Source organism: Blautia sp. HCP3S3_C4 (assembly GCF_052064095.1).
Classification (GTDB): Bacteria; Bacillota; Clostridia; order Lachnospirales; family Lachnospiraceae; genus Blautia_A.
The window spans coordinates 173015-230685 of sequence record NZ_JBQHWF010000004.1 but is presented as its reverse complement, the minus strand read 5'-3'; the positions used below and the strand labels follow the sequence as shown (position 1 = coordinate 230685).

The 57671-nt window shown below is 39.7% G+C and carries 49 protein-coding genes, 1 tRNA gene, 1 other RNA gene and 2 pseudogenes (2 of these 53 running past the window's edge); 43 read left to right on the top strand and 10 right to left on the bottom strand.

Translation table 11 applies throughout. The features are described from left to right. The 4 genes from ACTNC6_RS06065 to ACTNC6_RS06050 form a co-directional block, all read left to right on the top strand. On the top strand, window positions 1-162 hold the 3' end of the coding sequence (locus ACTNC6_RS06065) for an ABC transporter permease (RefSeq protein ID WP_441043466.1). The gene continues 2484 nt to the left of window position 1, outside the view; 162 of the gene's 2646 nt are visible here — the last part of the coding sequence; its start codon lies beyond the left edge, outside the window; the stop codon is at window positions 160-162. A gap of 67 nt (window positions 163-229) precedes the next feature. Beyond that, the gene (locus ACTNC6_RS06060; protein ID WP_441043465.1) at window positions 230-517 is read left to right on the top strand and encodes an Ig-like domain-containing protein; all 288 of its coding nucleotides are present in this window, start codon (window positions 230-232) and stop codon (window positions 515-517) included. 147 nt (window positions 518-664) lie between these two features. Then, a complete protein-coding gene (locus tag ACTNC6_RS06055; protein ID WP_441043464.1) occupies window positions 665-1993 on the top strand; it encodes an IS200/IS605 family accessory protein TnpB-related protein in 1329 nt (442 codons plus the stop codon). A 496-nt stretch (window positions 1994-2489) separates the two neighbouring features. After that, on the top strand, window positions 2490-3035 hold the full coding sequence (locus tag ACTNC6_RS06050) for a Uma2 family endonuclease (RefSeq protein WP_186994424.1): 546 nt from the start codon (window positions 2490-2492) through the stop codon (window positions 3033-3035). Between the two features lie 160 nt (window positions 3036-3195). Here the strand turns inward: ACTNC6_RS06050 and ACTNC6_RS06045 are convergent, their stop codons facing one another. Then, window positions 3196-4986, bottom strand: a complete 1791-nt coding sequence (locus ACTNC6_RS06045) for a flavin reductase (protein WP_441036104.1) — start codon at window positions 4984-4986, stop codon at window positions 3196-3198. Window positions 4987-5141: 155 nt separating this feature from the next. Between ACTNC6_RS06045 and ACTNC6_RS06040 the strand changes: the two genes are divergently transcribed. From ACTNC6_RS06040 to ACTNC6_RS06030, 3 genes are all read left to right on the top strand, one after another. Further along, a complete protein-coding gene (locus ACTNC6_RS06040; protein WP_441036102.1) occupies window positions 5142-5792 on the top strand; it encodes a Crp/Fnr family transcriptional regulator in 651 nt (216 codons plus the stop codon). Between the two features lie 91 nt (window positions 5793-5883). After that, on the top strand, window positions 5884-6576 hold the full coding sequence (locus tag ACTNC6_RS06035; RefSeq protein WP_441036100.1) for a carboxypeptidase-like regulatory domain-containing protein: 693 nt from the start codon (window positions 5884-5886) through the stop codon (window positions 6574-6576). A gap of 167 nt (window positions 6577-6743) precedes the next feature. Further along, window positions 6744-7709 carry a hypothetical protein gene (locus ACTNC6_RS06030; RefSeq protein WP_441043463.1) on the top strand — a complete coding sequence of 322 codons (966 nt, stop codon included), beginning with the start codon at window positions 6744-6746 and terminating at the stop codon, window positions 7707-7709. 260 nt (window positions 7710-7969) lie between these two features. Here ACTNC6_RS06030 and ACTNC6_RS06025 read toward each other — a convergent pair whose 3' ends face one another. Together ACTNC6_RS06025 and ACTNC6_RS06020 are read right to left on the bottom strand one after the other, a co-directional pair. Next, window positions 7970-8305 (bottom strand): hypothetical protein, encoded by a 336-nt coding sequence (locus ACTNC6_RS06025; protein ID WP_441034500.1) that lies wholly within the window; start codon window positions 8303-8305, stop codon window positions 7970-7972. Window positions 8306-8691: 386 nt separating this feature from the next. Then, window positions 8692-8976, bottom strand: a complete 285-nt coding sequence (locus ACTNC6_RS06020; RefSeq protein ID WP_441043462.1) for a helix-turn-helix domain-containing protein — start codon at window positions 8974-8976, stop codon at window positions 8692-8694. Between the two features lie 123 nt (window positions 8977-9099). Between ACTNC6_RS06020 and ACTNC6_RS06015 the strand changes: the two genes are divergently transcribed. The 4 genes from ACTNC6_RS06015 (at window position 9100) to ACTNC6_RS06000 (ending at window position 13457) form a co-directional block, all read left to right on the top strand. Then, on the top strand, window positions 9100-10236 hold the full coding sequence (locus ACTNC6_RS06015; protein ID WP_441043461.1) for a GTPase: 1137 nt from the start codon (window positions 9100-9102) through the stop codon (window positions 10234-10236). Between the two features lie 3 nt (window positions 10237-10239). Then, entirely contained in the window at window positions 10240-11400 is a 1161-nt protein-coding gene (locus ACTNC6_RS06010; RefSeq protein WP_441043460.1) for a GTPase, read from the top strand. A gap of 66 nt (window positions 11401-11466) precedes the next feature. Next, entirely contained in the window at window positions 11467-12780 is a 1314-nt protein-coding gene (locus ACTNC6_RS06005) for a YARHG domain-containing protein (RefSeq protein WP_441043459.1), read from the top strand. Window positions 12781-12914: 134 nt separating this feature from the next. Further along, window positions 12915-13457 carry a Uma2 family endonuclease gene (locus ACTNC6_RS06000; RefSeq protein ID WP_441043457.1) on the top strand — a complete coding sequence of 181 codons (543 nt, stop codon included), beginning with the start codon at window positions 12915-12917 and terminating at the stop codon, window positions 13455-13457. A gap of 164 nt (window positions 13458-13621) precedes the next feature. On the opposite strand, the gene ACTNC6_RS05995 is transcribed toward ACTNC6_RS06000, so the two are convergent. Next, window positions 13622-13843, bottom strand: coding sequence for a helix-turn-helix domain-containing protein (locus ACTNC6_RS05995; RefSeq protein ID WP_243103379.1), 222 nt, complete (start codon window positions 13841-13843; stop codon window positions 13622-13624). Window positions 13844-14195: 352 nt separating this feature from the next. On the opposite strand from ACTNC6_RS05995, the gene ACTNC6_RS05990 reads away from it, so the two are divergent. The 11 genes from ACTNC6_RS05990 (at window position 14196) to ACTNC6_RS05940 (ending at window position 24627) form a co-directional block, all read left to right on the top strand. Continuing rightward, window positions 14196-16793, top strand: coding sequence for a hypothetical protein (locus tag ACTNC6_RS05990; RefSeq protein WP_441043456.1), 2598 nt, complete (start codon window positions 14196-14198; stop codon window positions 16791-16793). A gap of 519 nt (window positions 16794-17312) precedes the next feature. Then, window positions 17313-17552, top strand: a complete 240-nt coding sequence (locus ACTNC6_RS05985) for a hypothetical protein (protein ID WP_441043455.1) — start codon at window positions 17313-17315, stop codon at window positions 17550-17552. 519 nt (window positions 17553-18071) lie between these two features. Then, on the top strand, window positions 18072-18668 hold the full coding sequence (locus ACTNC6_RS05980; protein WP_441043454.1) for a thymidine kinase: 597 nt from the start codon (window positions 18072-18074) through the stop codon (window positions 18666-18668). Between the two features lie 88 nt (window positions 18669-18756). Next, window positions 18757-19488 carry a hypothetical protein gene (locus ACTNC6_RS05975; protein ID WP_441043453.1) on the top strand — a complete coding sequence of 244 codons (732 nt, stop codon included), beginning with the start codon at window positions 18757-18759 and terminating at the stop codon, window positions 19486-19488. 222 nt (window positions 19489-19710) lie between these two features. Continuing rightward, entirely contained in the window at window positions 19711-20070 is a 360-nt protein-coding gene (locus ACTNC6_RS05970; protein ID WP_441043452.1) for a hypothetical protein, read from the top strand. Further along, window positions 20067-20540, top strand: a complete 474-nt coding sequence (locus tag ACTNC6_RS05965) for a JAB domain-containing protein (RefSeq protein WP_441043451.1) — start codon at window positions 20067-20069, stop codon at window positions 20538-20540. Before ACTNC6_RS05970 ends, ACTNC6_RS05965 begins: the two co-directional genes overlap by 4 nt. 31 nt (window positions 20541-20571) lie before the next feature. After that, entirely contained in the window at window positions 20572-21504 is a 933-nt protein-coding gene (locus tag ACTNC6_RS05960; RefSeq protein WP_441043450.1) for a DUF932 domain-containing protein, read from the top strand. A gap of 47 nt (window positions 21505-21551) precedes the next feature. After that, entirely contained in the window at window positions 21552-22487 is a 936-nt protein-coding gene (locus tag ACTNC6_RS05955; protein ID WP_441034488.1) for a YqaJ viral recombinase family protein, read from the top strand. A gap of 24 nt (window positions 22488-22511) precedes the next feature. After that, window positions 22512-23243, top strand: coding sequence for a hypothetical protein (locus ACTNC6_RS05950; RefSeq protein ID WP_441034487.1), 732 nt, complete (start codon window positions 22512-22514; stop codon window positions 23241-23243). Window positions 23244-23268: 25 nt separating this feature from the next. Next, window positions 23269-24186 carry a DUF5688 family protein gene (locus ACTNC6_RS05945; RefSeq protein ID WP_441043449.1) on the top strand — a complete coding sequence of 306 codons (918 nt, stop codon included), beginning with the start codon at window positions 23269-23271 and terminating at the stop codon, window positions 24184-24186. A 246-nt stretch (window positions 24187-24432) separates the two neighbouring features. Beyond that, complete coding sequence (locus ACTNC6_RS05940; protein WP_320813874.1) at window positions 24433-24627, top strand: hypothetical protein; 195 nt, start codon at window positions 24433-24435, stop codon at window positions 24625-24627. A 97-nt stretch (window positions 24628-24724) separates the two neighbouring features. Here ACTNC6_RS05940 and ACTNC6_RS05935 read toward each other — a convergent pair whose 3' ends face one another. Together ACTNC6_RS05935 and ACTNC6_RS05930 are read right to left on the bottom strand one after the other, a co-directional pair. After that, a complete protein-coding gene (locus ACTNC6_RS05935; protein WP_441034485.1) occupies window positions 24725-26272 on the bottom strand; it encodes an ASKHA domain-containing protein in 1548 nt (515 codons plus the stop codon). A 44-nt stretch (window positions 26273-26316) separates the two neighbouring features. Continuing rightward, a complete protein-coding gene (locus ACTNC6_RS05930; RefSeq protein WP_441043448.1) occupies window positions 26317-26490 on the bottom strand; it encodes a hypothetical protein in 174 nt (57 codons plus the stop codon). A 358-nt stretch (window positions 26491-26848) separates the two neighbouring features. On the opposite strand from ACTNC6_RS05930, the pseudogene ACTNC6_RS05925 reads away from it, so the two are divergent. Next, window positions 26849-28235: pseudogene (locus ACTNC6_RS05925) on the top strand (transposase). Window positions 28236-28596: 361 nt separating this feature from the next. Further along, window positions 28597-29196 (top strand): recombinase family protein, encoded by a 600-nt coding sequence (locus ACTNC6_RS05920; RefSeq protein ID WP_441043447.1) that lies wholly within the window; start codon window positions 28597-28599, stop codon window positions 29194-29196. A 250-nt stretch (window positions 29197-29446) separates the two neighbouring features. On the opposite strand, the gene ACTNC6_RS05915 is transcribed toward ACTNC6_RS05920, so the two are convergent. Then, complete coding sequence (locus tag ACTNC6_RS05915) at window positions 29447-32080, bottom strand: hypothetical protein (RefSeq protein WP_441043446.1); 2634 nt, start codon at window positions 32078-32080, stop codon at window positions 29447-29449. 152 nt (window positions 32081-32232) lie between these two features. Here ACTNC6_RS05915 and ACTNC6_RS05910 point away from each other — a divergent pair, with 152 nt between their 5' ends. The 7 genes and pseudogenes from ACTNC6_RS05910 (at window position 32233) to ACTNC6_RS05880 (ending at window position 40710) form a co-directional block, all read left to right on the top strand. Beyond that, complete coding sequence (locus tag ACTNC6_RS05910; RefSeq protein WP_441043445.1) at window positions 32233-32832, top strand: hypothetical protein; 600 nt, start codon at window positions 32233-32235, stop codon at window positions 32830-32832. Continuing rightward, the gene (locus ACTNC6_RS05905) at window positions 32820-33857 is read left to right on the top strand and encodes a hypothetical protein (RefSeq protein ID WP_441043444.1); all 1038 of its coding nucleotides are present in this window, start codon (window positions 32820-32822) and stop codon (window positions 33855-33857) included. The genes ACTNC6_RS05910 and ACTNC6_RS05905 overlap by 13 nt, the downstream gene beginning before the upstream one ends. A 16-nt stretch (window positions 33858-33873) precedes the next feature. After that, entirely contained in the window at window positions 33874-34911 is a 1038-nt protein-coding gene (locus ACTNC6_RS05900) for an ATP-binding protein (RefSeq protein ID WP_441043443.1), read from the top strand. Between the two features lie 4 nt (window positions 34912-34915). Then, complete coding sequence (locus ACTNC6_RS05895) at window positions 34916-35152, top strand: hypothetical protein (RefSeq protein WP_441043442.1); 237 nt, start codon at window positions 34916-34918, stop codon at window positions 35150-35152. Between the two features lie 55 nt (window positions 35153-35207). Next, window positions 35208-36890 carry a recombinase family protein gene (locus ACTNC6_RS05890; RefSeq protein ID WP_441043441.1) on the top strand — a complete coding sequence of 561 codons (1683 nt, stop codon included), beginning with the start codon at window positions 35208-35210 and terminating at the stop codon, window positions 36888-36890. Then, window positions 36880-37470, top strand: a pseudogene (locus ACTNC6_RS05885) (peptidoglycan-binding protein); the annotation flags it as partial. The gene ACTNC6_RS05890 and the pseudogene ACTNC6_RS05885, both read left to right, overlap by 11 nt. A 312-nt stretch (window positions 37471-37782) precedes the next feature. Beyond that, window positions 37783-40710: an EAL domain-containing protein gene (locus ACTNC6_RS05880; protein ID WP_441043440.1), complete on the top strand. Its 2928-nt coding sequence runs from the start codon at window positions 37783-37785 to the stop codon at window positions 40708-40710. A gap of 128 nt (window positions 40711-40838) precedes the next feature. Here the strand turns inward: ACTNC6_RS05880 and ACTNC6_RS05875 are convergent. Then, window positions 40839-40923: transfer RNA gene (locus ACTNC6_RS05875), tRNA-Leu, on the bottom strand. Between the two features lie 202 nt (window positions 40924-41125). Between ACTNC6_RS05875 and ACTNC6_RS05870 the strand changes: the two genes are divergently transcribed. The 7 genes from ACTNC6_RS05870 to rnpB all read left to right on the top strand — a co-directional run bounded on the left by ACTNC6_RS05870 (window position 41126) and on the right by rnpB (window position 48772). Next, on the top strand, window positions 41126-42133 hold the full coding sequence (locus ACTNC6_RS05870; protein ID WP_441034468.1) for a deoxyguanosinetriphosphate triphosphohydrolase: 1008 nt from the start codon (window positions 41126-41128) through the stop codon (window positions 42131-42133). A gap of 15 nt (window positions 42134-42148) precedes the next feature. Then, entirely contained in the window at window positions 42149-43942 is a 1794-nt protein-coding gene (gene dnaG, locus ACTNC6_RS05865) for a DNA primase (RefSeq protein ID WP_441034466.1), read from the top strand. 39 nt (window positions 43943-43981) lie between these two features. Further along, on the top strand, window positions 43982-45109 hold the full coding sequence (rpoD, locus tag ACTNC6_RS05860) for an RNA polymerase sigma factor RpoD (protein WP_173743864.1): 1128 nt from the start codon (window positions 43982-43984) through the stop codon (window positions 45107-45109). A 10-nt stretch (window positions 45110-45119) separates the two neighbouring features. Then, window positions 45120-45827: a tRNA (adenine(22)-N(1))-methyltransferase gene (locus ACTNC6_RS05855; RefSeq protein ID WP_441043439.1), complete on the top strand. Its 708-nt coding sequence runs from the start codon at window positions 45120-45122 to the stop codon at window positions 45825-45827. Beyond that, window positions 45814-46596, top strand: a complete 783-nt coding sequence (locus ACTNC6_RS05850) for a Nif3-like dinuclear metal center hexameric protein (RefSeq protein ID WP_303242388.1) — start codon at window positions 45814-45816, stop codon at window positions 46594-46596. Before ACTNC6_RS05855 ends, ACTNC6_RS05850 begins: the two co-directional genes overlap by 14 nt. A gap of 109 nt (window positions 46597-46705) precedes the next feature. Further along, window positions 46706-48373: a nucleoside kinase gene (locus ACTNC6_RS05845; RefSeq protein ID WP_441043438.1), complete on the top strand. Its 1668-nt coding sequence runs from the start codon at window positions 46706-46708 to the stop codon at window positions 48371-48373. Between the two features lie 48 nt (window positions 48374-48421). Beyond that, window positions 48422-48772: RNase P RNA component class A (gene rnpB / locus ACTNC6_RS05840), an RNA gene on the top strand. 85 nt (window positions 48773-48857) lie between these two features. Here rnpB and ACTNC6_RS05835 read toward each other — a convergent pair. Both ACTNC6_RS05835 and pyrB read right to left on the bottom strand, forming a co-directional pair. Then, a complete protein-coding gene (locus ACTNC6_RS05835; protein ID WP_173743860.1) occupies window positions 48858-49295 on the bottom strand; it encodes an aspartate carbamoyltransferase regulatory subunit in 438 nt (145 codons plus the stop codon). Then, entirely contained in the window at window positions 49289-50212 is a 924-nt protein-coding gene (pyrB, locus tag ACTNC6_RS05830; protein WP_441043437.1) for an aspartate carbamoyltransferase, read from the bottom strand. The genes ACTNC6_RS05835 and pyrB overlap by 7 nt, the downstream gene beginning before the upstream one ends. A gap of 266 nt (window positions 50213-50478) precedes the next feature. Between pyrB and ACTNC6_RS05825 the strand changes: the two genes are divergently transcribed. The 5 genes in view from ACTNC6_RS05825 to ACTNC6_RS05805 are tightly spaced (at most 31 nt apart) and all read left to right on the top strand, a layout consistent with a single transcriptional unit that may run on beyond the window. Next, the gene (locus ACTNC6_RS05825) at window positions 50479-51792 is read left to right on the top strand and encodes a bifunctional folylpolyglutamate synthase/dihydrofolate synthase (protein ID WP_441043436.1); all 1314 of its coding nucleotides are present in this window, start codon (window positions 50479-50481) and stop codon (window positions 51790-51792) included. Continuing rightward, the gene (gene pheA, locus ACTNC6_RS05820; RefSeq protein ID WP_441034455.1) at window positions 51785-52915 is read left to right on the top strand and encodes a prephenate dehydratase; all 1131 of its coding nucleotides are present in this window, start codon (window positions 51785-51787) and stop codon (window positions 52913-52915) included. The genes ACTNC6_RS05825 and pheA overlap by 8 nt, the downstream gene beginning before the upstream one ends. Before the next feature lie 26 nt (window positions 52916-52941). Then, window positions 52942-54249 (top strand): ATP-binding protein, encoded by a 1308-nt coding sequence (locus ACTNC6_RS05815; protein WP_173743856.1) that lies wholly within the window; start codon window positions 52942-52944, stop codon window positions 54247-54249. Between the two features lie 31 nt (window positions 54250-54280). Beyond that, window positions 54281-55819 carry a Ppx/GppA phosphatase family protein gene (locus ACTNC6_RS05810; protein WP_441034453.1) on the top strand — a complete coding sequence of 513 codons (1539 nt, stop codon included), beginning with the start codon at window positions 54281-54283 and terminating at the stop codon, window positions 55817-55819. Window positions 55820-55831: 12 nt separating this feature from the next. Further along, window positions 55832-57671, top strand: the 5' portion of a protein-coding gene (locus tag ACTNC6_RS05805) for an RNA degradosome polyphosphate kinase (protein WP_441043435.1). It continues 308 nt past the right edge of the window; the window shows 1840 of its 2148 coding nt (coding positions 1-1840); it begins with the start codon at window positions 55832-55834; its stop codon lies off the right edge, out of view.

Below are 57671 nucleotides of genomic sequence, written 5' to 3'. Positions count from 1 at the left end.
ATGCTAGGCAGTATGTTCTGGTTCTTTGAGTATCGGTTCACCGTTCTGCCTGTCCTGCTGACAATTCCGGTATTTCTTCTGCTTGGGTGGCTGATTCCTTGCATGATGTATGATAACGCAGCGAAATGCAGCATTGTAGATCAGTTAAGGGATGCTCAATAATTGTTAAGCCCAAATTAGCCCTCTGTCAATGAAAAGGCTGAGGGCTGGAATTCAAATAATAATCAAAGTGACCATTACACTGGCCAGCGGCAAGAAACAGGTCATTTCCGTTACTGTGCAGAAAACAACGGTAAGAACAACAAAGATCACCGGACTGAAATCAAGCGTGACCGTTGCAAGAAATAAAAAACTTACGTTGAAACCGGTCATCAGCCCGATCACTTCCCAGGAGAAGGTTACCTACAGTTCTTCAAATAGGAAGATCGCAACGGTAAGTTCCAGTGGTGTGATCACTGGAAAGAAAAAGGGAACAGCCTATATCACAGTGAAATCTGGAAAGATCCGCAAAAAGTAAAAGTAGTAGTGATGAGTTAGACGCGCAAATTTTTTACCCAAAGAAAGAACACATGTTTACTTCTGGCACTATATGTGCTAAAATATAGCCATGGGTAGTAGAAAAAACAACAGAATCTGAGAAAAGAGTTATCAGGGAGAAATAAAAATGCAGATAATATCCAGTTATGGTGTAGAATTACGAAAACATAATATCCCAATCCGCCAGACACTGGAGATCTACCGTTCTGCTGTCAGTTATCTGATTGGAATTTATGTGCAGGTATGGGAAGAATTAGCAGAAATCCCGGATGCAAAGAGACGTTTTAATGCTGCAGAACATCTGGTACATACTACGAAGAAAAATCATGCCTGTTTTGATTTTGATATCCGGTTCCCAAAGATGCCTTCCTATCTGCGCAGATCTGCCATCCAGCATGCACTGGGGACCGTATCCTCTTATAAAACACGGCTGGATCTATGGGAAAAGACAGACGGAAAGAGCGGGAAAACAAGGCTTGTATATGAAAACCACGCCATGCCGGTCTTCTACCGTGATGTCATGTACCGTGAGGGAGCGGAAGGGAAAGACGAAGCATACCTGAAACTCTATGACGGCCATGACTGGAAATGGTTCTGTGTACGTCTGGAGCATACAGATATGGAATATCTGAGAAAATACTGGTCAGGGAAAAAGGCATCTGCTCCAACTCTGGAAAAGAGACACCGGAAGTATTTTTTGCGTTTTTCCTATACAGAAGAAGTAACACTTACCAAAACACCTGTGAAAGAACAGATCATCTGCAGTGTGGACTTAGGGATCAATACCGATGCAGTCTGTACTATCATGCGGGCAGACGGAACTGTCCTGGGAAGAAGATTCATAGATCATCCCAGTGAAAAAGACCGGATGTACCGCACACTGGGACGGATCCGCAGATTCCAGAGGGAACATGGCTCTGCGCAGACACAGGGAAGATGGGCATATACGAAACGTCTGAACACAGAACTGGGTAAAAAGATTGCAGGTGCGATTGTAAGATATGCGGAAGAAAACCATGCAGATGTGATCGTGTTCGAGTATCTGGAGATGCAGGGGAAGATATCGGGAAAGAAAAAACAGAAACTGCACCTGTGGAGAAAAAGAGATATCCAGAAGTGTTGTGAACATCAGGCACACAGGAAAGGGATTCGGGTATCCAGGATCTGCGCATGGAATACCAGCAGACTGGCTTATGATGGTTCAGGGGCGGTAACACGTGACTGGGAAAATCACAGCCTCTGTACTTTCCAGACAGGAAAACGATATAATTGTGACCTGTCAGCATCCTGTAATATAGGGGCGAGATATTTTATAAGGGAACTTTTAAAACCCCTTCCGGCGACGGAAAGGTCTTTACTGGAGGCAAAAGTCCCTCCTGTAAAGCGTAGAACCTCATGCGTCTATGCAGATCTGAGGAAACTCCATTCAGAAATGGAACTCTTAAAAGTAGCATAGATACAGGCAGATATACAGCGGACTACCTGTAATGTGGGAACCTGCCATATCTGGTATGGGAAATGCGCATAACTGCGCATCTAAGTTACAGGTGTATCCGCCGATATTCAGTCTGACGCCTAAAGCGTCTGGAAGCACGCGACTTCAGTCGTGTGAGGATAAAGTTTTTAATTCACTTCACAAAGATTGATAAAGAGGAGTGCGATATTATGGTGTTTAACACTCCATATGGGTTCGAGGGCGTACAATGTATGTACTCTGGTGTGTGCAATGATGGTATGTATAGGCATTCGTTTATAAGTTAGTGGATGGCCGTTACATGGATTGTACTAATACTGTCTATATTTATGATGGAAAAGACACATGGACAGATACAAATGGTGTGGAGTGGAACCAGGAAGTGATATAGTTTTGTCAGAATCAAAAAACAGGTTGCTGAATAGACATAATCTATATTATAATATATTTATAGCTAAGCTCACTTGGAGGTGATAACATGCCATTATTGAAAGAAGAAGCTTATACTATAGATGATATATATGCTTTACCAGATGGAGAAAGAGCAGAACTGATTGATGGTCGTATGTATATGATGGCACCACCAAGCCGAAAACATCAGAAAATATCAATGGAACTTTCTGGTATCATTCGTGAATATATCCGTTCACATAAAGGAAAGTGTGAAATATATGCAGCACCGTTTGCTGTTTATCTGGATGAAAGAAGCAATACTTATGTAGAGCCAGACATTTCTGTAATTTGTGATTTAGATAAGCTTGATGATAGAGGGTGTAAGGGTGCGCCTGATTGGATTATTGAGATTGTATCACCAGCAAGTAAGAAAATGGACTACCTGTTAAAGCTTCTGAAATATCGTTCAGCAGGTGTTAAGGAATATTGGATTGTTGATCCTGAGAAGAATCGTGTTATAGTATATAATTTTACCGGTGATGAAAGTATCAATGAATATACCTTACAGGATTCTATCAAAGTAGGAATCTATGATGATCTTGCGATTGATTTTGGAAGTATGGAATTATAGGTGATTTTATGGATAAAAAACAATATGCTTTAGAGAAGAACGGAAATGAATCAGGTAGCATGAAAGCCTTCGGGAGTTAATCCTGGGGGCTTTTCTCATAGTGAAAGCCTCCCGGAGAATTGTTCTGGGAGGCTTTTGTCAGATTATTTTTCAGAAAGGTTTACTGTATTGGTTCGAAATCTACAGCACCATGTTTACAAAGTGGGCATATGAAGTCTTCCGGAAGTTCATCACCTTCGTAAATATATCCGCAAATTTTGCATACAAAACCTTTTTTGCCCTCTGTCTGAGGTTTCGGTTTTACATTTTGCTGATAATAGGTATAGGTCATAGTATCCTGATCGCTCATGACACGAGCTTCAGTGACACTACAGATAAACATTCCGTGTGTGCCCAGGTCCACATATTGTTCTACTTTCAGTGACATGAACGCATTGATATATTTGTCAAGAAAGATGAGACCGTTTCCGGAACGGTTGATTTTCTCACCTGCAAATTTATCAACAGTTCTTCCTGACTGGAAACCAAACTGCTGGAAGATGGAAAATGGTGCATCAATAGACAGACAATTAACATTCATAATGCCGGTCTGCTGTATTACATGATGAGAGTAGTTGGCTTTGTTGATATTTACCGCTACACGATAGGGATTGTCTGTCAACTGGGTAACAGTGTTAACAATTAGACCATTATCCTTTCTGCCATCATTGGAAGTTACGACATAAAGTCCATAACCAATGCGGAAAAGAGCTGTCATATCGTTTTTGTTTGCCAGAGAGTCGTCTTTTGCGATATATTCCTTGCAGAGTTCATCAGCCATTGCATCGATTTCTCTGCGATTTTCTTCTTTGACAGCAGACCAGATGTGTACGGAGTTTTTTAACCAGTCTATTTTAGTACATTTGTCCATCATTTCTTTCATGATTTTTGCAGCCAAAGGTGCCCAGCTTCCGTTTTCAATGAGACCGACGGTGCGGTTTTGATAGTTGTGTTCTACCAGTCTGGTGATAAAATCATTCATGAATGGATAAATACTTGCATTATAAGTAGTAGTTGCAAGAATCAACTTGGGATAGCGGAAAGCATCGCTGATTGCCTGGGACATATCGTCTCTTGCAAGGTCATAGACCAGGACTTTGGGACATCCCCTGGATTTCAGTTTATCGGCAAGTAAAGAAACTGCAGTTCTGGTATGACCATATACAGAAGTGTACGCGATAACAATTCCATCTGCTTCCGGTGTATAGGATGACCATAAATCATAAAGATGAATATAATGTCCAAGATTTTCTGTAAGGACAGGACCGTGCAGCGGACAGATGATCTGAATATCGAGGGTGGCTGCAACTTTCAGGAGGTTCTGTACCTGCTTTCCGTATTTCCCTACGATTCCGATAAAGTATCTTCTTGCTTCATCATCCCAGGATTCCTCTACATCTAGCGCGCCGAATTTGCCAAATCCGTCAGCGGAAAAAAGTACCTTATCTGTACTGTCATAAGTAACCATAACCTCTGGCCAGTGTACCATTGGGGCAAATACAAAAGTAAGTTGATGATATCCAAGAGAAAGAGTGCCGCCGTTTTCCATTTCTATTTTCTGATTGCTCAGATCAAGCTCAAAGAAATTGCGGATCATATGGAAAGCTTTTGCTGTAGCCACAACAGTAGTATTCGGATAAACTTTCAAAAAATTGGCAATATTTGCAGCATGGTCAGGCTCCATATGCTGTACGATGAGATAATCAGGAGTACGTCCCTCCAGAACCTGTTGGATATTATCAAGCCATTGATGAGTAAAATCTGCATCTACAGTGTCCATAACTGCTATTTTTTCATCTAAAATCACATAGGAATTATAGGACATTCCATTTGGAACTTTGTACTGACCTTCGAACAGATCAATCCGATGATCGTTTACGCCGACATATTTAATGGTTTCTGTAATTTTCATGTAGTTTCCTCCCATTTTTATTAAGTGAATGAATGGTGTTTTGAATTTATTTATATGATAACATGGAATAAAAGATAATTCTGTTGCAAAAGTCACAAAAAGAATGCTTTATTGATAAAAATGTGATATATTAAAAAGAACCAGGAGGAATGATTATGTCACATATTACTTTATTTACAGATATTCTGCCCGAAGAGCAGGAAAGAATGCGTGTTTGTTTTCAGGCAAGAGAACTTGTCTTTAAAAATGGTGAGATAGTTATGGAATATTCCAGTACTATGCATAAAATAGGACTGATCCTTTATGGCAGGGCCACGTTGTACTGTTGTGATAAAGATGGCAATCAATATATGATTGACGAATTGAAAAAAGATACAGTTTTTGGGGAACCTTTTTTGCTTCCGGCAGATTCCCAGCATTATTATGTGAAAGCAGAGGAAGAAACAAAGGTAATGTTTATTGATTATGAACATGTGATTAAAAGGTGCGAGAAGGCCTGTCATCATCACAGTCAGATGATCAGTAATCTTCTGCAGATGACTGCTTTACAGTCCAGACAGCAAATGCAGAGGATTTATATTTTGTCCAGAGCTACTACAAGGAAAAAGCTGCTTGCGTATCTGAATGGACTTTCTGTGGAAAAACACAGCTGCAAAATACATATTCCAATGTCTTATACAGCATTGGCTCAATATCTTGGGGTGGACAGAAGTGCTATGACAAGGGAATTAAAAAGCCTGGAAGAGGATGGAATCGTGGCAAAAGAAGGTAGAGATATTGTGTTTCCTTACAGATTGAATTCATAATACGTCCGTGCATTTGAGAGAATGGCAGTGGCAAATATAACTCTGATGCATAAACTACCAGGAAAGTAGTTTTGCAGGAGTTTGTATGGACTTGGATAAGAATAGACGGATGCAGCAGGAAAATGTGGATAGGGGGAGGTATCAAGTATCAGTAGTGGATCAGTTGAGTAACCGACCTGTGGAGAATGCACGGGTAAAGATTTCTTATACAGGGGATCCTGATTCTGTGATCGAAGAGCTGGTAACGAATTCTTCAGGACGGACACCGGTGATTGAATTGAAAACACCGCCACTGGAATACAGTATGGAACCGGTGGAACAGCAACCGTATGCGGAATATACGGTGCAGATTGATGCAGAAGGATTTGAGTCTGAGGAAGTGGCTGGAAGTGAGGTGCTTCCACAGGTGCTGTCCAGTCAGCCGGTGATGCTTGCTGCCAGATCTGTTTCAGAAGAATACCAGCGGATCGTAATTCCGCCTCATACATTGTTTTATGAATATCCGCCAAAGATTGAGGAGGCAGAGATCAAACCGGTAAATGAGACAGGGGAGATTGTGCTAAGTAAAGTTGTAGTGCCGGAATATGTGATCGTACATGACGGACCGGTGGGAGATACTTCAGCAGAAAATTACTATGTGAGATATAAAGATTATATTAAAAATGTAGCCAGCAGTGAAATTTATGCAACATGGCCGGAGGATACGATAAGGGCTAATGTTCTGGCAATCATGTCCTTTACATTAAACCGGGTTTATACGGAGTGGTACCGGAATGTTCACTAATTCGGTATTGCAGAAACATTCAGTTTGACGAATTATGTATTAAAGTTCATGGGAAAAACGCTTATACCATAGAAAATAACAGGGATAAGGAAGATTAGAAAAATTTTCTGATAGAAATCGAAAATAACCTATGGTATAGTGATATTAGAAAAGGAGGATGGCAAACGGTGAAACAAAATAAAATTAAACCGGATACCATACTAAAGAACTTTTGGAGAGACAATCATCATTTTGCAGATTTGTTTAATGCTGCACTGTTTGACGGTGAACAGGTACTGAATCCAGCTGATCTGTCAGAAGCAGACACGGATGTTTCCTCATTTCTCAAATTTAATGGACATGCTGAAACAGTACAGAAAGTACTGGATGTTGTAAAGAAAACAGCATATGGTATTGATTTTGTAATCTGGGGACTGGAAAATCAGGCAAAAATTCATTATGCAATGCCACTTCGTCATATGATTGGAGATGGTTTTTCCTATCTAAAAGAGTATCAGGAAATTGCAGCAAAGAACCGAAAAGATAAGAACTTTGCATCATCAGATGAGTTTCTTTCCAATATGAAGAAAACAGACAGACTGCATCCAATGATAAGCCTTTGCGTTTATTATGGAGAGAATCCATGGGACGGACCTTTGTGCCTGATGGATATGCTGGAGGTTCCAGAGAAAATAAAACCTCTGGTAGCAGACTATAAGATGAATTTACTCGAATTAAGGACAAGCGGATCACTTCAGTTTCATAATCAGGATGTCAATACTGTATTTGATATCAGCCGTTCTATATATGAACGTGATTATAATAAAATTAATACAGTATATAAAGACAGGCTGATTGCATCAGAACTGGGAGTGGTGATCGGAGCGATCACACAGTCGCAGGAACTGATAGATCATGCTTTAGAACTGGAACAAAAAGGAGGTCAGGTTAATATGTGTAGTGCGTTGGAAGAATTAAAAATGGAAGGAAAGCAGGAAGGCAAGAAAGAAGGACTTCAGGAGGGCATGATTGCTGGCACAATTAAAACCTGTAAAAAATTTAAACTTGACCAGAAAGCAGCTATTAAAAATGTAATGGAAGAGTTTTCTTTATCTGAAGAAGATGCTGTTAATTATGTGAAGAAATATTGGTAATATATAATGTACTCTATATCTTACGAAAAGAAGATGTTCGGAAAGGAATAGGTGAAATTATGGGAGGAAAAGTTCTGAAACTGGAATCTGAAAGACTTAAAGCTGAGGGAAAAGCAATTGGACGTGCAGAAGGGAGGCAATCGGACAGGTGAGAGGTGAGCAGTTATATAAAGAATATAATCTTTAAGAAAAATGACAGGAGGAAAGGCAGATACCTTTCCTCCTGTTGTCGTCATACATATTTTATTTTTTGAAGTTTATTAGCAAATGACAAGTCCCAATGCCTTGAAAAAACGGTATGAATCTATAAATGCTGCAAGATACAATACGGCATGAGATTCATCATCTATTTCCGTAGATAAATCAATAAAATGATCTACAGCATTTCTGGTTTCCACAGACATCTCTTGTTGGTTCAGCTTTTTCTCGGCTTCATCTGTTTTAGTAAGAAGCGATTGATAATATTTATCTCTATTAAGTAAAGAATAATAGGTTTTCTTCATGGCCTCTCCATAGATTGACCTGACAAGTTCGTAAATTTCCTCATTTGTAGCACCGCTTTTAATAGCGTCAACCAGTAGTTCATTAGATAACATTGGCTTACCTCCTCGAAATTTTTATGAAGTTGATGCCACGTCTACTACATTCATTTATAATAGTAAGATTATTTTTATGCCGCTCTATGAATAAAAGAGACATATGGTTTTGTTCAAAATATGTGAATATATTTCCGAGACATGCATAGGCATGATTTATTTAAGTATTGTTTATAAGGGTATTATATAAATGTAAGGCACCAAGTTATCTTTTGTAGGGTATATAGCTATAATACTTGTAAGAACTTACAGTTCTATTATAAAAGATTTTGATGGATTTTGCAAGGAAGAAGAAAATCGAATGTTCTCGAATTGTTATGATTTCGAATAAATTTTTATGATGCTGTGCGAAACGTAACGTAATACATATTGCAAAATACAATATATTATTGCCTTTCAGAAGAATCTTCAGCAGGAATATATTCGATCAGATCATGCAGATCGCAGTCGAGGACATAGCATAAACGCTTCAATATATCAATATCAAGTCTCTGGATTTTATTATCTCTATAATTTCTTAACTGTGTACGCTGCATTTCAGCTCTGAAAGATAATTGATTCAGAGAAATATCGCGCTCTTCTAATATTTCTTTCAAATGAATCCTGATCTCACCATGGTCACTAGAATTAACAGGAAGTTGGCGTAAAGGGTTTTCTTTTTTGTTTCTCATTGAATGGCTACCTCCTTATATTCTGATTATATTTTTATTATCAGTATATTGTAAGACGTATAAAAGGGTGGTATATTTATATATGGGTATATAAATGCTCAATAAAACTAATGTGGAGGACGTATGATGAACAAATTTGAAGAGAACATGAATGCAGCTTGGGAAAAGTACCAGTCAGAAAAGAAAAATGAATTATATCCAAACATAATGCTTTTAGGAATAAGTGGTGCTGGTAAATCTAGCCTTATAAATGCTATTTTTAAAAGAGATTTGGCAAAGGTTTCCAACGTTAAACCAGAGACAAAGGGGTACGGGAAAATATATTATGGGAAACAATATGGATTAAGTGTTAATTTGATAGATACAGCTGGATATGAAATGAATCAAGGAAATGACTATTATGAGTCAGTGAAACCAATATTAGAAAATGGTATTGAAAATGAGCATTCAGGGGAAAATGAGAAAATCCATATTATATGGTATTGCATTTCAGTAGCAAATGAACGTGTAGAAGATATGGATATAAAAATTTTAAGAGATATTTGCAATAATGCTCAAATACGGAATAGAGTATGCGTAGTATTTACCAAATGTGATTTAGACACAGAGGATGGTGAAAAAGCAGCTATATTAAAGAAAATATTACGAGATAAAGTGTGTGATGATTTGTATTGTTTTGAAACATGCAATGATGCAGAATTAGAATTAGATATACCAAAACTGATAAAATGGTCTGCAAATCAAATTGATGATAAAGATTTACGAGAAAAGTTTGTAGCATCACAGATGCATGACCTAAAAGCCAAAAGAAAACAGGCAAATGAAGCGATTGCAACGGCTGTTACAGCTGCTGGTGCTGCAGCGGCGATACCGATACCGTTTTCTGATGCTGCTATATTAGTGCCTATACAGGTGGCTATGGTAGCAAAAATAATTGATTTATACGGTGTAAGTGATTTGGCAGCTATTTCCAAGGGATTAATAGGTGATATTGTAATTTCGCAAATTGGAAAAAGTATATCAGCTAGTATTCTAAAAATGATACCAATAGTTGGACAGGTTGTTGGAAGTGTAGTTAACGCAGGCGTGGCGGCTTCGATAACCGGAATATTAGGTACAGCAATATCTGCAATTTGTTATGTGAATGTGAAAAAGTATATGAATGGTGAATCTATAGATTGGACTATGGCTTTTTCAGCTGAGATGGTTGAAAAAGCAATGAAAGCTGCTAAAGAGAATGCAAGCAAAAGTGAGGAATAACATATGAAAAAATATGCTAATATAATGCTGTTAGGCAGAACAGGAGTAGGCAAATCTTCATTTATTAATTATCTTGTGGGAAAAGATGTATGTAAAGTTGCAACTGGTATGCCAGTTACTCAGGGATTTGAAACGTATGAATACGATAATGGAAAAATTCCTTTAAGAATTTATGATTCTAAGGGATTAGAGGTGTTGGATTCTTCTACTCAAAAAGACAAAATAATAGAATTTATAAGAACAAAATGTAATGATACAGATGTTTTTAAGTGGTTACATACTATTTTTTATTGTCTTAATATAGAAAGAAAACGTTTGGAGCCGGAGGAAGTAAAATTTATTAAATCAATAAAAGGAAACATAGCACAAAATGTTCATATTATTATAACACATTGTGACGAGGATCCAAATGATTCAAACAGGAGAGACATGGAGACATATCTGAAATCTCAGTTAGGAAATGAGATAAAAATTTATTTTGTTAATTCTGTGGCCATAAAACTTAGGAAAAAATCAGTAGTTCAGTTTGGCAGGGAGAAAGTTTTAGATGAAATATTTAGGCTGTTATGGATGGATATTTCACTAAAAATTTCAAAAGAATACGCGAAAGAATTGTATTATGGCTATATGGAAATATGTTATCGCATAAAAAATGCACTGGATTTGTCTATAGGACAAATAAATACTGTCAAAGCGTTGCTGGATATATCTGGCAGAAAAGATCTTTTTTCGGAATGGGACACTGTTTTTGAAGATAAAGAAAGAGAGCTGGACAGCTTTATTGATACATTAAATGTGAATTATCAAAATAAAATAAAACCTTTAGTTGATTTTTATAATTTATATAGTGAATGTATGGGATGCTATATACAAGCATATGATATCGAGGATTTTGGACTGTCAGATTTACTTGAAATTGATACTGATGAAATCTTTGAGCAGTCAAAATTGGGAAAATTTGTAGAAGAGATGGATAATATTTCAGATGATGATATTTGGGGTGTGCTTGGTGGTGTAGTAAAAGGTGGGTATTATCTTGTTACTATAAAGAAAAGAGTTCAGGAAATAATTGATGATATCTCATGGCAGTTGCAAAGGAAAGTCCCCAGTGAAGATAAAATTCAAAAATTAGTATATGAAAAACTAATAGACCAGATGAAATGATAACATTCACAATTGTGATAGCTATATTGTAACGGAAAAATATGTATATAAAGATGGGGTACAAAAATGAAGAAGAAAATAGTTGGATTAATAATATCTACCATATTAATAATTGGACAAGGCGCAACAATACCGATTTGGGCTACAGATTTTGATACAGAACAGTCTGATTCCGGTGCAGGACAGGCAGATGATGAATCAATTATAACTGGCTCATTACCAACAGACCCGGATGCATATTTGATTGCAGACAGCGCAACAAGAGTAATTTCTGCTGATGAAGTGGGATCTTTTGACAAGAGTTTGTTAAAAATGTCTATTAAAGAGATATATGCTCGGCGTGGGGTTCGATTTAGTGATGCAGATGTACAGGCATATTTTGCAGGTAAAAGCTGGTATGTGGGAACCATAGATGAAGCAGATTTCAGTGATGATATGCTAAATAATGCGGAAAGGCAGAATATATCCATTTTAAATGAATGCATAGAAAATTATTCGGAAGATGCTTCCGGTGATAGTGAGTATGAAGACTTATATAATGCGAATACCATAGAAGATCTTGAGAATTATGTTGGAGAAAAGGTTATTTGCAGCGGAAGATTAATTGCTAATAATGTAAGTGCATTTTCTGTAGAAGTCTGGGGACCGCAAATGCCTTATGTTACAGTAAATTATGATCCAGATAAATATGATAAGACATTAGATAATCAGGGGATATCAGAACATCCTATTTCTGTAACTGTATGGGGGACTTTGACAACCGGAGGAAATGCACCACAAATTGATATGGAACATATATTTATGGGCGGCAATGATTCAGGAAAGGCAAGTGCCAGATTAGTAGATTATGATTATTTCACAGGAGATTGGCCAGAAAATATAGGAGAAATTGTGAAATGTATTGGCATTTTCAGAATGGATAGCAGATGGCAGGCGTGGGACAGAAGTACTTCAGATCAGGAATTTTTGGAAAGTTTTTGTAATAGTCCTCAGGATGATCAAACATATTTGTCTTCAGGAAATAAATTTGATTATTTAAATCTTTCATATGATTTTAGTGCAATAGGGGAAGTGTCTATTAATGGAATTACCACATCACAAAGTTTTGCTAATACACCGGTTGCAGTATACGGCAGCATGGTAAATACTGGGATTATGTGTGTAGAATACATAGAACCATTGCCAAAGAGCCAGTGGACTCCGGAAATAGAAAGTATGAATGAAGTGACAGATATGATATTGTCTCAAGAAGAGGAATATATAAGAAATGATTTATTGGAGAATTGGGGGTTCCTTTTTGATGAAGATGATTCATATGAAGAGGATGATTCATATGAAGAAGATGATTCTTACGAAGAAGATGGTTCTTATGAAGGATAATTCTTACAATGAAGATGATTGAAAAATAAATGATACCGGATTGGGCAGAATAGTTCAATCCGGTTTTTTCGTTGATTATTCTAAGACAATCGACTATAATACAACTATAGAAAGTAGGAAGGGAGCGTGAGAACATGGCTTTACCAAAAGAGCATACTTATACAATAGCTGATATTTATGCACTTCCGGATGGCGAACGTGCAGAGCTGATTAATGGACAGATTTATTATATGGCACCACCGAGCAGAAAACATCAGGATTTATCCATGGAGCTTTCCGGTACTATCAGAGAGTATATACGTTCCCATAAAGGCAACTGCAAGGTATATGCGGCTCCATTTGCAGTATATCTGGATGAAACATCTGATACCTATGTTGAACCGGATATCTCCGTGATCTGTGATAAGAATAAGCTGGATGATCGGGGATGCAAGGGTGCTCCAGACTGGATTATCGAGATTGTTTCTCCGTCCAGTAAACAGCTTGATTATCTTGTAAAATTACTGAAATATCAGGCAACAGGTGTCAGGGAATACTGGATTGTAGATCCGATGAAGAATCGGACAATTGTATATAACTTTGAGCATAACAGTATTGATGAATATTCTTTTGAAGATACTGTACCGACAGCAATATACAAGGATTTGTCTATTGATTTTAGAAATCTGGATTTATAAGTATTATGACAGATTACAATAATGCTTACCTAAGTTAGATGCACATGAAAATAATGACCAGAGAGACATGTTATCTTTCTGGCTGTATTATATGAAAATATCAACAATAAAAAAATGATACCGGATTGAGCGTATAAAACTCAATCCGGTATTTTGCGTTAATATTATAGTCCTGATGCTTCTCTAATATAAGCTTCTAATGCCATCTTACTGATTTTCCAGGTAGATCCCATTCGGAATCCTTTAATAGTTCCCTTGTTAAGTAATTCATAAATACGGTTCTTGCCGACACCGAGAAATGCAGCAACTTCAGCAACAGTCATAATGTCTATTGGATCACTGCAGGAATCAGATGTGCTTTTATAAAATGAAAATGAATTTGTCAAGATTTCGTCCTCCCTTATTTTCTGATATTTTTTATGAATATGTTTCTTGGTTATATATTTTTTACATTTATAGAAAAAAACACAGAGCTAAACAAAGCTGTAAAAAATATAACAAATAAATGTACAAATATTGAACGTTTTTTAGAGTAAGAGAAAGCTAATCAATACAATTATGGATTTTGAGAGAGCGTGGCAAAGAAAAAACGACGTGTAAAGGTTATAATCGTATATATTATAAATCAATAAATTTACACTATCGTCATTTTTTTGCCATCTTAGTATCTCAGAGAACGTAATTTGCAGTGATGAAAGAAATATTGAGTGCATTTATTGGGAAAAAGAGGTAAAAAATATGAGAAAATACCAGATTAATATTGATTCTGAGCAGGTAAACGAAAAACCTGGAAAAAACGACCCTGTATTTGCTGTTATTAGTAATCGAGTTGCGAGGCATAGAGAAAATCTTTCTATGAGTAAAATTATACATGAAATTGGAGAAAACGGAAGAGCATTTACCAGAGCCCTTGTGAAAGATGGTATAAGAGACAAGGAGCACTTTGAAAAACAGATATTTTTGGTATTGGATTTTGATGAAAATCCAAACTATAAAAAAATCAAGAAAAGACTAAAAAAATATGGTATTCCGTTTACATTTACTTACAAATCTTTAAGAAACAGCGACGAAAATCCTAAATTTCGAGCTGTTTTTGTTTTAGATGACTGGATTAGAGAGCCAGTACTTGCAGATGTGTTGAATAATCTGCTTTTGGAAATGTTTAATGATGAAAAAGTAGACGGTAAAGAGCTAGTGGCAGACCAAAATTGTAAGGAACTTGCACGAATGTTTCTTGGTGGGAAAGGAATAATTGAAAAACATTCATGTGCCAGAGTAACTGTTATGGATGTAGTGGACGGGTTTCATAGATATTATAAAGATAAAAAGAGAGAGAATTATACTAAAAGATTAAAGACACTTGCAAAAAGTCTTAGTGTTGAAGTTATTAATAACCGTCTTGGGATTTTTGAAGAAAGCTATGTAGATGATTCTTTGAAAGATCGGAAAATGGTTAGAGACGGTAATATCGTGATGTTTCCTGTAGAAAAACAGAAGAAAAAGAAAGAGGGAGAAGAACAAGCTCACATAAAAAAATTACCATCAGTATTGCCGAATATTACTAAAGATACATTAAAAGAAGCTTGCCCTTTATTTAAAGAGTATAGTAAAGAAGAAAGAAAACTGGATCATATGGAAAGATATGTTCTGGCTACGAATCTCAGATATATAAAAGGTGGAAAAAGCTGGTTTTTTGAACATTTACAAAAAAATAAGAAGAAGTGGGAATATGACTGGGAAACGTACATAAAAGTTCATCCACCTGTGAAATGCAGTAAAGGATGTCCTTATGCAGATATATGTGGATGTACGACTATTTACTCTAATTTAAGCTCAAAAATCAGAAAACTTTCCAGTCTTGATGCCTATTTGCCATTGAAAGGGAGTCAGGAACAGTTAAAAATATGCTTGCAGGAGGCAGTGGATGCGAAGGATGAGAATATTTATGTAATTAAAGCTCAAACTGCACTCGGAAAAACGGAAGCTTACTGTAATCTTATACAGGAAAGACCAGACAAGCAGTTTATCATTGCAGTTCCAACTTGCAAACTGCAGGCAGAAATAGTCCAGAGGCTTAAGGGAAAAGGTATTGAGTGTACATGGACAGAGAGTGTTTACGAAAATATTAAAAAACTTGATCTGCCGGATTTGGAAGCTATGGTGAAAAAGCTATATGATGATGGATTTGGTCGATTTGTAGTAAAACAGATTCGGGAATATAAAACGAAAAATTATGATAAATTAACAGAATATCAGTGTCAGAACTTGAACCGTTTGACAGGAAAAAAGCAGGAGCTAGAACAATCACGGTGTATTGTGACAACTCATGCCTATTTTCAGATGATGAAGTTAGATACATTGGATAGTTATGAAATCATTATTGATGAAGATTTTCTTGTGACATTGTTTAAAAGAAATTGGTCACTTTCTTTGGAAGATGTAAAAACAATTATTACAAAGAGAATACTTTCACCACGTAATACTGAAAAACTAAAACAGATTCTGGATATGAAAGATCAGGAGACTCAAAAAATTGCATTTGTGAAACCCAATAAATATGAGCTGGAAAAGCTCTATGAGAGAACAAATGAGATTAATGGACCACTGCCGCTGCTTCTGGAAAGCTCATGTGTAGTTATGGATCGTGTACATGAGGAAATCATGTTCTGTGAAAAATTTGAACTTCCTCCGAGAAAAATGATTATTTTATCGGCTTCTGTTAATGAAAAATTATATGAAGATATATCTGGTGGAGGTGAGAGGGTACGCTTTAGGAATGTTCCAGAAGCAAAATATAAGGGTCATGTTATCCAGTATACAGCCCATACTATGAGTCGCAAGTGTATAAAAACTGCAGGAACTGAAAAGGTTCAGGAGAAAGTCAAAGAAATTGCAGGAGATGTGCCTGTTATATCTTTTAAGATGATAGATACTGATCTGGATATCCATTTTGGCAAGACAGAAGGCTTTGACAATCTGAAAGGGAAAGATATTGCAATTGTTGGCACACCGCATAACAGACCTGCTCTGTATAAGTTGTTGGGTGAAGCACTGGGCTATAATACCGCAGGAAACATCACCAATCATAGAGTGGAGCGTAACAATTACGAATTTCGCATCATGACGTTTGCTGATAAATCCATGCGGAATCTCCAGTTATTCTTTATAGAAACTGAACTAGAACAGGCTATTGGAAGAGCAAGAGTATTAAGAGAGGACTGTACAGTTTATGTGTTTTCTAATTATCCCTGCAAGCAGGCAGAGCTGAATATGGAGCCTTATCTTGATATTACAGTGGAAGAAGAAACCGAAGATGAGGAGGAGATTAAAGAATAACAAGAAAGTAACATATATGTGACGGAAGCTTCTGAAAGCTAACAGAAGCTTTCGCCACATCCTAATTTTTTAAATTTACTAAAGCCGCAGGACAGAAAGAGGTGGGAATTGTAAAAAATCCTTTTAAAATTAATGAATGTATGCGTAATGAAAATGATAGAGAATATATGAAATTAGGAATATACACCCAGGGTGCAGAAATCAGATGAAGCCGGCTGATATCTGCACAAGCTGGATACTACTGTTTTACGAAAACGTAATATCTGGCTGGGTGGGAATCAGTGTTTTTCTGAATGACAGGAAGAACACTGATTGTTGCATTATCTTAAAATTAACAGGTAATGCAAGGGTGGTGTATATTTGGATGCTAAATACGGTTGTCCTCAAATGCTCAGAATTGGCATTTGAGGATATTTTATGCAACAGTGACGCATGATAAAAGCAACGACTATTTCAGCCACCGCTTTTATCTAAGAAAGAGAAACTATTTTTTTGTCTTAAATTTTTTCATTGTGGAATATGGACTGTAAACTCTGGGCTTGTATTGAAGCAGAGATAGAACAAGCTATAGGAAGAGCAAGAATTTTGCGAAAGGACTGCACTGTGTATGTATTTTCAAATTATCCTTGCCAGCAGGCAGAGTTAAAACAGGATGCATATTTTAGACTTTCAGAAGAAGAGATTGAAAATGATTTGGAGGATAACATAAAAATGACGGGAGTTACTGAAAACAGTTCTTCCGACATTCCTGAATTATAAAACCAAAATTTAATATTAATAATTTGAGTACATATAATTAGGAAATACGAACAAGGGAGCGGGTATGTATGATTGTATCATTCATGGGGCTGAAGAACTGTATACATAGCTGCTGGTTGAAGAATTTAGAAGTGATTCGGATTCTTTAACCGGGTGGGAATCAGTATTTTGCAGATAAGAATACTGATTGTTGTACAGGCTATATCGTATAGCTTGCACAAGGGTCGTATGTTCCGCTGTTAGTTAAAAGGCCTTTTCTCCAAATGCGTAATGCATTTGGAGAGTTTTTATTGCTAGAGAAATGTATGTTTTATATGGTGAAAGCAATTTTATAAATGAGTTTATAATGATGTATTTTAAATAGGATTGATTTTTCTACATTCGATAAATATAATTATACGGAACAGAAATCATAATATTTAATTGGTAGTATTATGTATATTACAAATGCGGATTCGTTTTGCTGATAAATAAATACTACAGAACGTTAGATTAACAGTTATGGAGAGATTACAAAATATGGCAAAATTATATTTCCGATACGGAGCAATGGGAAGCTCAAAATCTGCAAATATTCTAATGGTTCGTTACAACTATGAGGAACGTGGACAGTATGCGGTATTGTTAAAGCCGAGGACAGACAATAGAGATGGGAAACACGAAATCCGGTCTCGCATAGGATTGTCTGCTCCTACTGAATATGTGGATGATTTTTTAAAAGAAATTTCAGAATCTTGGGATGGAAAAAGTGAGGAATATCTGTACCATGGAAAGAAAGTTGATGCAGTTTTGGTAGATGAAGCACAGTTTCTTTTGGAAGAGGAAGTAGATACCTTATCGGATATTGTGGATTTTTTCGATATTCCAGTGATCTGTTATGGTCTGCGAACAGATTTTTTAAACCATCTATTTCCAGGTTCTAAGCGCCTTATGGAAATTGCGGATGTCATAGAGGAAGTTCCGACAGTCTGTTGGTGCGGAAAACGTGCACAATGCAATACCCGATATGCAGATGGAAAAATTGTAAAAGAAGGTGCGCAGATCATACTAGGTTCTAATGAAAGTTACGTAGCACTTTGCAGGAAACACTATAAAGAGGGAAAATTGTGGAGGTAAGAGAAAAACAAGCAATTTAGAGATTGTTTAATAGCGCTTATTCAGTTGTATATTATAATGATGAATATACTAAGGAGAGGAAGTCAATATGAAAAATATATTAGCCGTATTTAATTGTGTACTTAAAGTTATGCATCCAGAAGAAGATTGGACGGAAGATGACAGATATTTTATGATATCACGTCAGGATTTATTTGCTGCTTTAGAAGAAGCAGAACAGTATATTTCAGACGTGTTTAATGAAGTGTATGGGAAAATCAATAATACCGAATGGCCATATAAACTGGTGAATGATGAGTATGATATTTATATAAAAATACTTAATGATAAATTTGAGTCGACCGGATATGAGCCAGATTCTGTAGATATGCTGACATTTGACCATGATATTAGATCGAATGATGAATATCTGAAATATGTAGATTATGTGGAATATAGGTATGACTTCAAAACAAGAAAAAGCAAAAGATATGAGAATGTTTATGGATATGAACCTATAAGGCGGGATATTGGAGATAGCAAAAAATATCCAAGCTTTAAAATAGGCGATATAGTAAAGCTTCAATATTCTGATAAATTATATGTTGTAAGTGGTGCTCCAACTATTAACAGTTTAAATAGAACTGTATGGAATCTGACATATTGTATACTTCCGTATATATGTGGTAAAGAAACCGATTTGTTTGTTGATGGTGAAAAAGAAGGAGTACATGAAAGCGAATTAGAACTTGTGTCTAAAGGTAATAATAAACATTTGCATTTAGATTATAAAAAGGGTACGTATATTATAACTGATAAAGATGTAATTGACACAGTATAAAGTGATTTGTCGGATAGAAAAAGTAAATATTTTAAATGATATATTATGATAGTGAAAGAGAGAAGTAGTTTTGACATACTGCTTCTCTCTTTTAATTTTTGCGAAAGGAGAAAAATCATGGATTGGGCTGAAAGCATTGCAAAGATTGTAACTGAGCTTGCAAAGATGATCGGAGAGGTAATCAAAGACCATCAGAATAAATAAGGAAAAGAGGTGACAGTAGTGGAAAATGAGAAGCAAAAGGAGAAGAATGAACTGACAGAGATTTTCTGCCTGCGTTTAAATCTGGAGCAGAAACGATATAAAAAACGGATGATGAAAATGAGTCCAGATGCAGTATTTGGTAAGGCATATGAGATCAACTGTATGCTTTCCATTTATGAAACGCTGATCGAGAAGTCAGAGAAGATGGAAACAGATATTCTGAAATGCCTGCTAGTAATTCCGGATATCCTGCATTTCTTTTACCGTAGGTGGATGAAAACAGGGGATTCGTTTCAGATGGAACTGGAAAGCAGCATGGAGCAGGGATTGAAAGAAATTGAAGCAATGTTGAATACAACAGAGGAGAAGGCTGCATGAAAAAGCGTGTCATTTGTGTACGGACCTGTATGGTGAGGGAAGGTTCTGTATTATATGGGAGTAAGGATGGAAAGAGAACGATCACATCACCAGAAGAGGCGGCTGAATTTGCTGCCTCTTTTTTCAAAGACTCAGATAAGGAAATGATCTATGTGTGTACTTTGAACGGGCATGGTGAGCCGGTGGCAATGGAAATGGTTGCAAAAGGCGGTGTGAATTACTGCCATGTAGATATGGCGCAGATTTACAAGACTGCGATCATCAGCAATGCTGCAGGTATCATCTGTTTTCATAACCATCCGTCAGGCAGTATAGAGCCAAGCAAGGAGGACAGACTGCTTACGGAAAAAATGAAAACAGCAGGAAGATATCTGGACATCCCACTGCGGGACCACATCATTATTGGTGGGGATGGAGCATTTTACAGCTTCAATGAAAATGAAGAAAAAACAGAATACAGCTATGAATAAATACAAGATCAGAAAATCGGAGGAAAAGATTATGGCAGCTAATATTGAGACAATGTTTTATGTAAGAGAAACCCCATGGCATGGATTAGGAACAAGAGTTCTTACGGCACCAGCATCTAAAGAAGCTCTGGAAGTAGCAGGGCTGAACTGGAAGGTAATCCAGGAGCCGGTATATACAGAAGAGAATGAACTAATCGAGGGATACAAGGTAAATGTAAGGGACAGTGACCGGAAGGTACTTGGAGTGGTAACAAACCGTTACAAAGTCATCCAGAATGAAGAAGCCTTCAGTTTTACGGACAGTCTGCTTGGAGAAGGTGTACGTTATGAGACAGCAGGTTCCTTGCAGGGAGGAAAAAAGGTATGGCTCCTTGCCAGAATGCCACAGGATTACATTATCACAGGGGAAAGGATCAGTCCGTATCTGGTATTTTCCAATACCCATGACGGCTCCGGTGCGATTAAGGTAGCATTAACTCCGATCAGGGTTGTGTGCAACAACACGCTTAACCTTGCTTTATCCTCTGCAAAACGTTCCTGGTCTATGATTCATACCGGAGATATACAGGGGAAACTGGAAGAAGCCAAGGATACGCTATTTAAGGCAGAAGCTTATATGGATGAGCTGGGAAAGGAAATTGAGGACCTGAGAATGAAGAGAATGTCAGATCAGCAGGTACTTGATTATATTGAGATTTTGCTGCCGCTGGATGAGAATATGACAGCACAGCAGAAGAAAAACATTATCCGTTTGCAGGAAGATATGAAGATACGTTATTTCGATGCCCCGGATTTAAAGGGTGTAGGAAAGAATGCCTACCGTTTTATCAATGCAGTATCCGATTTTGCCACACATGCAGCCCCTTTGAGAAAGACAGCGAATTATAAGGAAAATGTATTTTCAAGAACAGTGGAAGGCAATCCGTTGATTGACAAAGCGTACCAGATGGTATGTGCCGCATAGGGAGAATGTTATTAGAATAAAAGAAGAGAATCAGGAGGAACAGGATTATGAAACGGAATACAATACCAACAGCAAAAATGACAAGGGAAGAATGGTTACAGCTTAGAAGAAAAGGAATCGGAGGTTCGGATGCTTCGGTCATTATGGGGAAGAATCCATACAGAAGCATCTTGCAGCTCTGGGAAGAGAAGACTGGGAAACTGCCAGTCACAGATGATGGGAATGAGTATACCTACTGGGGAAATGTGATGGAGCCGATCATCCGTAAGGAATTTATGAACCGTACCGGATTGAAGGTACGTCAGAAACATGCAATGATCTTTCATAAAGATTATCCATATCTGTTTGCAGATGTAGATGGGATTGTTACGGATGAACGTGGCGAGAAATGTATCTTTGAAGCAAAGACAGCAAGCCAGTATAAGGCAGAACAGTGGGAAGACAGGGTACCGGAAGAATACATCTTACAGGTACAGCACTATCTGGAAGTGTGTGGGATGGACAAAGCATACATTGCAGCACTGATCGGCGGCAATAAGTTTGTGTTTCATACTATTTACAGGGACGATGAACTGATAAGGAACCTTGTCAGCAGGGAAAAAGATTTCTGGGAAGGCTGTGTGCTTACAGGTACGGAGCCTGTCATGGATGACTCCGATGCTACCAGGGATTATCTGAATCAAAAATATAGTGATCCCATTGAGGGTTCTATCCAGCTGCAGGAAGATATGAAGTCTGTGCTGGCTGAATATCAGGATGTTGACTGTAAGGTAAAAGAGCTGGAAAAGCAGAAAACAGGTCTTGCAAACCAGATCAAGGCGGCAATGGGAGAATATGAAACCGGGGAGGTGGATGGAACTGTTGTTTTATGGAAGAAGATCAGCAGGGAATCTCTGGACAGCAAAAGACTGCGCAAAGAACAGCCGGAGGTATTTGCAGAGTACAGTAATATCAGTTTTTATAGAAAGCTTTCAATCGCATAAAAAGAAAATCAGGAGGAAGGCATTATGGCAGAAAAAAAGATCAGGAATCTAAATCCTGAAGAGATAGAATGCCGCGTGGGAACCGTCATGGAGCAGGGGATTACTCTGCTCCTTTATAAAAATGCCAGGGTAGATCAGACAATACTGGATGAGGTATTTGGAATCTGCGGATGGCAGAGGAGACATAACATGATCGGCAGTGAGCTGTACTGCATCCTCAGTATCTGGGATGCTGAGAAACAGCAGTGGGTGCAAAAAGAGGATGTGGGAACAGAAAGTGATTACGAGAAAGCAAAAGGTGCGGCATCAGATTCATTTAAGAGGGCCTGCTTTAATATCGGGATTGGAAGGGAGCTGTATTCAGCTCCTTTTATTTATATTCCCATAAATAAAATTCTGGTGGGTGATAAAAATGGGAAGAAGTATGTAAAGGACAGATTTTCTGTGAAGAATATACACACTACTGCAGATAAGACGATCACAGATCTGGAGATCGTAAACCAGAGAGGGGAAACAGTATATACATATCGGACAGCTTCCGCATCCCGGCAGTCAATAGAAACAGACCAGAAGGAAGAGCAGGCAGAGCTGATATCAGATCAGGATATCCAGAACCTGTATGCAGAACTGGGAAGGACCGGAGTGACAGTACAGAAGATACTGAGCAGATATGGGATCACAAGTGTAAAGGAAATGGACCAGAATACCTATAAAAGAGCACTTAGTGGATTAAGGAGAACAAAAACAGCAGCATAAAGAAAAAGAAGTGGAGGAACAGAACATGATGGAGTATAGAGAGTTTGTAGAAGAGTTAATGACAGAGATCAAAGAAGAGACAGGATTAAAGGCAGAGTTTCATGAATCAGATGAGAAAATGCCACAGGACAGTATCTGGGTATATATGAGTGAAGATAATGGCAGTTCCAATATTGTACGGCTGTTTACAGCAGAATCTTATAACCAGTGGATACAGAGAAAAACAACATTCCCGGCGCTTATAAGGGACGTAAAGAAGTCAGTAAAAAACTTTGATGATATGTGCGTGCCGGATAAGCTAAAGAAATTAAAAGATTATGAGCAGGTAAAAGAAAACCTGTTTATCCGACTGATCAATTTTGAGAAGAATAAAACTGAGCTGGAAAAGGCTTTTTATAAGCGAAATGGAGATATTGCACTCACCCTGTATATGAAAATTTTTGATGAAGATGGGATGATGACCAGCCTTAAAGTACCATTACAATGTGTGGAAAGATGGGATTTGGAGAATGAGGATGTTTTTATGGCTGCCTTAAAGAATACTGCATCAATGATGCCGCCAAAAGTATATGACATGATGAAGATGCTCCTGAATCCTGAATATGATGGGGAAGATATTGATGCTCCTGATTATATCCCGTTTCAGGATGAAATGGGAAACTGCCTGAGTACAGGACAGAAAACAAATGGAGCGGTGGCAATATTCTATCCGGGTGTTGCAAGATTATTCTGCGATAAAATAAATACAGATGAACTGTATCTGGTATTCACAAGTATACATGAGGTGATGGTACATAATGCAAGGATGATAGAACCAGAAGATCTGGCATCAGTGCTGAACGATACCATAAAGGAAGCAACTCCGGAAGATGATGTGCTTACTAAGCATATTTATTATTATAATGCAAAGACAGATCAGATTGAGATGTTATTAAGAGAATAATAATTTCTAATAGTGATTAGGGACAAGGGGGAGCACCCCCTTGCACCCCCCTTTTTTAGATAACAATAAAGAATATTATTGGCAAGATTCCGAAATATATTCTGATATATAGTAGGATATGAAAAATATCGTTGATTATATTGCAGTGTTACTATTGTGAAATGAAAGCAAGATATAATATAAGTGGTATAAGAACATTGGAACACTGGAACATTGGAACATAAAACATGAGGAAGGAGAAGGTGGTTGCTGAAAATTTTATACGATACAGAACAATATAGTTCTGTATCGCATCAGACTGTAGACAAAGTCTATTTTGGCAAAGATTCCAAGAAGCAGTTCTCCTGGCCTTTTTTGAACGCAAAGATTTTTTGGATTTCTTTCTGTCAGAAAAGTCAGCTCGGTATGATTCTGGACACAGGCTGCGGTCTGGTTTCCTGATTCAGGTGCTTTGCAGCGCATCTATCTGTCAATCCGCGCCTGACACCGGTCACTTCCATGAGCTTGCATGACTGATTCTGAGTATCCATCGCTATAATCAGGAAGAGAGATTCCGACAGGATGCTTCCACCGTCGGGTAGCGCTTTATGTCCGTATGCGGGATGAATTTTGCTGCCTGCATGCGAATCAGAAAATCCGGAATGGATGCAAATTGTACGCAGTAAAGATTTTCTGTAAAATATTGAATATCGTCCATTCTGGTGCGGTCAAGCAGCAGAATACGGGCACCGTCCAGAGAGGCGTTGGAGATACAGGTGTATTTCTCACGGGGCTGATCCGGAAAGATGCCGATCGTGATGGCGGATTCCAGATTAGAATGAGCACTAAAAGCACCAGACAGATAAAAATGGGAAATATCTGTCTCCAGACATCCTGCTGACTCAAGCAGACAGTCCATCATGGTGTAGGCAGCGGCTTTGGTATCCAAATATTGTTTAATATCCGTCTGTGAGAAATACAGTGGTTCTCCGCTCCCGGACTCTTCGGCAGTGGCATAGACGGCGGCATACTCCTGTTCCTCCTCCAGATATATGATCCGCGGAGTGACATCTGGATTCAATGTGCCCGCAATATTGATCCATCCATGAAGTCTCATTTGGGCCAGTAGATCGATAATGCCGGAACCGCAGATGCCCACCGGGCGGCTTCCGTCGATCGTGGTAAAGGTCAGGTCTTTGCCGTGGATCGTCACTGTATCTATGGCACCCTTCCCGGCCTGCATACCGAAACGGCTGATATAGCCTTCCAGAGCCGGACCTGCGGCACCAGCGCCGGCTAACATCCATTCGCGGTTGCCGATAACGAGTTCTCCGTTGGTACCGATGTCGAAGAACAGGAGGGTGTCTTCACTTTGGCGGATATCCAGATTCAGAAGTCCGCTTACAATATCTCCCCCCACATAATTGGAGGCAGAGGGGATGATGTAGAGCATTCCGGAAAAATCAAGTCCCAGTTCGCTTCCCCATAACCATCCGGGCTCTGTAGTGACCGGCGCGAAGGGAGAGGAAAATACGGTCCATGCATTCAGCTTTAGAAGAAAATGAATCATGGTCGTGTTGCCGGAGACGATCATGATCGGACAGCTGCGGACTTTGATGTCGGTCTGCGAAGCCAGCTGTCCGATCAGAGACTGAAAGGTTTCAACCGTGACTTTCTGAAGGTCATCCGCATGTCCGGAATCCTCCATGGTATACGTGATGCGAGTGAGAATATCGGTTCCGTAGGTGCGCTGCTCGTTGGTGCCGCGTACCTGTGCAACGACAGCCCCGGTATTTAAGTCGACCAGCTGCATGACAATAGTGGTGGAACCGTAGTCCACAGCAAGTCCATAGTGCATCTGCCGTGTGTCTCCGGCCTCCACATCGGTCACGATCCAGTCCTTTTCCCTGTATACCAGCGTTACTGTGATGTGATAATCACATTCTCTGCACAGGGGGTAAAGCTTTTGCAATATGTGAAGAGGGATTTTGGCATTCTTATATCCAACGTCGGACAACGTCTGACAGATCCTATGCTGGTCACTTTTCGTATCTTCTTCCGTGGGAGGAGTGATCTCAAGATATACTTTTTCACTGAAACATTTCATTTTCATGCCTCCTATGTTAATCGATGCGCCGTTTTGGCAGGTTATCAGAAATACCACCGGCCATTATCGATAGCTGGTCTCTTAATCAATAATTTGCATTTGAAATGGATATCATTCTCTTTTACAGGAACATTCTTTCCTTCTTTACATTCTGGGCATTGAACAATTTTTCCATTTTTCAAGTCTTTGAGCATGCCATCAATGGTTTCCTTTTTCATCGTACTTCTTCCATGATTGTTGGGGATTTTGTTCTATCACGGAATTATTATACTCCTTAAATCATCACTGGTCAATGTCCTCCCTTTTATGCGGAATAATAAAGATCGTCGCTTTTTAAGGAGAAAATGAGAAGTAGGAAGCGGATTTGTGAGAAAACCCAATCATATGGAGCAGGGGATACGTGGTTGGTTAAATGCACCAATACTACGTCGGAAATGATCTAAGGAAAAAGAAAAACATCGCTGCCATGACAGCGATGTTTCAGACTGTAGACAAAGTCCCGGCGAAAGCCGGGCTTTTCTATGTTTACGACCGTTTTTCTGGTATAATACAAATATCAGAAGGGCGGTGTTTTTTATGATGACAAAAAATTCAGATAAAAAAAGGGAACAGATGATAATGCTCTGTATGGATGATATGGTTCCCCAAAACCATATGCTGCGTTTAAATGATAAAGCCATTGACTGGACTTTTATATATGAGCTTGTAGAAGAAAAATACTGCCCTGATAACGGAAGGCCCAGTATGGACCCTGTCATGCTGATTAAGATTCCCTTCATTCAATATCTTTATGGAATCAAAAGTATGAGGCAGACCATCAAAGAGATAGAAGTAAACGTTGCTTACAGATGGTTCCTCGGATTAGACATGCTGGATCCTGGCCCTCATTTTTCAACCTTTGGGAAAAACTACACCCGCCGTTTTAAGGACACAGATCTTTTTGAGCAGATCTTTGCGAAAATATTAGAAGACTGCATGAAATTTAAACTGGTGGACACCGATCAGATCTTTGTGGATTCTACTCATGTGAAAGCATGTGCAAACAGCAAAAAAATGCGAAAAAGAGTTGCACATGAACAGGCCCTTTGGTATGAAGAAAAATTACAGAAGGGATTAAAACGCAGAAATGCAGTACCAGTGATCCGGAAAGCGGCTGGTTCCGTAAAGGCGAGCATAAACATGTTTTCGCCTATGCAGTGGAAACAGCTTGTGATAAACACGGCTGGATCCTGGGATACAGCATTCATCCGGGGAATGAACATGACAGCCGGACATTCAAAACACTTTATGACAAGATAAAGATCTATTCACCGGCTATGATCATTGCAGATGCCGGTTACCGTACACCAGCAATCGCCCATGAATTGTTAGAAGATGGTATCGAGCCTCTGTTCCCATACAAGAGGCCAATGACAAAGGAAGGGTTTTTCCGAAAATATGAGTATGCATATGATGAGTACTATGACTGCTACATATGTCCGGAAAACCATATATTATCCTATCAAACGACAAACAGAGAGGGGTATAGGGAATACGTAAGCTGCGGAGAAATATGTGCCAGTTGCCCCAATCTTCATAGATGTACGGAAAGTAAAGAACACATAAAAGTGGTTACCCGCCATGTGTGGGAAGAATATATGGAGAAAGCGGAGGATATCAGGCATACACTTGGCACTAAACAGATATATGACCTAAGAAAGGAAACAATCGAGAGGATTTTCGGAACAGCCAAGGAACAACATGGATTTCGTTATACACAATACATAGGGAGAGCCCGGATGGAAATGAAAGCGGGGCTTACTTTTGCATGTATGAACCTGAAAAAACTGGCCAGGATACTGGACAAAAGGGAAGAAAGAATATCGACTATCCATAATATTGAGCGGTTATTAAAGGAAAAGACATTTTTAAAAAAAAGTGGTGCTGGAGATTATCTCCAGCACCAACTTTGTCTACAGTCTGATACGATACAGAACAATATAGTTCTGTATCGCATAATAGCATTATAAATGTGTATTTTTTATCATGTGGTGTTCATTAAAATGTATGGAATATGTTTGATGAGAATATTGCATAGAGGATAATAAGAATTTTTTTGCAGATTAAAAGTATTTGAAAAGAAGCAACGAATATATGTATTGAAAATGCAGAGAATATCAATAGTATTGGGACTTATTATATTTCAGATAATGGATTGCTCATGGAAAATGGAAAGTATAAATGGTAAAGGAAATATGAAAATGTAATAGGATAGATTTTTTTCAATACTGTAAACGATAGTGGAAAAGAATATATTCGGGGTTTATAATGAAAGTAGGAAAATTATGGATTATGGATATGCTCGTGTGAGTAGCACAGAACAGAATCTCGACAGGCAGATTCTGGCTTTGAAAGAGTTTGTTTCAGATGAGAATATTGTAGTAGATAAGGCAAGTGGAAAGAATATACATCGTGAGGGCTACCAGGCATTAAAGGGAATATTTGGGCTGAGAGAAGGAGATACATTGTATGTGACTTCACTGGATCGTTTGTCTAGAAATAAGGAAGATATTAAGCAGGAACTGCAATGGTTCAAAGAGAAGAAAATCAGATTGAAAATCCTTGATCTGCCGACATCATTGGTGGAAGTTCCAGAGGGACAACAATGGATTTTGGAAATGATACAGAATGTTCTGATAGAAGTCTTGTCAAGTATCGCGGAGCAGGAAAGACTGACAATACATAAACGACAGAGAGAGGGAATAGACGCTGCAAAGAAAGCAGGGAAGCATCTTGGCAGACCGGTATTATCTGTCCCAGATAACTTTGCTGAAGTGTATTTTCGATGGAAAAAAGGAGACATAACGGCACGAAAAGCGATGGAGATGTTGGGAATGAAAAGCGCAAGCTTCTATCGGAAAGTGAAAGAATTTGAGAAAAAATGAATCAAAAAGTCAGTTTGTTTTGAGACATATTTCAAAAAGAAAATCAGACCTTTTGATACACCGGAACTGATGTAGAAACTGGTGTATCAAAAGGTAGAGGTTATGACATAACGTGATGTGTAGAAGCAAGTGTGCCCAGAAATTAGAAAATAAAAAATAGAAAAAGAACAAAAAGCAGGAAAAAACATGCCTTTTTGATGAAAAATTTAAAAAAGTTTCCAAAAAACTGGGCACAATCAGCAACGAGATGCTATTTAGGTGTTCTGGTTTTATATGATAAATCCATTAATTTTAAAAGCTCACGACAGTCATTAAGTGCGGTCAAGGCTGATTCATATTCTTCTTCAGATGAAGAAATATGCTTGGTAAGCAGATTCTCAAAACGATTTAATGCGTCATGAATTTTAAGCAGAGTATTAGGATTGTATGCAACATAGTTAGTGGGAATATCCAGCATTTTCAGATAGAAACTAGTAACAGTAAAAAGGAACTGGATATTCTGACTACTGCATATTTTATCTTTCCATTCCAGATATAATTCATTATAAGTATGAGAAAAATTGATATATGTATCTGCAGATGGAATTAAGTGACAATATACAAAGGGATGATAACTTTGCATTAGTATATGGAAGAAACGTTGCAGGTCAGCTTTAAATTTTAAGTCATAGGATGCCACAGGACTTCCCTTTAGTACGTGATAGTATTCTTCACCGAATTTTATGTAATGCATTTTGTATTCTGGATAAAATACAGCCGAGAGATAGTGATAAATCATATTCACATAACAAGTGGTTGTTTCCGGTAAAGAGTTCTGGGAAGAACATTTTACCATTTGAGTAAGCGTTGCTATGTAAGAAGAGCATACTTTATCCAGAGGAATACTATAGGCAAGATGTAATTTAATATCTTTATAAATCTGCATAATGAATCGGTCAAATGTAATCATAAATATATTAGAAACCTGTTTTCCTATGTTAAAAAAATCTATAGGATTTTTAAGATTAACCCAATCAGGTAATTGCGCAAAGCTGGAAAGCTGTTTATCTACACTTTTTGTAATGTGATCTTTATCACCACCAAATGTACAATAGAGTGAGAGTTCAACAGAGTCTGTTGACACTGTCTGTATTGGCGTAAGCTTTTGACTTATTTCATTATTATGATTTGATGTAATATATAATTCCTTACTTAAGTCATCTGAAAATTTTTGGTGTCCAAGACTGGAATAGTATAGGATTGCATCTGAAAGAAAGCTGTTCCATGAATCAATGCGGATTTGGTCGTTTTGCGATGGACGTGATTTTAATTTAATAGTATCATGTTGAAAATGAAAAAGAGAGTTATAAATAGCGCAATATACTAAAGCGGAATTTTCAGCCGAGATTTTGATAGCCATGGACTGATATATAACTTTACGGAATTTTTCTTCATAATCTAAAAAAGTGAGGGGGTATTTGTTGAGTATAGTTTCTGCAAGTATGGTTGGCATAGATATTATTGTCCGTTCCTTATCGTTAAACTGAAGAAGTCCGTATTCTATTGCCGTATGTATAGTTTTAAAATCAACGATTGTTTTTAAATATGTCATAGGAATTGAATATCTTGTCCATAATGCCAGTTCGGATAAATTATTGTTCATAAACCGTTCAGGGAAATCTGACAGCATTCTTTGTAATATTGTAGTTATATACACTCCGGTTTTATCTGAAGATTTGTAAAAACTATGTGTTTTCGGAAGATTCTTTTCATGCCAAATCCATGTCTTGGAATCTAAAAGAGCTGCTTTTAAACTTAGCCTTTTATTTGAATCAGATTTTTTCAGCATTTTGGCAATTAAAGAGATTGCCAAAGGATTGTAGCTGACTCTGGAGCAAAGAGTCTTGAAGTCATCATCAGAAAAAAGTTTGCTCTTAGGAAGCAGTTTACTAAATATTCTTTTCAGAACAAGTACATCATATTTGGCAAGTTGGACTGAAACTCTGGAGTTATCTATTGGAGTACGCGTAATGATAATATATTTAATTTTTGTAGGTTCCAAATACTGACTAATAAAGTCAAAATCTTCCTTTTGTAAGAAAGGGCAGTTAATAATTACGATAGCAGGTGTGACCTTTTGCTTTAGAAGGTCGCATTTTTTGTTTAAATCAGTAACTTCATTTCCTAAAAAGGTGAGAGATTTAGAGAATGCCGCCTTTAGTGAAGAGTCCGATGAAGTTACATCTAACCATGCTATATTGTATGGAAGATAGCTGCGATGGGATAGAGCATAATCGAGATAATGCCGTACCAGTTGCTTTTTTCCCATGCCGGGGAAACCACTTACAAATACAATATTTGATTCTTTTAGGCTATTACGTAATTTGTCATTCTTTTCAGACCAAGGAACATAGTAATCAATGGTCGTTTGTGTATATTTAGGAAATATGGCAGTATCAGCAGTGCCAAAAAAATGTAAACGTATCAAAGCCTTGATTTGATCGTTGAAGTTGTTTAAGGGAGAGCGGGGAAAATATTCGGTGTATAACGCGGAAATGTTTGCAATAAGCCTTTCAGATTCAGAGGTAGTTAGATCTCTGTCAAGACCATAAAAAAGGCTAAGTCTGGAAAGCCCCCAGTCATCAGAAGCTGCAAGATAATTTAAAATAGTTTGAGAAGGCGTTCTGTTTCCATTAGCTATTTCCTGAAGCATAGTTTCAGACAAGGCATCTTGAGCATATGATTTGGAAGAATGTTGAGGAATATTGACATTATTATCACGTAAATCAGTTTCTTCTAATTTGTCTCCAAGAAGAAAATTCATACAGTCAATTGTGGAAATGTGATAAGGCGTAGATTGTTTTAAAATTTGTAAAATTTTACCAAGAATGTTTTTATTAGACATTTATGTTCTCCTTTGAAAAAGATGTTTGAAACCCTTGAAAATACTAGGAAAAATGGGTGCAAGATTGTCGCACCTGCATGTGACATTTGGAGGGGGGATTTTATGATATCTTGTAAATGTAACCGAAAACCACATGAGGAAAAGGAGAAAAAATGAACAATAATTGTTATGAAAACAGTGTACCACAGAATGATCCACGTTTCAATCGAGAGTTTGCAAAAATGTTTGCGAATAAACAGCTCCAGGTAGATTATGACGCAATAAAAGAATTGAATCGTCAGGAAGTCAGTGAAAATCGTAAAAAACAGGTAGATGCGGTGACAATCAAGGAGAATGGTACTCTGGTAATTGAAACACTTCATTTGCAGATTCCTACGACAGCCAGGAAGGTTTGTAATTTTTGTAATCCACACCTGACACGCCTGATCTCTGAAGCGGATATAGAAACAATATGGAAATTTACCTGCAAGATTGAAGAAGAAGATGTCGAGATTTACATAAAAGATAGTACAGCGGGAGATCCAGAGTATCTGTTACGAAAATTCAATGCAGCGGGTTGTGATATTTATGCAAGAAGCAGACGACTGCAGAAGGAATATCTGCTCAAGATATGGAGTGCCGTGCATAATACTGGAAAATGCGAAATGATGATTCCATGTAACCATGGATGGTGGAAAGATAGAGATGGAAGTTGGAGATTCGCAGATCAATCTCAGAAAATATGGGAGGAGGTCAAAAAATGCTCAAAATAGATGATATTAACATATTACGGATGGTTTTTGGAATCGCATTTTTGCGACCATTGTTGAATGATGTAAATGCCGACATCGACCAGGGGATTATTGTGTTGCTGGACTCTGGTGCACAGGCAAGAGCTTGGGCTTTGGAATGTGAACATCGAATGGATGCGAAACTGATTACTGAATTAGGAAAGTCTGATGCAAGGAATTATCAGGCAGGTGTGCATGTACTGAAAAATTGCGATACCGTTGATGCAGTAGAAGACTTTTTATCAGAACGAAAATTTCTGCCAATTCTGGCAGTAGGAGGGATTCTTCCGTTTTCCTTAAGAGAAGATCATTACATTATCAGACTCAGAGATATAAAAAATATATCTGAATTTTCTGATGATTATGAATACTTTTGCAAATTCTGCATTGCAAACGCTGGATTTATTGAAAATATAATAAAAAATTATGTGAATAAAAAAGAGCTAACCGCTTTTCTGACATTTGAAACGATTGGCCTTGTATGGGACAATTATTACTACAATACACAGCGTAAGGAATGCTCAAAAGATTTCTGGAAGAAATACAGGCAGGACATTAGCAGATTTATGGAAAGCCAGGAAGATTATGAGGACTGTTATGACGTAGAAGATGAAATTCGTTCGCTTGTATGGAAGTTCCTGGAACAATCAACGGTGCAAACTTGTGCTGTAGAGTCCGTGAGTAGGGAAATGTATCAGGCAGTGAGAGATAATAAGGCGATTCTGTACGACGATGAATATTACTATTTTTCGGAACGTTTGGTAAAGAAAATGGTTCAGCCATTGATGGACACAATGTCAATTGGCGAGTTGAAAAAACTTCTGAAAGATCAGGATATTATCATCTGCAATGGAGCAGGTTACACGATAAAAAAAAGATTCACAACGGTTTTCGGCTATTACGATCGCATGCGTGCAATAAAAATTAGAAAAAATACGTTGATGTCGGATGAGGGTTTACTGCTTGAAGATTGCTATGAGTATAAGCCAAGTGACGACGAATTTTAATAAGGAGATGAATTTGATGAGTGGAACAAGGTACGTAGGAAACTTACAGAATGGAGATAGGGTAAAAATTTCTTCAGATTCTCCAAACAAAAGTATTGTTATCTCAGGAATCAGCGGAACTGGAAAATCACAGAGAATTTGTGATCTTGAGAAAAACATAATTGCTGAAGGAAGCACTGTGATTGTATTAGATTTAGATGGATCACATTACAATGTAGGAAATGAAAACATCATCTCGGCTCGTGAGGATGGAATTGCGCTGAATTTCTTGGACGTAAAAATTCTTAACAAACCATCAGATGAAATTTCAGAATATCAGGCAGAGATTGCAAATCTCTTACTTTCGGTAACAAAAGCGGGGGACAGACAGAGAGCATTGCTCAGAGATACAATTTTATGGGCATTGAAACATAAAAACAATTTTGAAAATGATTTTTCTGCTATCGAAACTGGACTCGAAGAGATCGGAACAGAGAAAGCATTGGGAGTTCGTGATAAAATTTGGCCTCTGCTTAAATGCCGGGTTTTTAGGGAAAGCAAAAAAACTATTCAGAAAGGCAAGGTGAATGTAATTTCTTTTGAGAGCTTTGATACAGATCTGACAAAGGTTTTAGTGGAGATTTTTTTAAAAAATCTCTGGAAAGAAGCTCGTAGAATGAAGGAAAACAAGATCACAGTGGTGATTGATGAGTTTCAGAATCTGATTTTGGGAAGAAAATCATCAATTGAACAGATACTCCGAGAAGGCAGAAAATACGGAATTGATATACTCTTAGCAACGCAGACATTAGCAACCTTTTCAAAAGCAACGTTAGTTGCTTTAAATCAAGCAGCTGTGAGACTGTATTTTCGCCCAGCAGTAAGTGAGACAAAAATGCTTGCTCAGCAAATTGACGGTACAAATGTAGAACGTTTAATTTTAACGCTTAAGCATTTAAAAGTAGGAGAATCTGTGGCAATCGGTGATTTAGAGATTGCGGGTAAGCATATTGAAAGACCAATTGTTGTGCGGACAGACTACAGAAAAAAGAATGGTTACGATATCAGGAGGTAGCGATATGAATAGGATTACATATGACAAGCAGAACGGTAATAAGCTTATAGAAAAGGCAATCTCTGCGAGGAAGCCAATGACAGACAAGATGTATGATACAGTTAAAATCAAGCGGAACGGCATGCAGATCAGCTTTGAATTTCCACCAAAGTCAGCGAGAGATGAACTGATCGAGCAGGAAGTGAAAGACATCATTTCAGGAGAACTGAAAGAGAAATCCCGCAAGATTTACATCAGTTAAGGCCAATGGGGCAGGAAATTTTCCTGCCCCTGTATTTTTTAGGAGGATAAATCCAATGAAGAGAGTCAGAATGCTTCTCCGTGTAAGCTCCAACCAGCAGCTGGAAGCGGACGGAGATTTAAGTGTGCAGAGACAGCTTGTGAAAGATTACATATTCAGCCAGTCTGACTGGCAACTGGATGAAAAGGAATATTTCGAGGGCAGTAACAGTGGTTACAAGAATGCAGTGGCAGACAGAAATATTCTGCAGGAAGCACTGCAGGACGCAAAAGCGAAGGAATATGACATCCTGGTTGTATACAAGGATGACCGTATGGGCAGGCGTATGTGGGAAATCGGCGCATATGTTATGAGCTTGAAAAGTTTTGGCGTGGATATTTATACAGTTAAAGATGGCTGCATTTCCCCGGAATCTGATGATATCATGGGTCAGATGATGCTGGCATTGAGATATGGAAATGCCCAGAAAAGCAGTTCCGATACAGGAATGCGTGTAAAGGATACTGCACAGAAGCTGGTGCAGAAAGGTAAATTCATGGGTGGAAAGGCTCCATACGGATATAAGCTGGAACTTTCCGGGGAAGTCAGCAAACATGGCCGTGCTTTGCATCATTTGGTGGTTGTGCCGGAGCAGGCAGAAGTGGTAAAATATATTTATGAACTTTCTTTACATAAAGAATTTGGAGCGGCGAAGATTGCCAGGATTCTGAATGAGCATGAGGTTTATAAGAACAGAGCACCCAGAGATGTCTGGAAGTGTGGTACGATTGTCAGTATTCTTACAAATCCAATTTATGCAGGCTATACAGCCTATAAGCGGAGAGAACGGATTGATGGCAGATATCACAAGCTGGAAAGCAGAGACTGGGTATATGCCGAGAAGCCTGATCCTGAAATTACGATTATAGATGAGAATGTGTGGAACCGAACACAGGATACCAGAAAACAGAGAGGTGACAAATATATTAAATCTCCGGAAAATAAGGATGTCACTATAATAAGAAGAAACAGTGGGATGCTTGCACTGATTGATGTTCTTCACTGTGGTTACTGTGGACGAAAAATGACAAATGGCAGCAGATATAATTACTGGACGATTAAGGATACAGGAGAAAGGCGTACCAGTAAGATAGCTATTTATAAATGCCAGAATGCCTGGAGCGGGGTTCCCCATAACAAAACCAGTCAGTATCGCGCAGATCAGATTGAACCTATGGTATTTGAGGCACTTGCTGAATATATCGGAAAGCTTCAGGAGAATGAGAATGTATTTACTCAGATTGAGGAAAATCAGAACCGGCAGAAAGTAATCAAGCAGTCGGAACTGGACAGGGAGCAGAGTGAACTGAAAAATATCCAGAATAAGATTGCAGTTATGGAGAGCAACATTCCAAATGCCATGACAGGAGATTATCCTTTAAGTCTGGAGGAACTGGCAGATATCATCAGGAAGCATAGGGAACTGGAAAAGAAGCATAAAAGGATTGTAGAAGAAAAGGAAGCAGAACTGGACGCAATGAAAGTTTCCATGGATGACTGGGAGAACATCAGAAGCAGGATTCCCACATGGCAGGATGTGTTCTGGAATGCAGATACTACAACAAAGAGAGTGCTTGTAGATAAGCTGATCGAGAGAATTGATATTACCAGAGATAATATCAATATCCGCTTCAAAATCAATCTGAATGACTTCTTCACCCTACCCCGAATTACTGACTATCACGACGTACCGGAATAAAGGCAAGGATTATACCATTACTTCGTCTACTGCCTATGATCATAAATGGATTCGTGGCAGGAATATATTTGACAGCATTGACCGGATCGTGGATGAGCTTTTTGAAAATTATCTTTCCAGACCAAATGTAAGGCAGCCGATTCTGACACAGTATTGTGATGGAAAACAGGTTCAGTGCCGTAACAGAGGATGGATGACGCAATGGGGAAGTAAAGCACTGGGGGATCAGGGATATTCTGCTATCGAAATACTGAGAGCATTTTATGGGAATGATATGTATATCAATGTGGCAGAAGCTGTTTCGGGTGTTCCTGCATCCTGGCCGGGATTTGATCTGACTTTGGGCGTATCTGGCAGCAAGGTGATACAAATCCAGGAACAGCTGAATGTGATAGCGGATGCTTATCCGGTACTTCCCAAAGTGATGGTGGATGGAATATACGGTAAGGAAACCCAAAATGCAGTTCGTATTTTTCAGGGCATTTTTGGTTTGGGAGAAACAGGGATTGTAGATTATCCCACCTGGTATAAAATTCAGGAAATCTATGTGGCAGTAAGCAGGATTGCCGAACTTAACTGAATCAAGTAAGTCCCCTGCGGGGGTGCGAAAAGCAATAAGCAGTGGGTGGGGACTTGCTTGTATCAGAAGGAGTGCAAGCTCCTTCTGATAAACTGCGGAGCAGTTATTCAGTTATGAGCAAGTAGCGAAGCAGATTGCGAATATCCGCTTGACCTGAATCAAGTACGTCTCCTGCTTCAATTGCGAATATCCGCTTGACATGAGTCATGGGTATGGGAGTCCGGGAAAATAAAAAAGGAAAATTCGTAGCAGAGACAGATGGCTTTTTCCAGTCTGTTATGTTATAATCGACTGAGATGCGAGGTACGATAGATGAGTGGTAAGAAGAAAAATATGATGATGATCGTGCTGCTGTTTGAGTTGCTTCTGGGGCTGACCGTTCCGGCCTGGGCACAGTCGAAAACAGGAACAAAGACAATACGGGTGGCATATCGTGAGGATGCTGATTTTATTAATAAAAGCGGCAGCGGAGTTTACAAAGGATATGGAGTAGAATATCTGAATAAGATATCTCAGTATACCGGCTGGAAGTATGAATATATCAATGAATCCTGGGAAGATCAGCTGGAGGATCTGAAATGTGGGAAGATAGATCTGATCTGTAATGCACAGAAAACAGAGGACAGGGAAAAAGACTATGATTTCTCCTGTATACCTATCGGCACAGAACAGGCAGTGCTTTATACATCTGAGGACAATGAAGATATTTATTTTCAGGATTATGAGCATATGAATGGCAAAAAAGTGGGGCTGCTGAGAGACAGCTACCAGAACGAAGAACTTGAACAGCGTCAGAGTGAAAAAAAATTCCGTTGTCTGGAGAAATACTATGAATCTGAACAGGAGCAGATAGAGGCCCTTGAGCAGAAGAAAGTGGATATGATCCTGATGGGAAGTATCTCCAAACACGATTCACTTAAGATTGTGGACAAATTTGGGGATGCACCTATGTATATCATGACAACAAAGGGAAATACAGAGGTCATGGATGGGGTAAATAATGCTCTTGAACAGTTGGAGTCAGAAGTGCCGGATCTTAGGGAGCAGCTTACAGAACAGTATTATATGGATAAAAACAGGAATTCCAAGCCTCTTTTTACCAGGGAAGAAACGGAATATATTAAAAACGTCAGAACACCGATAAAAATAGGTTGTATCGGTGATCAGCCGCCATTAGTGTATACAGATAAAGAAACAGGAAAGCTGGACGGAATTTATATAGCACTTCTGGAAAAATTCAGTGAAATCAGCGGGATACCTTTTGAGTTTAAAAGTCTTTCTGTTGATACAGATCCGATAGAGGCAGCACAAAGTGGAAACTATGATTTTATAGCCGGAATTACTGCTTGTCAGGAAATGATCGATGATCCTGAAGTTCATCTTACAGGCAACTTTTTTACAAGAGAATTTCAGATTGTAGCAGAACGGGGAGCGGATATCAATACATTGGAGATGCCGATCGTTTCTATAAACAGTATATTTAAGAAATATAAAAGCCTGAGACCAGAGAGGGGATTTTCTCATAAAGCGATTTATTGTGATTCTCCCCAGGCGATTTTGGATGCGGTGGTAAATAAAAAGGCAGACATGGCCGTTGTGGACAGCTATGCAGCATCTTACTATCTGCAGGATGAAAAGTACCATAATCTTGCATTGTCAGGAATTGTTTATACCAAGGCAGAAACCTGTATGATATATGCAGATAATGTAGATCCTAATCTTGTTTCTGTCATTAATAAGAGCATTGGAAGCCTGAGCAGCCAGGATGAGGAGAATATTATCAGGCAGTATTCCATAAATCTGATGAAAACTTTTTCTATATGGGAATTACTGGGGAAATATAAATATCAGATGATATGTATCCTGATTTTTCTAGTGGCATTGACTGTGATTGTAATTGCCAATAATCGGCACAGAACCCAGATGCAGGTGGAGGCTGCAGCGCAGGAAGCATACCGCAGCAGGATGGAGACGGATGAACTGACGGGACTTCTGAATAAAGAAGGATTTTACCGGAGAGGCAGTGAATTTCTGGAGGAACATTCGGAGGCAGATGCCAGAATTCTCTATATCAATATTGAGAATTTTAAGCTGGTCAATGATTTGTTTGGTGAGAATGCAGGCGATGAGTTTCTGAAGTTCATCGGCCGGGAGCTGGAGAAGAATTTTGGAAGAATAGATACTATCAGCTGCAGATATGAGGCAGATCATTTTGTGATCCTGACATTGGAGAGTGAGGGCAGGATACAGGCACAGATGAATCGTCTTTGTGATCGGATCAGGGATTATTACCTGAAGACTACAGTGGAGATTTCTGCCGGGATTTATGAAATACGGGACAGATCTAAGAGTCTGAGAATCATGTGTGACCGGGCTCATCTGGCAGCGGAGAGTATTAAGAAGAATCATATGGCTCAGATTGCTGTATATGATGATACGCACAGAAAAAAATTGATTCAGGAACAGATGATCATTAATGAACTGGGTGATGCTCTTAAGGAAAAGCAGTTTAAGGCATTTTTTCAGCCAAAGTATGATATGCGTACTGACCGTATTATCGGGGCGGAGGCATTGGTTCGCTGGGAGCATCCGGAAAAGGGATTGCTTTCTCCGGGGATTTTTATTCCGGTATTGGAGAAAAACGGATATATTGCAAAAGTGGATCTCTACATTTATGAGGAAACCTGTATTTTTCTGAAAAAATGTATGGATGAGGGGATTCCTCTGTATCCTGTGTCTGTAAATTTATCCAGGGTAGGGTTCTATAACCCGAAATTGTTTCAGACTCTTTGCGAAATTGCAGAACGCTATCACATTCCAAAAAAATATCTGGAGCTGGAGATAACAGAGACTGCATATGCCACTGACTCAGAAATAATCTTTTCAGTTGTGGAAAAGCTTCGCCAGGGAGGATTCCGTGTTCTCATGGATGATTTTGGAAGTGGATATTCTTCTCTGAATATGCTGAAAGAAGCTCCTATTGATGAGATCAAACTGGATATGCGTTTTTTAAGTGCGGCAGATCCATATGAAAGAGCAGAAGATATTCTGCATATGATCATTACTATGGGGAATCATATGAAGCTTTCCATTATTGCGGAAGGTGTGGAGACGGAACATCAGAAAGCAATGCTTCAAGGGTTCGGCTGCAATAAGGCCCAGGGATATTTTTATGCCAGACCTATGAGGGAAGAAGAGTATACAGAATTGCTCAGAAAAGAAACAAAAGAAAATTTATAAACGGACAGAAGAACAAAAAATCCTGTCAGCAGGAAATGCAACAGAGCTTTCTGCTGACAGGATTTTTATTTTTAAATACTTTTACAAAAAAATAAAGAACTGTATATCCTACAGTTCTTTGCTCAAAATGCGGAAGATGGGACTTGAACCCACACGAGCGCAATGCTCACAAGATCCTTAGTCTTGCTCGTCTGCCAGTTCCGACACTTCCGCATATCGCATTCATGGGATTTTTGTACTCTCCCTCGCGACATCTGATACTATATCAAATGAAATGCATCATGTCAACACCTTTTATTAAAAAAATAAAAAAATTTCAATATTTTTTTGAAAAAAAGAGGAATTTGAAATTTTGTGTAGAATATACTTAATAAGAGGTATTTTGTCATTGCTGTTATTGGTGGAGGAATTGCCGATGAATATCAGAGAGAGCATGGAACAAAGAGAACTGAAACAGCTAAGTCCTTATGCTGCCCACAGCCTTCATTCCAAAGGCAGGGAACGGCAGGAAGAGGAATGTGATGTACGAACCGTTTATCAAAGAGACAGGGACAGAATCCTGCATTGTAAGGCTTTTCGCAGGATGAAGGATAAGACACAGGTTTTTCTGGCACCTCAGGGGGATCATTACAGAACCAGGATGACTCATACCCTGGAGGTGTCACAGATTGCCAGAACTATAGCAAAAGCATTAAGTCTGAATGAGGACCTTGTGGAAGCCATTGCGCTTGGTCATGATCTTGGTCATACTCCTTTCGGACATGCCGGTGAGAGGGCACTCAATAAGGTGAATCCTGATGGTTTTGCCCATTATAAACAGAGTGTTCGTGTGGCACAGGTGTTAGAGAAAAACGGAGAAGGGCTGAACCTTACCTGGGAGGTAATTGATGGAATCCTGAATCATCGCACCAGTGGGAATCCCTTTACTCTGGAGGGACAGATTGTGCGTCTTTCTGACAAAATTGCGTATATTCATCATGATATGGATGACGCACAGAGAGCTGGGATCATATCGGAAGATGATATTCCGATTACCTTACGGATGCTTCTCGGATATACTACCAGAGAGAGGCTGAATACCTTTGTTCATGATATAATTGATAATAGTTTTGAACAGGATATGATCAGAATGTCGGCAGAGATCTATGAGGCTATGATGGCACTTAGAGCGATCATGTTTGCCAATGTATATGAGAATCCTCTTGCCAGAAAGGAAGAGGAAAAGGTAGTAAAAATGTTGACAGAATTATATGAATATTATATCGAACATCCGGAAGCTATGTCAGCAGAATACAGAGAAATGATCGCAAAAGGGGAGAAAAAAACACAGGTCGTATGTGATTATCTCTCGGGAATGACAGATCAGTATTCTATGGATAAATTCCGGGAGATTTACATACCAAAATCATGGGAAGTCTATTAAAAAGGAGGACGAAGCTTGCGTTATTCGGATGATATCATTGAAGAAGTAAGAATGAAAAATGATATTGTAGACGTTGTATCCCAATATGTAAAGCTAAATAGGAGAGGCAATACTTATTTTGGCTTATGTCCTTTTCATAATGAGAAGACACCGTCCTTTTCTGTCACACCGTCTAAGCAGATGTATTACTGTTTTGGATGTGGGGCAGGAGGAAATGTTTATAATTTTGTAATGGAATATGAGAATTATACTTTTGGAGAGGCACTGCAGCATCTGGCAGACAGGGCGGGAGTGCAGCTTCCAAAGATCGAATATTCCAGAGAGGCCAAGGAGAAAGCTGAGAAAAGAGCTACTCTTCTGGAGATCAATAAGCTGGCAGCAAGCTATTTTTATTACCAGCTGCGCAGGGAAAACGGCAGTCAGGCTTATGCATATCTGATTAACAGAGGGGTAAGTGAGGATACAATTAAAAAATTCGGCCTGGGTTATTCAGATAAATACAGTGATGATCTGTATAAGTTTCTGAAGTCGAAAAATTACAGCGATGATCTGCTCAGGGAGTCTGGATTGTTTAATGTAGATGAGCGGCATGGGATGTATGATAAATTTTGGAACCGGGTTATTTTCCCAATCATGGATGTGAATAACCGGGTGATCGGATTCGGAGGACGTGTGATGGGCGATGGAAAGCCAAAATACCTGAATTCTCCGGAAACGAAGATTTTTGACAAGAGCAGGAATTTGTATGGTTTGAATATAGCCAGAACTACCAGGAAGAATTATCTGATCCTGTGTGAAGGCTACATGGATGTGATCTCCATGCACCAGGCAGGCTTTACCAATGCGGTGGCTTCGCTGGGAACGGCTCTTACGTCAGGACATGCCAGTCTGCTGAAAAGATACACCCAAGAGGTTTTACTGTTGTATGACAGTGATGACGCCGGCGTCAGAGCTGCTCTTCGTGCAATTCCTATTCTGAGGGAAGCTGGGATTACGTCCAGGGTGGTCAGCCTGAAACCCCATAAGGACCCGGATGAATTTATTAAAGCCCTTGGCGGAGAGGAATTCGAGAAACGGTTGGAACGGGCTATGGACAGCTTTATGTTTCGGATTCATATGGCTCAGAAGGAGTTCGCAATGGAGGAACCCCAGGGACAGAACCGTTTCTTTGAGCGGTGTGCACAGATGCTTCTGGAGCTTTCGGATGAACTGGAGCGGAATCTGTACATAGAAGCAATTGTAAAGGATTACAGAGGATACGGAATCAGCGTGGAGGATCTGAGAAAGCGTGTGAATACTCTGGCATTAAAGGGAACTCCTGCAGAACAGCGGGTACAGCCCAAAACTACAGGAGCACAGCCGAAGAAAAGGGACAGTGCCAGCGAGAAGGCGCAGAAACTGATGTTGACCTGGCTGGTCACTTATCCGGGTATTTTTGATACTGTGGTCAGGTATATTCAGCCATCGGACTTCGTAGTGCCTCTTTACAGACAGGTGGCAGAGATGCTTTATCAGCAGCATGAGGAGGGAGATGTGAATCCTGCCAGACTGATGAATGCTTTTATTGACAGCGAGGAGCAGAGGGAGGTTTCTTCTCTTTTCAATGCTACGATTCATCTCGAGACACCTGAGGAGCAGAACAGGGCTTTTTCAGATGCGGTACTCCGTATCAGAGATGAGAGTCTGAAGGAGAAGAACAAAACATTGGACCCTGCGGATATGAAAGGTCTGCAGGAGCTTGTAAAAGCCAAAAAGGATCTTGAGGATCTGCGAAGAAAGCGGCAGCAATTGCATATTTCTTTTGAATAAGGATAAAATATAAACACTATATGGAGGTATAGAGCACATATGGAAATGAATATGGGTAAATTCAGCGAGAAACTGGTAGAACTTCTGGAACTGGCAAAAAAGAAAAAGAATGTTCTGGAATATCAGGAGATCAGCGACTTTTTTAAGGATCAGCCTTTGGAAGTAGAGCAGATGGAAAAGGTTTTTGATTTTCTGGAAGCCAGCGGTGTGGATGTGCTTAGGATTACAGACGGTAATGCGGATGACATGATCCTGGATGATGACGGTGATATGGATAAGCTGGACGGGGAAGATGAGATCGAACTGGACAAGATTGACCTTTCTGTTCCGGAAGGTGTCAGTATTGAGGATCCGGTCCGCATGTATCTGAAGGAAATTGGTAAAGTGCCTCTTCTTTCTGCAGAGGAAGAAATTGAACTGGCCAAGAGAATGGAAAACGGAGATGAGGCTGCAAAAAAACGTCTGGCAGAGGCCAACTTACGTCTGGTAGTCAGCATTGCCAAAAGATATGTGGGACGTGGAATGCTGTTCCTGGATCTGATCCAGGAGGGAAATCTGGGTCTGATCAAAGCAGTTGAGAAGTTTGATTATCGTAAGGGATATAAGTTCAGTACTTATGCTACATGGTGGATCCGTCAGGCGATCACAAGAGCGATTGCAGACCAGGCACGTACGATCCGTATTCCGGTTCATATGGTCGAGACCATCAACAAGCTGATCCGTGTTTCCCGTCAGCTGCTTCAGGAGCTTGGACGTGAACCTACGCCGGAGGAAATTGCGGACAAGATGGATATGTCTGTAGAGAGAGTTCGTGAGATCCTGAAGATTTCTCAGGAACCGGTATCTCTGGAAACACCTATCGGTGAAGAGGAAGACAGCCATCTGGGAGATTTTATTCAGGATGATAATGTTCCGGTACCTGCAGACGCCGCAGCGTTTACTTTATTGAAGGAGCAGCTGGTAGAGGTTTTAAGTACTCTTACAGACAGAGAACAGAAGGTGCTCCGTCTGCGTTTTGGTCTTGATGATGGACGTGCTAGAACACTGGAAGAGGTTGGAAAGGAATTTAATGTAACAAGAGAACGTATCCGACAGATTGAGGCAAAGGCTCTGAGAAAACTTCGCCATCCAAGCCGCAGCCGCAAGCTGAAGGATTACCTGGATTAAGGAGCCTGTTATGCAGCTTTCGAAACGTTTGTCTGCAGTGGCAGGCCTGGTGACCAGGGGAAACAGACTGGTAGATGTTGGATGTGACCATGGATATTTGCCCGTATATTTATATTTGAATCATATGATTCCCAGTGCGATTGCCATGGATGTGAGACCGGGGCCTCTTTCCAGGGCGGAGGAACATATTGCGCAATATGGATTAGGAGAATACATAGAGACCAGACTTTCAGATGGCCTTGCAGCTCTTGGAACAGATGAGGGCGATACTCTGGTGATTGCCGGGATGGGAGGACCACTGATGGAGCGGATTCTCACAGAAGGCAGAACTGTACGGGAAAGTTTTCAGGAGATGATACTTCAGCCACAGTCGGATATCCCCCATTTTCGGAGATTTCTGAAGATGGAAGGCTGGAGGATCCAAGAGGAAAGAATTATCCGGGAAGATGGAAAGTTTTATCCTATGATGAAAGCAGTTCACGGAGAAAAAGAGAATTTCCTGCCTGGTACACCCTACACGTTGTCAGAATGGTTTGGCGGAATGCTCCTGGAGCGTCGGGATCCTGTTCTTGGAGAATATCTGAAAAGAGAACTTCGGATTCGGGACAGGATTCTGGAAAAGCTGCAGAATGCACCGGATCCGGGACAGCGACTGGAAGAAGTAAGAGAGGAAAAGCGGGTGATTTTAACCGCATTGGAGAAATATGAAAGCATATGAACTGATCTCCTGGCTGGAGAAAAAATATCCTGCAGACGCAGCAGAAGACTGGGATAATGTAGGACTTCTTACAGGAGATGATAATACAGAGGTCAGCCATGTTTTTCTGGCTCTGGATCTGACAGAGGAAACATTGGCTGAGGCTATAGAAAATGGGGCGGATATGATTCTTACTCATCACCCTATGATTTTTTCAGGAATAAAAAAGATAAATAATCATAGCTTTACAGGGAGAAGGATTCTTACACTGATCAGGAAGGGCATTGTATATTATGCTATGCATACCAATTACGATGTGCTGGGAATGGCAGATTTAAGTGCAGATTATATGAAGCTGGAGAACCCTTCTGTACTTTCTGTGACAGAAGAGAGAGAAGGAGAGATTCAGGGATTTGGCAGAGTAGGGGATCTTCCTGACAGAATGACTTTGCGGGAATATGCGCAGCTTGTGAAGAAGTCACTGAAATTAAAGGATGTAAAGGTCTATGGAAATCTGGACAGCGAAGTAGACCGGGCAGCAGTCTGCACAGGCTCCGGAAAAAGTATGATTCAGGATGCCATTGCAGCAGGTGCAGAGGTTTATGTGACCGGAGATATTGATCATCATACAGGCATTGATACGGTTGCTCAGGGGCTTGCTTTGATAGATGCCGGACATTACGGTACGGAGTATATTTTTATGGATGCCGTAAAGAAAGAACTGAATCAGGCATTCCCGGAACTGACTGTTTCCTGCGCTGGAGTGAAGAGTCCCTATGCTATTCTGTAGAGAGAATTTCTGACTCTGGTATCATTCATTATTTGGAATTTATTTGAAACTTGTTGAGACAGGGAGACTGCAGACGCAGTCTCCTGTGTGAATTTTGGAGGCTTGTACAATGGAACAAAGGACAGTTAAAGTTACCATAAATGGAGAGGCAAAAGAATATCCTTGTAAAATAACCTACGGGGAGATTGTAAAAGATTATGAAAATACTGCAGAAGCCCCCATTATCCTGGTGATGGTAAATGGAAAACTGAGAGAGCTTCATAAGCACTTAAAGGCAGACTGTACGATTCAGTTTATCACGACCCGGGATGCCATAGGAAACCAGACTTATAAAAGGAGCGCATGCCTGATCCTGTTGAAAGCGATTTATGATGTGGCAGGGCAGGATAACACGGATAAAGTAGTGATCCATTACTCTGTGGGTCATGGATACTATTTTACCATGAAGGGCGGAACTGCCCTTACCCAGGAGTTTATTGACCGTGTAAAAGAGAGAATGCATGAAATCGCAGATGCCAACCTGCCTATTATGAAGCGAAGTGTGAATACAGATGAGGCAATTGCCCTGTTTCACAAACATCATATGTATGATAAGGAGAGGCTCTTTAATTACCGCCGGGTGTCCAGAGTAAACCTTTACGGTATTGAAAGTTTTGAAGATTATTTTTATGGATTTATGGCAAACTATACAGGATATATCAAATATTTTGATCTGTTTCTGTATGAGGGAGGATTTGTTCTGCAGCTTCCGGATATGACAGAACCAGATAAGGTTCCGGAGTTTAAACCCAGAGAAAAGATTTTTCATGTGCAGAAAGAATCCCAGGAATGGAGTGATAAGCTGGAAATTTCTACAGTGGGAGATTTGAATGATAAGATTACCAGGGAGGGAATCCAGGATATTCTCCTGATCCAGGAGGCTATGCAGGAAGCCAGAATTTCGGAGATCGCCTCTCAAATCGCAAAAGCCGGAAATAAGAAGATTGTAATGATTGCAGGTCCTTCATCTTCCGGAAAAACCACCTTTTCCCATAGATTGTCTATTCAACTGTCAGCACATGGAATGAAACCACATCCAATTGCAGTGGATAATTATTTTGTAGACAGAGAAAAGACACCGCGAGATGAAAACGGAAAATTTGACTTTGAATGTCTGGAAGCCATTGATGTGGAAAGGTTTAATAAAGATATGCTGGCACTTCTGGATGGGAAAAGAGTGGAACTTCCTGTGTTTAATTTTAAAACCGGATTAAGGGAGTATAGAGGTGATTTTCTTCAGCTTGCCCAGGATGATATTCTGGTGATTGAGGGAATTCATGGCTTGAATGATAAACTGAGCTATGCGCTTCCGAAGGAGAGTAAGTTTAAGATTTATATCAGCGCCCTGACACAGCTTAATATTGATGAACATAATCGGATTCCTACAACAGACGGAAGACTGATCCGCAGGATTGTCCGGGATGCCAGAACCAGAGGCTCTTCTGCTAAGGATACCATAGCTATGTGGCCTTCTGTAAGAAGAGGGGAGGAGCGGAATATTTTTCCCTATCAGGAAGAAGCAGATGCCATGTTTAATTCGGCATTGATCTATGAACTGGCATGTCTGAAGGTTTATGCAGAACCTCTTTTGTTTGGAATAGACAAAAATGAACCGGAGTATGTGGAGGCCAAACGATTGTTGAAATTTTTTGATTATTTTGTGCCGGTGCCCAGTGAGGCGGTTCCCTATAATTCTATTCTCCGAGAGTTTATTGGAGGAAGCTGCTTTAATGTTTGATTTATTTTCTTTACAAGTGTGAAAAATCGTGTTAGAATAGCAATTGTGCAACCAGGCCAGGTGATCGCGGCTGAGCAGACGAAAGGGTTCAGACGAGGAAAGTCCGGGCTTCGCAGGGCAGGATGCCGGATAACGTCCGGTGGAGGTGACTCCCAGACCAGTGCAACAGAAATAAACCGCCTCACATGTTGAGGTAAGGGTGGAAAGGCAGTGTAAGAGACTACCGCCGTCCTGGTAACAGGGCGGGCACATGTAAACTCCATTTGAAGCAAGACCGAACAGAAAGCGATACGGCTGCCCGTCGTGCTTTCAGGTGGGTCGCTTGAGCCTTATGGCAACGTAAGGCCTAGATAGATGATCACCCAATGACATAACCCGGCTTATCGGTCTGATTGCGCATAAAAGAATAGTGATTAATGATGATTAAAAAGCTCTCCCTTCTGTAGAACTGAAATAGAACGGAGAGCTTTTTGCAAGTATATATTTATTTGTTGAGTTTTCCTGTATACTTTTCGTCACAGTATTTACATCTGTAGACTTCTTTTTCTTCATCTGCCAGAACGAAGATTTGATCCAGACCCTGTTCAATAGATGTGATACAACGGGGATTTTTACATTTGATCACGTTAACTACCTGTTTTGGAAGCTTTAATTCCTGTTTTGCAACAATTTTTCCATCTTTGATAATATTTACGGTGATGTTGTGGTCAATGAATCCCAGAATATCCAGATCCAGATTTTCAATGGGGCATTCTACTTTTATAATATCTTTTTTGCCCATTTTATTGCTGCGGGCATTTTTGATGATTGCAACAGTGCAGTCAAGCTTGTCAAGCTTCAGATCATGATAGATGGTCATAGCTTTTCCGGCTTTGATGTGGTCTAATACATAGCCTTCGCGAAGTGCGCCTACATTTAACATGGTAATTTTACCTCCAGTAATGTGAGAATCAATGCCATACGTACATATACTCCGTACTGAACCTGCCTGAAGTAAGCAGCTCTCGGATCGGAATCCACTTCAGTTGAGATTTCATTTACACGTGGAAGTGGATGGAGAATGTACATATCCTTCTTTGCAAGTTCCATTTTCTGTTTATCCAGAATATAGAAATCCTTCATACGTACATAATCTTCCTCGTTGAAGAAACGTTCCTTCTGTACACGGGTCATATAAAGAATGTCAAGATCCGGAAGGGCATCTTCCAGTCTTTCCACTTCCTGAAAATCAATATTATTTTTTATCAGCACATCTTCACGGATATAACTTGGGATGCGAAGCTCCTCAGGAGAAATCAGTATGAATCTTACATTAGGATAACGTACAAGAGCTTCGATCAGAGAATGAACAGTACGTCCGAATTTAAGGTCTCCGCACAGACCGATGGTGATATTATCCAGATGTCCCTTCAGGGAGCGGATAGTGAGAAGATCGGTTAAGGTCTGGGTGGGGTGCTGGTGACCTCCGTCTCCGGCGTTGATCACTGGAATAGAAGAAGCCATGGAAGCTACTAACGGAGCACCTTCTTTGGGATGACGCATAGCACAGATGTCTGCGTAACAGGATACAACACGGATAGTATCTGCAACGCTTTCACCTTTGGATGCAGAACTGGAATCAGCGGATGAAAAGCCAAGAACTTTACCGCCCAGATTCATCATTGCTGCTTCGAAACTAAGGCGTGTACGGGTACTTGGCTCATAAAATAAGGTGGCAAGTCTCTTATCATCACAGACATGCGCATATTTATCGGGATGTTTCTCAATATCGCTGGCCAGATCCAGGATAGAGTTAAGCTCTTCTACAGATAAATCCAGCGGACTCATTAAGTGTCTCATATTATACCTCCATATTTTATTGATGAAGAATACATCATTCGCCTATTATGATATAATACTCAGGTGCTTTTTTCAAGATGCTTTTACAAGTATTTTTCATAAGCAGGAACCGTTTTCTTTACATAAATTTAATCTGTTTCTGATATTGCCCGCCTTGAAAAAAACATGGGTGTAGGCTATAATAAAGTGAATTGTGAAAATAGATTTTCGTGTGCTGCAGATTTGCAGTGTAAAAATAGAAAAATAAAAATTTAGGAGTAGAAGCAATGAATTATCAGGAAAGCCGTGAATACATAGACAGGGTAACGAGGGAGATTCCCAGTGTGCTGGGACTGGAGCATATGCGGGAATTAATGAAAAGACTGGGAAACCCTCAGGAAGATCTGAAATATGTTCATATAGCAGGTACCAATGGGAAGGGCTCAGTAATTGCTTTTCTATATTCTGCACTGTCTCAGGCAGGCTATTGTGTGGGAAGGTATGTTTCCCCCACTTTATATTCTTACAGAGGAAGAATTGCTGTGGCAGGACAGATGATTGACAGAGACAGTTTTGCCCTGTATCTCACCCAGGTGGCAGATGCGATTCAAGTTATGACAGCAGATGGTTTTCCTCATCCTACAGCTTTTGAAATAGAGACAGCTGTGGCGTTTTTGTATTTTAAAAACAAAGGCTGTGATCTTGTGCTTCTTGAAGTGGGAATGGGTGGAAACCTTGATGCCACCAATATTATCAACAATACTCTTCTTGCAGTTCTGGTATCTATCAGTATGGATCATATGTCTTTTCTTGGAAACACCCTTTCTGAAATTGCAGAGAAAAAGGCCGGAATTATTAAAGAGGGCAGTCATGTGGTAACAGTACAGCAGAAAACGGAGGTTATGGAGGTTATCTGTGAAAAATGCAGAAGCAATCATGCGGAATGTACTGTAGCAGATGCAGCACAGGCACAGGTAGTAGAGGAAGGCGTTGAAGGCCAGACAATTATTTACGAAAAGGAATGTTACAGAATTCCTCTGGCAGGAATTTATCAGAAGGAAAATGCGGTGGCTGCTCTGAATGCACTGAAAGTATTGGATGGACTGGGATTTCCCACTACTGCAGAACAGAAAAAAGAAGGGCTGGAGAAGGTGTCCTGGAATGGAAGATTTACAGTTCTGGATACAGAACCCCTCTTTGTGGTGGACGGGGCACATAATCCGGCAGCAGCAGATATGTTGGTACAATCCATAGAGCATTATTTTAAAGGGAAAAGACTGATTTATATTATGGGAGTTTTCTCAGATAAGGATTATCAGAGTGTGATCCGAAAGACGGCACCCCTTGCAGATCAGATATTCACCATACAGACACCGAATAATGTGCGGGCTCTTCCTGCGCAGAAACTGGCAGAGGCCATAGAGAAGATAAACCCTCATGTAGAAGCAGCAGAGAGCGTGGAAGCAGCAGTGGAAAAGGCATATGGTCTTGCTGAGGATAAAGATGTGATCCTGGCTTTTGGTTCGTTGTCCTTTATCGGTATTATGACAGAAGCTGTTGAGGAAGAAAAGAAGAAACGAAAGGAACAGCAGAATGATTGATTTACTGGAAAGCAGAGATAAAATTGATAAGATTGATATGGAGATTGTCCGGCTCTTTGAGGAAAGAATGAAGATATGTGAGGATGTGGCAGAATATAAGATCGCTACAGGCAAAAAGGTGCTGGATGCAGAAAGAGAGAGACAGAAACTGAAGGCTCTGCGTGGCAGAGCCCATGGGGAATTTAATCAGTTGGGTACTCAGGAACTGTTTGAGCAGATTATGGCCATCAGCCGGAAGCGGCAGTATCAGCTTTTGACAGAGCATGGTGTAGAGGATGAAGAAAAACTGGAAATGGTGGATTTTCTCCCGTTGAACAATGTTACAGTTGTTTTTCAGGGAGTAGAGGGAGCTTACAGTTATGCTGCCATGAGGGAATACTTCGATGATGATATTAAAAGCTTTCATGTGAAAACATGGAGAGATGCTATGGAAGCTGTAGTGGAGGGGAAGGCAGACTATGGGGTACTCCCTATCGAAAATTCCACTGCAGGTATTGTGGCAGGAATTTATGATCTTCTTACAGAATATGATCTGAATATTGTGGGAGAGCAGATCATTAGTCCTCGTCATGTATTGCTGGGACTGCCGGAGGCTTCGCTGGAGGATATCCGTTGCGTATATTCCCATTCTCAGGCACTGGCTCAGTGTTCTAAATATCTGGAAGCCCATCCCGAATGGAGAACACAGGAGATGGAAAATACTGCTGGTTCTGCAAAAAAAGTGAGAGAAGACGGTGATATTACCCAGGCTTCCATTGCAAGCAGACAGGCAGGAGAGCTTTATGGTTTAAAGGTTCTGGCAGAAAATATTTGCAGCAATGATAAAAATGCAACCCGATTTGTGATTGTAAGTAAGAAACCTATATATGTGAAGGATGCAAATAAGATCAGCGTTTTCTTTGAACTGTATCATGAAAGCGGAACGCTTTATCATATGCTTTCCCATATTATTTATAACGGATTGAACATGACCAAGATTGAATCCAGGCCTATTCCGGGTAAAAACTGGCAATATCGGTTTTTTGTGGATTTCGAGGGGAATCTGCAGGACAGTGCTGTGAAAAATGCTCTCCGCGGAATTGAGGCAGAAGCTGACAGAATGCGCATTTTGGGAAATTACTAAAAATTAGTTTAGGAGAAATAAATAAAATGGCTAGATTAAATGAATGTATTTTGTATCGTGACTTTGAACATGGAGATCTTCTGGCTAAAATGGCAGAAATTATGACTTTATGGGAGAAGGATGCGGCAGATTTAAAATCAAAGGAGGGACAGTTCTTTGAATGTGTCAATGGTTTGGTGGAAATGGCAGGTTTATATGGATTTTCAGGAAACCTGTGGCATTGCTATCTGACCTTCCTGCTGGTTAACAAGGAAAATGCTTTCAGTACAGCAAGCGAAATCAGAGGTGCTGTAAAAGGAAGCATCAATGAACTGGTTTTAAATGATTTTGAGATTTTCAAAGAGCTTTATGATTTTGACCTGAATGTGCTGGATGAAGCTTTCGGGATTTCCTGCTGTAAAGTTATCTGTGATTATATAAATACAGGAAGCAACAGCAAGATGTTTAATTCAAGGATCCGTGACCGTATCTGCGAGATGAGCAGGACTCTGGCCGGGGCAGAGACTACCGAGGAATTTATGGCAGATATGGTGCAGTTTTATAAGGATTTTGGTGTAGGAAAGCTTGGTCTGCATAAGGCTTTCCGTGTAGGCCGCGATGAGAATGATAAGGTGGAGATTCAGCCCATTACCAGAATTGCGCATGTGAAATTGGAGGATCTTATCGGATATGAGATTCCTAAACAGAAGCTGATTGAGAATACAGAGGCCTTTGTCAGAGGCAGAAAGGCAAATAACTGTCTGCTTTTTGGTGATGCAGGTACAGGCAAGTCTTCCAGCATTAAGGGAATCCTTAACCGATATTATGATGAAGGTCTGCGTATTATTGAGGTGTATAAACATCAGTTCCAGGATCTGAATGATGTGATTGCGCAGATCAAAAACAGAAATTATAAATTTATTATTTATATGGATGACCTTTCTTTTGAAGAATTTGAAATTGAATATAAATACCTGAAAGCTGTGATCGAGGGTGGACTGGAAAAGAAACCGGATAATATTCTGATCTACGCAACAAGCAATCGGAGACATCTGGTGAGAGAACGGGCAGGAGACAAGCTGGAGGTCATGGACGATGATGATCTGCACTCTTCAGATACTGTACAGGAGAAGCTGTCCCTGGTATACAGGTTCGGTGTCCGTATTTATTTTGGAGCGCCGGGTAAAAAAGAATTCCAGACAATTGTCAAAGCTCTGGCTGAAAGAAATGGTATCAAGATGCCGGAGGATGAACTTTTGCTTGAAGCGAATAAATGGGAGCTGTCTCATGGAGGATTGACAGGAAGAACAGCACAGCAGTTTATTGATCATCTGCTGGGTATTCAGGAAGAATAGCTGAAAGACACCGGACAGGAAGGAGAAAAATATGGCAGTGATGACTTTTGCGGCGATAGATATTGGTTCCTATGAAGTAAGCATGAAGATTTTTGAATTGTCAAAAAAAATTGGATTCAGGGAATTAAATGATGTAAGGTACAGTCTGGAATTGGGAAAGGGCGTATATTCCAATGGAAAGCTGGACACACAGATGCTGGATGTTCTGTGTGAGACTTTAAATGATTTTAAAAGGATGATGCAGGATTTTGGGGTAGTGGAATATCGTGCCTGTGGAACAAGTGCGCTGAGGGAACTTGCAAATCCGTTGATTATTGTAGAACAGATTTATCGCAGAACAGGTTTTAAAGTAGAGATATTAAGTAATGCGGAACAGCATTTTCTGGGCTATAAATCAATTGCTGCCATTGAAAGAGGCTTTAAGAAAATGATCCAGAAGGGAACTGCTATTCTGGATGTGGGAGGAGGAAGCCTGCAGGTTTCTCTTTTTGATAAGGATGCCCTGGTTACTACCCAGAGCCTTAAAATGGGAAGCCTGAGAATCCGTCAGCGTCTTCAGGAACTGGAAAAAACAACCATTCATTATGATAAACTGGTGGAGGAATTTATTCGTAATGACCTGACAAATTTTCAGCGTCTGTATCTGAAGGACAGAGATATTAAAAATGTTATCCTTATGGGAGATTTTATCACCGATATGATCTTTCAGGAGGAGATGAAGGATAAGATCATTACCAGGAATGAATTTATGAAGCGTTATGAGGATACGGTAGATAAGACAGAGGATGTGCTTGCACAGGAGATGGAGATCGATCCGGAATATGCTTCTCTGGTTGTGCCTACCATGGTAGTGTGCAGAAGCTTTATTGATATTTTTCAGGCAGAGGCTCTGTGGGCTCCCGGTGTATCTCTTCTGGATGGTATTGCTTATGACTATGCAGAAAAGAAAAAATTTATAAGAAGTGTACATAATTTTGAAAATGATATTCTGGTGACTTCTAAAAATATTGCAAAGCGGTATTCCAGCAGTAAAAGTCATATTCAGGGAACCATGAATCTGTGCCTGAACATTTTTGACAGTATGAAGAAAGTGCATGGAATGGGAAAGCGGGAAAGACTTCTCATTCAGATTGCGGCTTTACTTCATGATTGCGGTAAATATATAAGCATGGGAAATGTTTCTGAGTGTTCCTATCAGATTATTATGTCTACAGAAATTATTGGCCTGTCTTCTCTGGAAAGAAAGATGATTGCTTATGCTGTCAGATATAATACAACAGCTTTTGTCTATTACGATGAAATTCAGATGCTGGGAGCCGGAATTGACAGGGAGAGTTATATAAAGATCGCTAAAATGACAGCGATCCTGCGGCTGGCTAATGCCATGGACAGAAGCCACTGTCAGAAGGTAAAGGGAATCAAAACTGTGCTGAAGGACAGAGAACTGCAGATGGTTATGGATTCCAGCCAGGATATTTCCCTGGAATTGGGACTTTTGCAGGATAAGGTTGCATTTTTTGAAGAGGTTTTTGGTATCCGCCTTGTGATCAGAGGAAAAGGAAGGGCGTAAAGGAGGAAAATAATGGAACTTGAGAAATTTGAAAAAAGTGAATATTTTGTGAACCGGGAACTGAGCTGGCTAAAATTTGATGAACGTGTTCTCAGTGAGGCCAGAGACAAAACACTTCCTTTATTTGACAGACTGAAATTTTTAAGTATTACAGCTTCCAATCTGGACGAGTTTTTTATGGTTCGTGTAGCATCTCTGAAGGATCAGGTGCATGCGGGCTATCATAAGACAGATATTGCCGGGATGACAGCTAAAGAGCAGTTGAAGGAGATCAGTCTGCGTACCCATGAATTGGTTCATGTGCAGTATAATACGCTGAACCGTTCTCTGATTCCTGCGCTGGAGAAGGCAGGGCTTCATCTGGTAGGAGCCCATGAGAATCTTACAGAGGAACAGAAGGCTTATGTGGACAGATATTTTGAGGATAATGTTTATCCTGTGCTTACGCCTATGGCTATGGATTCTTCCAGACCATTTCCTCTTATTCGAAATAAAACACTAAATATCGGTGCATTGATTTCCAAAAAAGGAAAAAAGGAAAAAGAAGAGCCTATGTTTGCAACTGTACAGGTTCCTTCTGTGCTTCCGAGAGTAGTGAGGATTCCTTCTGTGAAAGAGGGAGATACTTCGGTGATTCTTCTGGAAGAGATTATTGAAAAAAATATTGATAAGCTGTTTCTGAGCTATGATGTAGTCTGTGCACATCCTTATCGTATTATGCGTAATGCAGATCTTACTATTGATGAAGATGAGGCAGAGGATCTGCTGGTAGAGATTCAGAAACAGTTAAAGAAACGCCAGTGGGGAGAGGTCATCCGTCTGGAGATAGAAGACAAAATGGATGAGAGACTGCTGGATATTCTGAAAATGGAGTTTGCTATCAAAGAAGCGGATATTTTCAAGATCAATGGACCTCTGGACCTGACCATGCTGATGAAGGTATATGGGGCAGAGGGCTTTGACCGGTATAAGACCCCAAGATACCAGCCGGCTCCTGTGCCTGCTTTCCAGAATGATAAGGATATTTTTCAGGTGATCCGTGAGGGTGATGTATTTCTTCATCATCCATATATGAGCTTTGATCCTGTTGTTAATTTTGTGCGTCAGGCTGCAAAGGATCCGGATGTGTTGGCAATCAAGCAGACCCTGTATCGCGTCAGTGGTAATTCCCCTATTATTGCAGCTCTTGCTCAGGCAGCAGAGAATGGCAAGCAGGTTTCTGTTCTGGTAGAATTGAAAGCTCGTTTTGATGAGGAAAATAATATTGTCTGGGCCAAGAAACTGGAAAAAGCAGGATGTCATGTTATCTATGGTCTGGTTGGGCTGAAAACACACAGCAAGATTACCCTTGTGGTGCGCAGGGAAGAGACCGGAATCCGCCGCTATGTGCATCTGGCTACAGGTAACTATAATGATTCAACAGCAAAGCTTTACACAGACTGCGGTATATTTACCTGTGATGAAAGATTTGGCGAGGATGCTACAGCTGTGTTTAATATGTTGTCAGGCTATTCGGAACCGAAGCGTTGGAATAAACTGATCGTGGCTCCTATCTGGATGAAGGACAGATTTGTAAGTCTGATAGAGAGAGAAGCTGAAAATGCAAAGAAGGGACTGCCGGCGCTGATCCGTGCAAAGATGAATTCTCTTTGCGATCCCAAGATTATGGCTGCCCTTTATTATGCATCTTCCTGTGGAGTACAGGTAGAGCTTCTGGTAAGAGGTATCTGCTGCCTGAAGGTAGGACTGCCGGGAATCAGCGAAAATATCCATGTGCGTTCTATTGTAGGCGAATTTCTGGAGCATAGCCGTATTTTCTATTTTGAAAACGGTGGAAATCCTGAAATTTATA

What these genes read in the sequence shown, in the direction of transcription:
- ACTNC6_RS05835 (WP_173743860.1), bottom strand. Translation starts at nt 49,295, where the DNA reads ATGTTAAATGTAGGCGCACTTCGCGAAGGCTATGTATTAGACCACATC.
- ACTNC6_RS05915 (WP_441043446.1), bottom strand. Translation starts at nt 32,080, where the DNA reads ATGTCTAATAAAAACATTCTTGGTAAAATTTTACAAATTTTAAAACAA.
- ACTNC6_RS05880 (WP_441043440.1), top strand. Translation starts at nt 37,783, where the DNA reads ATGAGTGGTAAGAAGAAAAATATGATGATGATCGTGCTGCTGTTTGAG.
- ACTNC6_RS05900 (WP_441043443.1), top strand. Translation starts at nt 33,874, where the DNA reads ATGAGTGGAACAAGGTACGTAGGAAACTTACAGAATGGAGATAGGGTA.
- ACTNC6_RS05985 (WP_441043455.1), top strand. Translation starts at nt 17,313, where the DNA reads ATGGACTGTAAACTCTGGGCTTGTATTGAAGCAGAGATAGAACAAGCT.
- ACTNC6_RS05815 (WP_173743856.1), top strand. Translation starts at nt 52,942, where the DNA reads ATGGCTAGATTAAATGAATGTATTTTGTATCGTGACTTTGAACATGGA.
- ACTNC6_RS05950 (WP_441034487.1), top strand. Translation starts at nt 22,512, where the DNA reads ATGGCAGAAAAAAAGATCAGGAATCTAAATCCTGAAGAGATAGAATGC.
- ACTNC6_RS06005 (WP_441043459.1), top strand. Translation starts at nt 11,467, where the DNA reads ATGAAGAAGAAAATAGTTGGATTAATAATATCTACCATATTAATAATT.
- ACTNC6_RS05960 (WP_441043450.1), top strand. Translation starts at nt 20,572, where the DNA reads ATGGCAGCTAATATTGAGACAATGTTTTATGTAAGAGAAACCCCATGG.
- ACTNC6_RS05810 (WP_441034453.1), top strand. Translation starts at nt 54,281, where the DNA reads ATGGCAGTGATGACTTTTGCGGCGATAGATATTGGTTCCTATGAAGTA.
- ACTNC6_RS05990 (WP_441043456.1), top strand. Translation starts at nt 14,196, where the DNA reads ATGAGAAAATACCAGATTAATATTGATTCTGAGCAGGTAAACGAAAAA.
- ACTNC6_RS05975 (WP_441043453.1), top strand. Translation starts at nt 18,757, where the DNA reads ATGAAAAATATATTAGCCGTATTTAATTGTGTACTTAAAGTTATGCAT.
- ACTNC6_RS05945 (WP_441043449.1), top strand. Translation starts at nt 23,269, where the DNA reads ATGATGGAGTATAGAGAGTTTGTAGAAGAGTTAATGACAGAGATCAAA.
- ACTNC6_RS06010 (WP_441043460.1), top strand. Translation starts at nt 10,240, where the DNA reads ATGAAAAAATATGCTAATATAATGCTGTTAGGCAGAACAGGAGTAGGC.
- ACTNC6_RS05895 (WP_441043442.1), top strand. Translation starts at nt 34,916, where the DNA reads ATGAATAGGATTACATATGACAAGCAGAACGGTAATAAGCTTATAGAA.
- ACTNC6_RS05825 (WP_441043436.1), top strand. Translation starts at nt 50,479, where the DNA reads ATGAATTATCAGGAAAGCCGTGAATACATAGACAGGGTAACGAGGGAG.
- ACTNC6_RS05890 (WP_441043441.1), top strand. Translation starts at nt 35,208, where the DNA reads ATGAAGAGAGTCAGAATGCTTCTCCGTGTAAGCTCCAACCAGCAGCTG.
- rpoD (WP_173743864.1), top strand. Translation starts at nt 43,982, where the DNA reads ATGGAAATGAATATGGGTAAATTCAGCGAGAAACTGGTAGAACTTCTG.
- ACTNC6_RS05920 (WP_441043447.1), top strand. Translation starts at nt 28,597, where the DNA reads ATGGATTATGGATATGCTCGTGTGAGTAGCACAGAACAGAATCTCGAC.
- ACTNC6_RS05845 (WP_441043438.1), top strand. Translation starts at nt 46,706, where the DNA reads ATGGAACAAAGGACAGTTAAAGTTACCATAAATGGAGAGGCAAAAGAA.
- ACTNC6_RS05910 (WP_441043445.1), top strand. Translation starts at nt 32,233, where the DNA reads ATGAACAATAATTGTTATGAAAACAGTGTACCACAGAATGATCCACGT.
- ACTNC6_RS06025 (WP_441034500.1), bottom strand. Translation starts at nt 8,305, where the DNA reads ATGTTATCTAATGAACTACTGGTTGACGCTATTAAAAGCGGTGCTACA.
- pheA (WP_441034455.1), top strand. Translation starts at nt 51,785, where the DNA reads ATGATTGATTTACTGGAAAGCAGAGATAAAATTGATAAGATTGATATG.
- ACTNC6_RS05965 (WP_441043451.1), top strand. Translation starts at nt 20,067, where the DNA reads ATGAAAAAGCGTGTCATTTGTGTACGGACCTGTATGGTGAGGGAAGGT.
- ACTNC6_RS06055 (WP_441043464.1), top strand. Translation starts at nt 665, where the DNA reads ATGCAGATAATATCCAGTTATGGTGTAGAATTACGAAAACATAATATC.
- ACTNC6_RS05935 (WP_441034485.1), bottom strand. Translation starts at nt 26,272, where the DNA reads ATGAAATGTTTCAGTGAAAAAGTATATCTTGAGATCACTCCTCCCACG.
- pyrB (WP_441043437.1), bottom strand. Translation starts at nt 50,212, where the DNA reads ATGAGACACTTAATGAGTCCGCTGGATTTATCTGTAGAAGAGCTTAAC.
- ACTNC6_RS06015 (WP_441043461.1), top strand. Translation starts at nt 9,100, where the DNA reads ATGATGAACAAATTTGAAGAGAACATGAATGCAGCTTGGGAAAAGTAC.
- ACTNC6_RS05870 (WP_441034468.1), top strand. Translation starts at nt 41,126, where the DNA reads ATGAATATCAGAGAGAGCATGGAACAAAGAGAACTGAAACAGCTAAGT.
- ACTNC6_RS06045 (WP_441036104.1), bottom strand. Translation starts at nt 4,986, where the DNA reads ATGAAAATTACAGAAACCATTAAATATGTCGGCGTAAACGATCATCGG.
- ACTNC6_RS06050 (WP_186994424.1), top strand. Translation starts at nt 2,490, where the DNA reads ATGCCATTATTGAAAGAAGAAGCTTATACTATAGATGATATATATGCT.
- ACTNC6_RS05850 (WP_303242388.1), top strand. Translation starts at nt 45,814, where the DNA reads ATGAAAGCATATGAACTGATCTCCTGGCTGGAGAAAAAATATCCTGCA.
- ACTNC6_RS05855 (WP_441043439.1), top strand. Translation starts at nt 45,120, where the DNA reads ATGCAGCTTTCGAAACGTTTGTCTGCAGTGGCAGGCCTGGTGACCAGG.
- ACTNC6_RS05980 (WP_441043454.1), top strand. Translation starts at nt 18,072, where the DNA reads ATGGCAAAATTATATTTCCGATACGGAGCAATGGGAAGCTCAAAATCT.
- ACTNC6_RS05955 (WP_441034488.1), top strand. Translation starts at nt 21,552, where the DNA reads ATGAAACGGAATACAATACCAACAGCAAAAATGACAAGGGAAGAATGG.
- ACTNC6_RS06040 (WP_441036102.1), top strand. Translation starts at nt 5,142, where the DNA reads ATGTCACATATTACTTTATTTACAGATATTCTGCCCGAAGAGCAGGAA.
- ACTNC6_RS05905 (WP_441043444.1), top strand. Translation starts at nt 32,820, where the DNA reads ATGCTCAAAATAGATGATATTAACATATTACGGATGGTTTTTGGAATC.
- ACTNC6_RS06000 (WP_441043457.1), top strand. Translation starts at nt 12,915, where the DNA reads ATGGCTTTACCAAAAGAGCATACTTATACAATAGCTGATATTTATGCA.
- ACTNC6_RS05930 (WP_441043448.1), bottom strand. Translation starts at nt 26,490, where the DNA reads ATGAAAAAGGAAACCATTGATGGCATGCTCAAAGACTTGAAAAATGGA.
- ACTNC6_RS06020 (WP_441043462.1), bottom strand. Translation starts at nt 8,976, where the DNA reads ATGAGAAACAAAAAAGAAAACCCTTTACGCCAACTTCCTGTTAATTCT.